At 65.8% G+C, this 48,838-nt stretch carries 48 protein-coding genes and 2 pseudogenes; 28 read left to right on the top strand and 22 right to left on the bottom strand.

Annotated features, from left to right (window positions below):
- Nucleotides 1-181 precede the first annotated feature (181 nt).
- Nucleotides 182-988 carry a LysR family transcriptional regulator gene (locus tag FMZ75_RS16220; protein ID WP_246729014.1) on the bottom strand — a complete coding sequence of 269 codons (807 nt, stop codon included), beginning with the start codon at nucleotides 986-988 and terminating at the stop codon, nucleotides 182-184.
- 196 nt (nucleotides 989-1,184) lie between these two features.
- Between FMZ75_RS16220 and amoC the strand changes: the two genes are divergently transcribed.
- The 6 genes from amoC to FMZ75_RS16190 all read left to right on the top strand — a co-directional run bounded on the left by amoC (nucleotide 1,185) and on the right by FMZ75_RS16190 (nucleotide 4,871).
- On the top strand, nucleotides 1,185-1,961 hold the full coding sequence (gene amoC, locus FMZ75_RS16215) for a bacterial ammonia monooxygenase, subunit AmoC (RefSeq protein WP_166144184.1): 777 nt from the start codon (nucleotides 1,185-1,187) through the stop codon (nucleotides 1,959-1,961).
- 335 nt (nucleotides 1,962-2,296) lie between these two features.
- Complete coding sequence (locus tag FMZ75_RS16210) at nucleotides 2,297-2,632, top strand: AtpZ/AtpI family protein (protein WP_108915694.1); 336 nt, start codon at nucleotides 2,297-2,299, stop codon at nucleotides 2,630-2,632.
- A gap of 64 nt (nucleotides 2,633-2,696) precedes the next feature.
- Nucleotides 2,697-3,437 (top strand): F0F1 ATP synthase subunit A, encoded by a 741-nt coding sequence (locus tag FMZ75_RS16205; protein ID WP_018267103.1) that lies wholly within the window; start codon nucleotides 2,697-2,699, stop codon nucleotides 3,435-3,437.
- A 52-nt stretch (nucleotides 3,438-3,489) separates the two neighbouring features.
- Nucleotides 3,490-3,720, top strand: coding sequence for a F0F1 ATP synthase subunit C (locus tag FMZ75_RS16200; protein ID WP_018267102.1), 231 nt, complete (start codon nucleotides 3,490-3,492; stop codon nucleotides 3,718-3,720).
- Between the two features lie 78 nt (nucleotides 3,721-3,798).
- Entirely contained in the window at nucleotides 3,799-4,383 is a 585-nt protein-coding gene (locus FMZ75_RS16195; protein ID WP_142863539.1) for an ATPase, read from the top strand.
- 11 nt (nucleotides 4,384-4,394) lie between these two features.
- A complete protein-coding gene (locus FMZ75_RS16190; protein WP_166144182.1) occupies nucleotides 4,395-4,871 on the top strand; it encodes an ATP F0F1 synthase subunit B in 477 nt (158 codons plus the stop codon).
- A 194-nt stretch (nucleotides 4,872-5,065) separates the two neighbouring features.
- Here the strand turns inward: FMZ75_RS16190 and FMZ75_RS16185 are convergent, their stop codons facing one another.
- Complete coding sequence (locus FMZ75_RS16185) at nucleotides 5,066-5,689, bottom strand: GNAT family N-acetyltransferase (protein ID WP_166144180.1); 624 nt, start codon at nucleotides 5,687-5,689, stop codon at nucleotides 5,066-5,068.
- A 123-nt stretch (nucleotides 5,690-5,812) separates the two neighbouring features.
- Nucleotides 5,813-6,955, bottom strand: a complete 1,143-nt coding sequence (locus FMZ75_RS16180; RefSeq protein WP_166144178.1) for a type III PLP-dependent enzyme — start codon at nucleotides 6,953-6,955, stop codon at nucleotides 5,813-5,815.
- 765 nt (nucleotides 6,956-7,720) lie between these two features.
- Here FMZ75_RS16180 and FMZ75_RS16175 point away from each other — a divergent pair.
- The gene (locus FMZ75_RS16175) at nucleotides 7,721-9,280 is read left to right on the top strand and encodes a glucan biosynthesis protein (RefSeq protein WP_108915699.1); all 1,560 of its coding nucleotides are present in this window, start codon (nucleotides 7,721-7,723) and stop codon (nucleotides 9,278-9,280) included.
- 60 nt (nucleotides 9,281-9,340) lie between these two features.
- On the opposite strand, the gene dinB is transcribed toward FMZ75_RS16175, so the two are convergent.
- Nucleotides 9,341-10,414 (bottom strand): DNA polymerase IV, encoded by a 1,074-nt coding sequence (dinB, locus tag FMZ75_RS16170; protein WP_108915700.1) that lies wholly within the window; start codon nucleotides 10,412-10,414, stop codon nucleotides 9,341-9,343.
- 206 nt (nucleotides 10,415-10,620) lie between these two features.
- Here dinB and FMZ75_RS16165 point away from each other — a divergent pair, with 206 nt between their 5' ends.
- Nucleotides 10,621-11,382 carry an ATP-binding cassette domain-containing protein gene (locus tag FMZ75_RS16165; protein WP_166144176.1) on the top strand — a complete coding sequence of 254 codons (762 nt, stop codon included), beginning with the start codon at nucleotides 10,621-10,623 and terminating at the stop codon, nucleotides 11,380-11,382.
- Nucleotides 11,383-11,396: 14 nt separating this feature from the next.
- On the top strand, nucleotides 11,397-12,872 hold the full coding sequence (locus FMZ75_RS16160; protein ID WP_142861619.1) for a glycine betaine ABC transporter substrate-binding protein: 1,476 nt from the start codon (nucleotides 11,397-11,399) through the stop codon (nucleotides 12,870-12,872).
- Between the two features lie 24 nt (nucleotides 12,873-12,896).
- On the opposite strand, the gene era is transcribed toward FMZ75_RS16160, so the two are convergent.
- From era to rpoZ, 7 genes are all read right to left on the bottom strand, one after another.
- Entirely contained in the window at nucleotides 12,897-13,796 is a 900-nt protein-coding gene (gene era / locus FMZ75_RS16155) for a GTPase Era (RefSeq protein WP_108915703.1), read from the bottom strand.
- A 181-nt stretch (nucleotides 13,797-13,977) separates the two neighbouring features.
- Nucleotides 13,978-14,679 (bottom strand): ribonuclease III, encoded by a 702-nt coding sequence (gene rnc / locus FMZ75_RS16150; RefSeq protein ID WP_108915824.1) that lies wholly within the window; start codon nucleotides 14,677-14,679, stop codon nucleotides 13,978-13,980.
- Nucleotides 14,680-14,705: 26 nt separating this feature from the next.
- Complete coding sequence (gene lepB, locus FMZ75_RS16145; protein ID WP_108915704.1) at nucleotides 14,706-15,497, bottom strand: signal peptidase I; 792 nt, start codon at nucleotides 15,495-15,497, stop codon at nucleotides 14,706-14,708.
- A gap of 128 nt (nucleotides 15,498-15,625) precedes the next feature.
- Nucleotides 15,626-16,021 carry a holo-ACP synthase gene (gene acpS / locus FMZ75_RS16140; RefSeq protein ID WP_142861616.1) on the bottom strand — a complete coding sequence of 132 codons (396 nt, stop codon included), beginning with the start codon at nucleotides 16,019-16,021 and terminating at the stop codon, nucleotides 15,626-15,628.
- A complete protein-coding gene (locus FMZ75_RS16135) occupies nucleotides 16,018-16,785 on the bottom strand; it encodes a pyridoxine 5'-phosphate synthase (RefSeq protein ID WP_142861615.1) in 768 nt (255 codons plus the stop codon). Before FMZ75_RS16135 ends, acpS begins: the two co-directional genes overlap by 4 nt.
- A 6-nt stretch (nucleotides 16,786-16,791) precedes the next feature.
- Nucleotides 16,792-19,002 (bottom strand): bifunctional (p)ppGpp synthetase/guanosine-3',5'-bis(diphosphate) 3'-pyrophosphohydrolase, encoded by a 2,211-nt coding sequence (locus tag FMZ75_RS16130; RefSeq protein WP_108915707.1) that lies wholly within the window; start codon nucleotides 19,000-19,002, stop codon nucleotides 16,792-16,794.
- Between the two features lie 354 nt (nucleotides 19,003-19,356).
- A complete protein-coding gene (gene rpoZ, locus FMZ75_RS16125) occupies nucleotides 19,357-19,743 on the bottom strand; it encodes a DNA-directed RNA polymerase subunit omega (protein ID WP_142861614.1) in 387 nt (128 codons plus the stop codon).
- A gap of 407 nt (nucleotides 19,744-20,150) precedes the next feature.
- Between rpoZ and FMZ75_RS16120 the strand changes: the two genes are divergently transcribed.
- Both FMZ75_RS16120 and FMZ75_RS16115 read left to right on the top strand, forming a co-directional pair.
- Nucleotides 20,151-20,765 (top strand): NYN domain-containing protein, encoded by a 615-nt coding sequence (locus tag FMZ75_RS16120; RefSeq protein ID WP_108915709.1) that lies wholly within the window; start codon nucleotides 20,151-20,153, stop codon nucleotides 20,763-20,765.
- Between the two features lie 64 nt (nucleotides 20,766-20,829).
- Nucleotides 20,830-21,444 (top strand): uracil-DNA glycosylase, encoded by a 615-nt coding sequence (locus FMZ75_RS16115; RefSeq protein WP_207783472.1) that lies wholly within the window; start codon nucleotides 20,830-20,832, stop codon nucleotides 21,442-21,444.
- Nucleotides 21,445-21,449: 5 nt separating this feature from the next.
- Here the strand turns inward: FMZ75_RS16115 and smpB are convergent, their stop codons facing one another.
- Nucleotides 21,450-21,926, bottom strand: a complete 477-nt coding sequence (smpB, locus tag FMZ75_RS16110; protein WP_108915711.1) for an SsrA-binding protein SmpB — start codon at nucleotides 21,924-21,926, stop codon at nucleotides 21,450-21,452.
- A gap of 26 nt (nucleotides 21,927-21,952) precedes the next feature.
- On the bottom strand, nucleotides 21,953-22,846 hold the full coding sequence (dapA, locus tag FMZ75_RS16105) for a 4-hydroxy-tetrahydrodipicolinate synthase (protein WP_166144174.1): 894 nt from the start codon (nucleotides 22,844-22,846) through the stop codon (nucleotides 21,953-21,955).
- A gap of 328 nt (nucleotides 22,847-23,174) precedes the next feature.
- On the opposite strand from dapA, the gene FMZ75_RS16100 reads away from it, so the two are divergent.
- The 9 genes from FMZ75_RS16100 (at nucleotide 23,175) to FMZ75_RS16060 (ending at nucleotide 35,301) form a co-directional block, all read left to right on the top strand.
- Nucleotides 23,175-25,418: a lytic transglycosylase domain-containing protein gene (locus FMZ75_RS16100; RefSeq protein WP_166144172.1), complete on the top strand. Its 2,244-nt coding sequence runs from the start codon at nucleotides 23,175-23,177 to the stop codon at nucleotides 25,416-25,418.
- Nucleotides 25,419-25,524: 106 nt separating this feature from the next.
- Complete coding sequence (locus FMZ75_RS16095; RefSeq protein ID WP_207783474.1) at nucleotides 25,525-25,863, top strand: hypothetical protein; 339 nt, start codon at nucleotides 25,525-25,527, stop codon at nucleotides 25,861-25,863.
- Nucleotides 25,864-26,089: 226 nt separating this feature from the next.
- Nucleotides 26,090-29,170 (top strand): isoleucine--tRNA ligase, encoded by a 3,081-nt coding sequence (gene ileS, locus FMZ75_RS16090; RefSeq protein ID WP_166144170.1) that lies wholly within the window; start codon nucleotides 26,090-26,092, stop codon nucleotides 29,168-29,170.
- Nucleotides 29,171-29,398: 228 nt separating this feature from the next.
- On the top strand, nucleotides 29,399-30,838 hold the full coding sequence (locus FMZ75_RS16085) for a lipopolysaccharide biosynthesis protein (RefSeq protein ID WP_166144168.1): 1,440 nt from the start codon (nucleotides 29,399-29,401) through the stop codon (nucleotides 30,836-30,838).
- Between the two features lie 66 nt (nucleotides 30,839-30,904).
- Nucleotides 30,905-31,609, top strand: coding sequence for a rhomboid family intramembrane serine protease (locus FMZ75_RS16080; protein WP_108915715.1), 705 nt, complete (start codon nucleotides 30,905-30,907; stop codon nucleotides 31,607-31,609).
- A gap of 202 nt (nucleotides 31,610-31,811) precedes the next feature.
- The gene (locus FMZ75_RS16075; RefSeq protein WP_166144166.1) at nucleotides 31,812-32,558 is read left to right on the top strand and encodes an electron transfer flavoprotein subunit beta/FixA family protein; all 747 of its coding nucleotides are present in this window, start codon (nucleotides 31,812-31,814) and stop codon (nucleotides 32,556-32,558) included.
- Entirely contained in the window at nucleotides 32,559-33,503 is a 945-nt protein-coding gene (locus tag FMZ75_RS16070; RefSeq protein WP_166144163.1) for an electron transfer flavoprotein subunit alpha/FixB family protein, read from the top strand.
- A 249-nt stretch (nucleotides 33,504-33,752) separates the two neighbouring features.
- Nucleotides 33,753-34,634 (top strand): 3-hydroxybutyryl-CoA dehydrogenase, encoded by an 882-nt coding sequence (locus FMZ75_RS16065; RefSeq protein ID WP_166144161.1) that lies wholly within the window; start codon nucleotides 33,753-33,755, stop codon nucleotides 34,632-34,634.
- A gap of 202 nt (nucleotides 34,635-34,836) precedes the next feature.
- Entirely contained in the window at nucleotides 34,837-35,301 is a 465-nt protein-coding gene (locus FMZ75_RS16060) for a host attachment protein (protein WP_142861607.1), read from the top strand.
- A gap of 49 nt (nucleotides 35,302-35,350) precedes the next feature.
- Here FMZ75_RS16060 and FMZ75_RS16055 read toward each other — a convergent pair whose 3' ends face one another.
- On the bottom strand, nucleotides 35,351-36,238 hold the full coding sequence (locus FMZ75_RS16055) for a transporter substrate-binding domain-containing protein (protein WP_108915719.1): 888 nt from the start codon (nucleotides 36,236-36,238) through the stop codon (nucleotides 35,351-35,353).
- Between the two features lie 57 nt (nucleotides 36,239-36,295).
- Here FMZ75_RS16055 and FMZ75_RS16050 point away from each other — a divergent pair, with 57 nt between their 5' ends.
- Together FMZ75_RS16050 and FMZ75_RS16045 are read left to right on the top strand one after the other, a co-directional pair.
- Nucleotides 36,296-38,260 (top strand): glycosyltransferase family 2 protein, encoded by a 1,965-nt coding sequence (locus FMZ75_RS16050; protein WP_166144158.1) that lies wholly within the window; start codon nucleotides 36,296-36,298, stop codon nucleotides 38,258-38,260.
- Nucleotides 38,261-38,264: 4 nt separating this feature from the next.
- Nucleotides 38,265-38,552 (top strand): ribbon-helix-helix domain-containing protein, encoded by a 288-nt coding sequence (locus FMZ75_RS16045; protein WP_166144156.1) that lies wholly within the window; start codon nucleotides 38,265-38,267, stop codon nucleotides 38,550-38,552.
- 13 nt (nucleotides 38,553-38,565) lie between these two features.
- Here the strand turns inward: FMZ75_RS16045 and msrQ are convergent, their stop codons facing one another.
- The 3 genes from msrQ to rpoH all read right to left on the bottom strand — a co-directional run bounded on the left by msrQ (nucleotide 38,566) and on the right by rpoH (nucleotide 41,092).
- Nucleotides 38,566-39,165, bottom strand: a complete 600-nt coding sequence (gene msrQ / locus FMZ75_RS16040) for a protein-methionine-sulfoxide reductase heme-binding subunit MsrQ (RefSeq protein ID WP_166144154.1) — start codon at nucleotides 39,163-39,165, stop codon at nucleotides 38,566-38,568.
- Nucleotides 39,166-40,101, bottom strand: a complete 936-nt coding sequence (gene msrP / locus FMZ75_RS16035; RefSeq protein ID WP_166144152.1) for a protein-methionine-sulfoxide reductase catalytic subunit MsrP — start codon at nucleotides 40,099-40,101, stop codon at nucleotides 39,166-39,168. It abuts the gene before it with no gap.
- A gap of 100 nt (nucleotides 40,102-40,201) precedes the next feature.
- Complete coding sequence (gene rpoH / locus FMZ75_RS16030; protein WP_166144150.1) at nucleotides 40,202-41,092, bottom strand: RNA polymerase sigma factor RpoH; 891 nt, start codon at nucleotides 41,090-41,092, stop codon at nucleotides 40,202-40,204.
- A gap of 331 nt (nucleotides 41,093-41,423) precedes the next feature.
- Between rpoH and FMZ75_RS16025 the strand changes: the two genes are divergently transcribed.
- Together FMZ75_RS16025 and FMZ75_RS22195 are read left to right on the top strand one after the other, a co-directional pair.
- A complete protein-coding gene (locus tag FMZ75_RS16025; RefSeq protein WP_166144149.1) occupies nucleotides 41,424-41,654 on the top strand; it encodes an NAD(P)H-dependent oxidoreductase in 231 nt (76 codons plus the stop codon).
- Nucleotides 41,641-41,883 (top strand): annotated as a pseudogene (locus FMZ75_RS22195) (type II toxin-antitoxin system PemK/MazF family toxin); the annotation flags it as partial. The gene FMZ75_RS16025 and the pseudogene FMZ75_RS22195, both read left to right, overlap by 14 nt.
- Nucleotides 41,884-41,969: 86 nt before the next feature.
- Here FMZ75_RS22195 and FMZ75_RS16015 read toward each other — a convergent pair.
- Together FMZ75_RS16015 and FMZ75_RS16010 are read right to left on the bottom strand one after the other, a co-directional pair.
- A complete protein-coding gene (locus FMZ75_RS16015; protein WP_166144148.1) occupies nucleotides 41,970-42,413 on the bottom strand; it encodes a DUF2267 domain-containing protein in 444 nt (147 codons plus the stop codon).
- A 24-nt stretch (nucleotides 42,414-42,437) separates the two neighbouring features.
- Complete coding sequence (locus FMZ75_RS16010; protein ID WP_166144147.1) at nucleotides 42,438-43,469, bottom strand: RluA family pseudouridine synthase; 1,032 nt, start codon at nucleotides 43,467-43,469, stop codon at nucleotides 42,438-42,440.
- A gap of 40 nt (nucleotides 43,470-43,509) precedes the next feature.
- Between FMZ75_RS16010 and FMZ75_RS16005 the strand changes: the two genes are divergently transcribed.
- The 4 genes from FMZ75_RS16005 to tolR all read left to right on the top strand — a co-directional run bounded on the left by FMZ75_RS16005 (nucleotide 43,510) and on the right by tolR (nucleotide 46,976).
- Entirely contained in the window at nucleotides 43,510-44,781 is a 1,272-nt protein-coding gene (locus tag FMZ75_RS16005; RefSeq protein WP_207783473.1) for a TIGR03862 family flavoprotein, read from the top strand.
- A gap of 163 nt (nucleotides 44,782-44,944) precedes the next feature.
- On the top strand, nucleotides 44,945-45,676 hold the full coding sequence (locus tag FMZ75_RS16000) for an energy transducer TonB (protein ID WP_166144146.1): 732 nt from the start codon (nucleotides 44,945-44,947) through the stop codon (nucleotides 45,674-45,676).
- A 126-nt stretch (nucleotides 45,677-45,802) separates the two neighbouring features.
- The gene (locus FMZ75_RS15995; RefSeq protein WP_166144145.1) at nucleotides 45,803-46,546 is read left to right on the top strand and encodes a MotA/TolQ/ExbB proton channel family protein; all 744 of its coding nucleotides are present in this window, start codon (nucleotides 45,803-45,805) and stop codon (nucleotides 46,544-46,546) included.
- Nucleotides 46,527-46,976, top strand: coding sequence for a protein TolR (tolR, locus tag FMZ75_RS15990; RefSeq protein ID WP_142861594.1), 450 nt, complete (start codon nucleotides 46,527-46,529; stop codon nucleotides 46,974-46,976). Before FMZ75_RS15995 ends, tolR begins: the two co-directional genes overlap by 20 nt.
- A 245-nt stretch (nucleotides 46,977-47,221) precedes the next feature.
- Here tolR and recR read toward each other — a convergent pair whose 3' ends face one another.
- The 3 genes and pseudogenes from recR to FMZ75_RS15975 form a co-directional block, all read right to left on the bottom strand.
- Nucleotides 47,222-47,827, bottom strand: a complete 606-nt coding sequence (gene recR / locus FMZ75_RS15985) for a recombination mediator RecR (RefSeq protein ID WP_142861593.1) — start codon at nucleotides 47,825-47,827, stop codon at nucleotides 47,222-47,224.
- 92 nt (nucleotides 47,828-47,919) lie between these two features.
- Nucleotides 47,920-48,243 carry a YbaB/EbfC family nucleoid-associated protein gene (locus FMZ75_RS15980; RefSeq protein ID WP_142861592.1) on the bottom strand — a complete coding sequence of 108 codons (324 nt, stop codon included), beginning with the start codon at nucleotides 48,241-48,243 and terminating at the stop codon, nucleotides 47,920-47,922.
- A 25-nt stretch (nucleotides 48,244-48,268) separates the two neighbouring features.
- Nucleotides 48,269-48,838, bottom strand: a pseudogene (locus tag FMZ75_RS15975) (DNA polymerase III subunit gamma/tau); the annotation flags it as partial.

Raw genomic sequence — 48,838 nt, 5'->3', positions numbered from 1 at the left:
CGCATCGACGAGCTGATGCCCTGGGCCTTCAAATCCTCGTCGCCGACGCCGGCCGCCTGATCGCTTGCCCGCACGCTGAACCAATCGCTGGCAAAGCTTTGCGCCAAAGGCGTGCAATGCCTTGTCGCAACGAATTGCAAGCTGCTCTTCCATTCCAGCGGCAATGGGACGGAAACGGCGCTTACGGTATCTCCAATATTCGCAGCGGCGCGAGACGCACGAAATGCTCGGCGATGCGCAGCGGCAATGAGAAGACGAGATCGCTGCTCGCCACGATCCAGGGCGCCGAGAGAAAATTCGGCACGACGAGCGAAACCTTGCGCGCGAGGCCGCGCCGCTCCAGCCAATCGTCGATGATGCCCGTGCCCGCCTCGCGCCGCGACATCAGCATATGTTTCGCCGCGACGAATTGCTCGAGCGTCGGCTCGTTCGTCGGAAAATCGGGATGGTCGCGCCGCGCCAGCGCGACGATGCGATCCGTGTAGAGCCGCTCGCGCCGCACATAGGGCGTCGAATCCAATATCACGTCGAAGCCGATGACGAGATCGACCTCGCCGGCGTCCGCCGCCTCGCGTAGCGATCCCGACGTCTGCACGAGATGGATTTCCACATTGGGCGCCTGCCGGCTCACCGACCGCATCAGCGGCGGCAACAGGCAGAATTCGACGTAATCATTCGTCGCTATGGTGAAGCGCCGCTGCGTCGTCGCCGGCGAGAACTCCTTCGAGCCGCGGATCACCTGCTCGACCTCGTTCAATATGGAAGCGACCGGCTCGACCAGGGCGAGCGCGCGCTGCGTCGGCTTCATCCCTTGTGGTGTCTTCACCAGCACCGGATCGTCGAGCTGCTGGCGCAGGCGCTGCAGCACATGGCTCATCGCCGATTGCGTGATGAACATCTTTTGCGCCGCGCGCGAGACATTGCGCTCCTCCATCAGAAAGTTGAAGGCGACGAGAAGATTGAGATCGAAGTTCCGCAGCTCGGTCATGCGCCCGCCATTCGTCCCCCGCGCAAAGCGAGGATCGCTCGTGAAGATGACGCCAGAACGGCGCCGCCGACGCCACTGAAAATTTTCGATAGCACGATGAAAACAATGCATTTTACCAAAGAGAGAGGCGGACCTTACCTCTCCTTGCGGCCGTGCGGAAGCGGGCGCGGACGCAAGACGAAAAAAGGAGAGAGAAATGAGCCTCACGACGGAGACCGCCGGCAAGGCCGGCGTCGCGGACGACACGGATGTGATCGTCGATTTGAAGCTGTTCTGGATCGGCGCCGCGGCCCTTTGCGCTTTCTATCTGATGGTGCGCATTTATGAGCAGATTTTCGGCTGGCGCGCCGGCCTCGATTCCTTCGCGCCGGAGTTCCAGACCTATTGGCTGACGATATTGTGGACCGAGATTCCGCTGGAGCTGGTCGCCGGCCTCGGCCTCGCCGGCTATTTGTGGAAGACGCGCACGCGCGACATGTCCAAGGTGACGCCGCGCCAGGAGCTGCGCGCGCTCGTCGACAATATGAAATGGCTGACGATCTACGCCATCGCCATCTATTGGGGCGCGAGCTTCTTCACCGAGCAGGACGGCACCTGGCATATGACGGTGATCCGCGACACGGATTTCACCCCGTCGCATATCATCGAATTCTACATGAGCTATCCGATCTACTCGATCATGGCGGTGGGCGCCTTCTTCCACGCCAAGACGCGCATCCCCTATTTCTCCAAGGGCTATTCGCTGGCCTATCTGATCGTCGCCGTCGGCCCCTTCATGATCATCCCCAATGTCGGCCTCAATGAATGGGGCCATACGTTCTGGTTCATGGAGGAACTGTTCGTCGCGCCGCTGCATTGGGGTTTCGTCTTCTTCGGCTGGATGGCGCTCGGCGTGTTCGGCGTGGTTCTTCAGCTCTTGATGCGCGTCAAAGCGCTGCTCGGCGAGGATGGCGTGAAGGCCGTCATCGGCTGACCTCGCGGTCTCGCGCCCGCCATCCCCTGGCGGCGGGCGCGGGGCGGCTTTTCCGCATTGCGGCTCCGGGCCATCTCGCAACCGCGAAAAGGAGTCTGCGCAAGAATTGGACAATTGCGAAAAAACCCTGGTTTTCCGGGGGATTCGCGGCTGCGACTGCGGCTTGACACGAAATGGCGCTGCCCATATGTTGCGCGCGGCTCGAACGACTTGGCCGCCCGGCCGATATCGCGTCGCGTCGAAATCCCTTCCGTCGCCCCTGTCCGGGCGTTTCCTCGGCGATCATCTATGCTGCTCGCGCGTGCTCTGAAGCTTTTGCGCGAGGAGGAGAGCCGATGACGATGGACAAGAACGAGAGCGACCGAGATCTGCGCGCGCGGCTGGAGCGACTCCAGGCCGAGCTCGTCGGCAAGGAAGCGGAGCGACGCGCCGAGACAGGCGGCGGATTGCCGGTCGGCGGGTCGTTCGGAAAGGCGCTGAGCGCGGGCTTCACCGTGCTGTCCGAATTTGTCGCGGCGATTCTCGTTGGCGCGTTGATCGGATGGCAGGCGGACCGCTGGTTCGGCTCCGGGCCGTGGCTGCTGATCCTGTTTCTGGGGCTCGGCGTCGCTGCGGGCTTCTACAATGTGTTTCGCTTCGTCGCGCCGAAAGACGCGCGAGGCGGCGGATGAAACAGGCGGCCCGACTTCCTCGGCGCCGCGGAGATGAAGGGCCGGGCGTCGTCCGGATCGAGCGATGAATCCTACCGAGCAGTTCGAGCTCCAGCGTATTGCGCCTTACTTCATCAATGGCGTCGACGTCTCCTTCACCAACGCCTCGCTCTATATGTTGCTCGCCGCTTCGGCGGCTATCATCCTCACCATATTCGCGACGTCCAAGCGCGCGCTGGTGCCGGGCCGCGGACAGGCGCTCGCCGAGGTCCTCTACGAATTCGTCGCCAATACGGTGCGCTCCACGGCGGGCAAGGAAGGGATGCGCTTCTTCCCCTTCGTCTTCACGCTGTTCACCTTCATTCTGATGTCGAATCTGATCGGCCTCGTCCCCTACACCTATTCGCTGTCGAGCCAGATCGTTCTCACCTTCGCCTTCGCGGCCTTCGTCCTCCTTCTGGTGATCCTCTACGGGCTCTACCGCCATGGCTTCGGCTTTCTGCGGCTGTTCGTGCCACATGGCGTTCCCGCGCCGGTGCTGGTCATTCTGATCCCGATCGAGATCATCTCCTTCCTGTCGCGGCCCGTGTCGCTCTCGGTTCGTCTCTTCGCCAATATTCTCGCCGGCCATATCACGCTCGCCGTGTTCGGCGGCCTCGCCGTGATGCTGCTGGGCGCCGGCTCCTGGGCCGCGCTCGCGCCGGTTCCCGTGCTCGGCGTCGTCGTGCTCTACGCCCTGGAGCTGCTGGTCAACTGCCTCCAGGCGTTCGTCTTCACCGTCCTCACTTGCGTCTATCTCAATGACGCGATCCACCCGGGCCACTGATAAATATTCGAACAATAAATGGTCGCCCGCCCAAAAAGAGCAGGAGTTAACAATGGCTGATGTTTCCGTCTACGGCCCGATCGGCGCTGGTCTCGCCGCCATCGGAACGGGCGCCGCCGCGATCGGCGTCGCGATCATCTTCGGCAACTATCTCAATGGCGCGCTGCGCAATCCGTCGGCCGCGGCCGCTCAGTTCACCAACGCCATCATCGGCGCGGCGCTGGCCGAAGGTCTCGGCATCTTCGCGTTTCTGATCGCGATCCTGCTCTATCTCAAGGCCTAAAGGCCTTAATGAACAAAGGCTCGGGACGCGTCCCGAGCCTTTGTCGTCTCCCACGCAGACAAGAGGCTGGAAGCCGTCATGGCGAATATCGTTCTCGCCGCCGAAGAGGCGGCGCCGCATGGAGCCCATGAGCCGGGCGCGACGCAAACGAGCGTCGAGCATCACGGTGGAGGCGAGTTTCCGCCGTTCCAGACGGAGAATTTCGTTCCGCAGCTCGTCTGGCTGGCGCTGACGTTCGGACTTCTCTACATTCTCATGTCGCGCATCGCATTGCCGCGCATCGGCTCCATCCTGCACGACCGCGAGAGCCGCATCGAGAGCGATCTCTTCGCCTCGCGCGAGCTCCAGGCGAAGGCGCAGGAAGCCGCCGCCGCGCATGACGAGACATTGCGCGTCACCAAGGCGCAGGCGCAGGACATCGGCCGCGCCGCCCAGCAGCAGTCTGCGTCCGAGACCGCCTCGCGCCGCGCGAGCGAAGAGGCCGCCTTCGCCGAGAAGGTCGCCGCCGCGGAGGCGCAGATTCTCGCCGCCAAATCAGAGGCGTTGTCCAATGTCGAGGCGATCGCCACCGAAGCCGCCGGCGCGATCCTCGAGAAGTTGACGGGCGCCCGCGTCGCCGCCGAGACGCTGCAAGGCGAATTTCGTAACATCAAGGCGAGCTGAGAGGTCGAGCCATGCATTTCGACGCGGAAGTTTTCGTCGCCATCGGCTTCGGCATTTTCGTCTGCGTGCTCCTCTATGTGGGAGCGCATAAGAAGCTCGCGGCCGCGCTCGATTCGCGCGTGATTCGGATCAAGAGCGAGCTCGCCGAGGCCGAGCGCTTGCGCAGCGAGGCGGAGAGCCTGCTCGCCTCCTTCGAGAAGAAGCGCGAAGACGCCGAGGAAGAGGCCAAGGCGATCGTCGCTCAGGCCAAGAGCGAGGCCGAATTGCTGGCGAGCGAAGCGCGCCAGCACCTCGAAGAGTATATTGCCCGCCGCACCAAGCAGGTCGAGGACAAGATTGCGCAGGCCGAGGCTCAGGCCGCCGCCGAGGTGCGCGCTAGCGCCGCCGACGCTGCGGTGAAGGTCGCCGAGGCGGTGCTGCGCAAGGGCGTCGCCGGCGCCGATTTCGTCTCCGCCGGCATTGCGGATGTGAAGTCGCTGGCGCACTGACGCGCAGCGGCGCCGCTCTCCCGATCAAAAAGGCCCGAAGTCGTGAGACTTCGGGCCTTTTTCTATTCCAGAATTCTATTCCGGGCTCTTGTTTTCGACCGCCCTTCCGACGCCGAACCGGCGTCTCCTTCGGCAGGAAACGCTCTCTGCAGAAACGAAAGCAGGCCTTTTCGGCGCGCTTTCTGCTTCGCCGATCAGGCGGCGCGCGCGAGCTCCCGCGTCCGCCGCGGCATCGCGACGGCGTCCCGTGCGCCCGCGCCGGAAACGCGGCCCTCGGCGCCCTCGAGCGCGCCTTTCGTCAGCTCCAGCCCGAGGAAGCGCTCGCGCTCCACCGGCCCGGGCAGGACGAGCTCTTGCGTGAAGCGGGCGTCGAAGCCGAAGCGCGCATAATAGGGCGCGTCGCCGACCAGCAGAACCGCGCGATGATTGCGCGCGGTCGCCCGGGCGATGCCTTCCTCGATCATGGCGGCGCCGAGGCCGAGCGCGCGACAATCGCGCGCCACCGCCACCGGACCCAGCAGAAGCGCCGGGCGTCCGGCGCCGGCGAAGATCGGCCACATGCGCATCGTCGCGATGAGGCGGCCCTCGCCCTTGGCGACGAGCGCCAGCCCGCGCGCCGGAATGCGCCCTTCGCGCAGCCTCTCACAGGTCTTGAGAAAGCGCGCCGGGCCGAAGGCCTCGTCGAGCAGCGCTTCGCGGGCCGACACATCCTGCGGCGCCTCGTCGAGAATGTCGAAGGCCGCGCCGATGTCGACCGGCGCTCCGACCCGCGCAAAGCCGTGCGAGGCGATCTGATGGTGAGGGAATTCAAAGGCCATCGGTTCCTCCCTTCGAGGACGGACGACCCTCGCGCCTGGCGCGCATCGCAGCGCGCCCGCCGAACGGGACAGATAATTTTGGGCGGGGCGGCTGCGAGCCAGAAGGCTCGCAGCCCGGAGGCGTCAGATGACGAAGGATTCGAGCGGCGGGAAGCCATTGAAGCCGACCGACGAATAGGTCGTCGTATAGGCGCCGGTTCCCTCGATCAGCACCTTGGAGCCGATCTCCAGGCTGATGGGCAGGAGGTAGGGCTCCTTCTCATACAGCACGTCCACCGAATCGCAGCTCGGGCCGGCGATGACGCAAGGCGCGGTTGCCGAACCGTCTGCTGCTGTGCGGATCGGATAGCGGATCATCTCGTCGGTCGTCTCGGCGAGGCCATTGAACTTGCCGATGTCGAGATAGACCCAGCGAACCTCGTCCTCCTGCGACTTCTTCGACACCAGCACGACCTCGGCCTCGATCACGCCGGCGTTGCCGACCATGCCGCGGCCGGGCTCGATGATCGTCTCGGGAATGCGATTGCCGAAATGCTTCGACAGCGCTCGGAAGATCGCCTGGCCATAGGCCTTAACGGCCGGCACATTCTTGAGATAGCGGGTCGGAAATCCGCCGCCGAGATTGACCATCTGCAGCTGAATGCCGCGCTCGGCGAGATCGCGGAAGATCGACGAGGCCGACTTCAGCGCGCCGTCCCACATGTTCGGATTGCCCTGCTGCGAGCCGACATGGAAGGAGACGCCATAAGCCGAAAGTCCGAGGCGATGAGCGTGCTCGAGGACGCGCGGCGCCATATCCGGCGCGCAGCCGAATTTGCGCGACAGCGGCCATTCGGCTCCGGCTCCGTCGCAGAGAATGCGGCAGAACACCTTGGAGCCCGGGGCGGCGCGGGCGATCTTCTCGACCTCCGCCTCGCAATCGACCGCGAAGAGGCGCACGCCCAGCGCATAGGCGCGGGCGATGTCACGCTCCTTCTTGATCGTGTTGCCGAAGCTGATGCGATCCGGCGTCGCGCCGGCGGCCATGGCCTGCTCGATCTCGACGACCGAAGCCGTGTCGAAGCAGGAGCCGAGCGAGGCGAGAAGGGAGAGCACCTCCGGCGCCGGATTGGCCTTCACCGCGTAGAATACGCGCGTGTCCGGCAGCGCCTTGGCGAAGCTCGTGTAATTGTCGCGCACGACCTCGAGGTCGACGACGAGGCAGGGGCCGACATCGCGTCCGGCGCGACGACGGGCCTCCAAAAATTCGCGAATACGATCCGTCATTTGCGGCATCCCCAACGAAGTCGCGGCATAAAGAGCCGCGGAGTGGCCAAGGGCTTCGATCGGATGCACGCCGCCGTTTGCGCAGCGCGCTGTGGAGGCGCGCTGAACATCGAGACGACTGCGTTCCATGACCGTCCAACGGCTCCGCTCGAGGCGGGACGCCAAACGGTCGGGTGATGCGCCGTCGGCTAGACGAAGCACGGACGCGAATGCCCGGACGGACATCGAATCCGATTCGAATAGCCATCGCTTGGAAGGGGATTTTTCCCTTTCCGCACGCCCGGCAAGAAAGACAAGCCTCTTCGGTACGCCGACCTTTGGAGGGTCGACAGAGACGAAAAAGCCCGGTCCGTCGTTGCTTTAAGTCGCGATCCCTCGCTCAGGCGAGGTTCGCCGGTTTCGCCTCCGGCTGCCGGTTTTATTCCGACGGTTGACCGGCCTCTTGTCCGGATCCCCGCCGACCGACACACGACCACAGGCACGTGCGAAATTGGGCAAAGACGTAAATACGCGCTTTCACCGGCTCTGCAAGAGCTTTTTCGCGCCGAGACGAAATTTGTCCGCCTTCGGCCGATTTTACGCCTCTGACCGGGATTAGTCGGAGCGTCTTGCGGCCCGGCGCAAAGCCGGATAGGCAGAAGCCCGGACGGGGCCGAGCGGCGGGCCGCGCTCGTGAGGACGGGGCGGCGTCTCGAAGAACGCCCGATTCGTTCATGATGCGAAGACGGGCTCCCGCTCGTCGCTTTTTTCCGGAAACCGACTGAAATGATCGATATCACACGCCGCCGGCTTCTCGGCGCGATGGTCGCGGCGGGCGCTCAGGCCGCGCCGCTGGGGCGCGCGGTCGCACAATCCGTCCCCAATGGGCAACAGCCGCGCTTTGGTCTCGAGGATGTGACGCGCCGCGCCCGCGAGCTCGCGGGCGCGCCTTTCGAGGCGGCGCCGCCGCAGCTGCCGGACGAATTGGCGAAGCTCGACTTCGACTCCTTCCGCGATCTGCGCTTCCGTCCGGAAAAAGCGCTGTTCTCCAATATTCCCGGTTCTTTCCGGCTGCACACCTTCCATCTCGGCTTTCTCTACAAGCGCCCGGTGACGGTGAACACGATCAGGGACGGCATTCCGACGCCTATCCCTTATTCGGCGTCGCTGTTCGACTACGGCCGCAACAAATTCGAGAAGACTCTGCCGATCAACATCGGCTTCGCCGGCTTCCGCCTGCATTTTCCGCTCAATGATCCGCATGTTCACGACGAGGTGATCTCCTTCCTCGGCGCGAGCTATTTTCGCTTTCTCGGTCGCGGCCAGCGCTACGGGCTTTCGGCGCGCGGGCTCTGCGTCGACTGCGGTGACAATACGGAGGTCTTCCCCTTCTTCCGCGAATTCTGGATCGAGACCCCGCAGCCGGGAAGCAATCGCATCACCATTTACGCGCTGCTCGACGGCGAGGCGGCGACCGGCGCCTATCGCTTCGATCTCGCGACGGGCCAGGACAGCACGATCGACGTGCAGGCGACGATCTTCCCGCGCCGCAAGGGGAAGTTCGGCCTCGCGCCGCTCACTTCAATGTATCTCACCGGCGAGAACGACCGCCGTATGCGCGACGGCTTCCGCACCGAGCTGCATGATTCGGACGGTCTGCTCGTCCATGGCGATTCGAAGGAATGGCTCTGGCGCCCGCTCGCCAATGCGCCGATCGCGCGGCTGACCACTTTCTCCGATCCCAATATTCGCGGCTTCGGGCTGATGCAGCGCGACCGCAATTTCGAGGCCTATCAGGACATCGACCTCGCCTATGAGCGCCGGCCGAGCTATTTCATCGAGCCGCAAGGCGCCTGGGGCGAGGGCGCCGTCGAGCTGCTGGAGCTTCCGACGCTCGACGAGACCAACGACAATATCGTCGCCGCCTTCGTCGGCGCGCAGCCGCTCGAGATCGGCAAGCCCTTCTCTTATGCCTATCGCATCACCTCGCTGCTCGATCAGCCGCGTCTGTCGCCCAATGGCCGCGCGGTGAACACTTTCGACACGCCGGCGCGAGCGCTCGGCTCGGGCGAGTCGACGGCGCCCGGCGCGCATCGCTTCCTCGTCGATTTCGCCGGCGGCGATCTCGCTTATTACGTCAATGATCCCTCGCAGGTGGAGGTGGTCGCCTCGGCCGCGAACGGCTCCGTCATTCGCTCGAGCGTCGCCGCCAATCCGCATATTGACGGGATACGCGTGATGTTCGACGTGGCGGCGAAATCGGGACAGACGGCGGATGTCCGCGTCTTCCTCAAGGCCGGTCCGCTCACGTTGACGGAGACGTGGACGTATCCGTGGACGCCGTGAGGAGCCGATGGAGGCCGGCGAATAGCGAGCAGGCGGCTCGCCGCCTGCTCGCTATTCGCGTCACACCCCCAAGCTCAGCTGCGAATCGACGGCTTCGCCCGCCGGCGCCAGCGACGAGAGCGTGACGCCGAGCAAACGCACGCCCTTCGGCGAGGGAAACAGCGGATGCAGCAGCGCCCGCGCCGCCGCCTCCAGCGCGGCGCGCGAGGCGATCGGCGCCACGCTGGTGCTGCGCCGCGTGATCTGCTGAAAATCCGCATATTTGACTTTGACCGTAACCGTGCGTCCCGTGATCCGCGCGCCCTCGCAATGGGCGGCGACGCGCGTGACGATGGGCGCGAGAGCGGCGACGGCCTCGTCCAAAGCGAAGAGGTCCTGCGCGAAGGTCACTTCGGCGCCGATCGATTTTCGAATGCGGTCCGGCCGCACCTCGCGATCGTCGACGCCGCGCGCGATGCCGTAATAATAGCCGCCCGCTTTGCCGAAATGCATTTGCAGGAAAGGCAGCGTCTTGGCGCGCAGATCGAGGCCCGTCTCTATGCCGAGCGCATTCATTTTCTTCGTCGTCGCCGGCCCGACGCCGTGGAACTTGCCGATCGGCAGGGCGGCGACGAAATCGGCGCCCTTGTCCGGCGGGATGACGAAGAGACCATTCGGCTTGTTCTGGTCGGAAGCGAGCTTGGCGAGAAATTTGTTGTAGGAGACGCCGGCCGAGGCCGTGAGCCGCGTCTCCTCGCGAATGCGCGCTCTGATCTCTTCTGCGATACGAGTTGCGGAGGCGATGCGCTTGCGATTGTCGGTGACGTCGAGATAGGCCTCGTCCAGCGAGAGCGGCTCGACCAAGGGCGTATAGTCGAGAAAGATCGCGCGAATGCGGCGCGAGACCTCGCGATAGACGTCGAAGCGCGGCGGCGCGAAAACGAGATCGGGACAGCGCCTCATCGCAGTGACCGAGGGCATGGCCGAGCGCACGCCGAAAGCGCGCGCCTCATAGCTCGCCGCCGCCACGACGCCGCGCGCGCGCGGCGAGCCGACGGCGACGGGTCTTCCGCGCAATTGTGGATTATCGCGCTGTTCGACCGACGCATAGAAAGCGTCCATGTCGACGTGAATGATCTTGCGTTGTGACGCCATATGGACGCTTTGTGGGCGAAACGCCGAGCGAGCCGCTGCGGGAGCGCGAAAAATCTCACGTCGGCGCGCGGGATTCAACCCGAGGGCGTCGCTGGCGACTCGACCGCTCTTTCGAAAGGCGAGCTCGAGCGTCGCGCCGCCGCACCTTGGAACCCCGGCCGCGCGCGACAGATGAAGGACGTCAGCCCCGACGTCGCGGCGCAGTCATGATCCGATTGGAGCATGTCAGTAAATGTTTCGGCGGCGCGCGCGTCGTCGACGACGTCACGCTGACGATAGAGCCCGCGCGCGCCACGGCGCTGATCGGCCCCTCCGGCTCCGGCAAATCCACGCTTCTGTCCATGATCGTCGGGCTCACGACGCCCGATGACGGCGAGATCGAGGTGGCGCGCCATCTGCTGACGCCGCTCTCGGCGGAGAAGCTCCGGCGCCTCATGGGCTATGTGATTCAGGAGGGCGGCCTTTTCCCGCATCTCACCGCGCGCCGCAACATTGAGCTGATGGCGCGCGAGACGGGCTGGCCGGCGGAGCGTCGCGCGGCGCGGCTCGAGGAGCTGCTACAGCTCACGCGCTTTCCGGCCGAGGCGCTGGAGCGCTTTCCGGCCGAGCTTTCCGGCGGCCAGCGGCAGCGCGTGGCGCTGATGCGCGCGCTGATGCTCGATCCCGAGATTTTGCTGATGGACGAGCCTCTCGGCGCGCTCGATCCGCTGATCCGCGCCGATCTTCAGGACGATCTCGCCGCGATTTTCGCGCGGCTGCGCAAGACCGTCGTCATCGTCACGCATGATCTCGCCGAGGCCGGCTTCTTCGCCGAGAGAATCGTGCTGATGAATCGCGGCCGCATCGTCCAGCAAGGACGCTTCGCCGATTTCGTCGAGCGGCCGGCGGAAGAATTCGTGACGCGCTTCGTGCGCGCCAGCGCGCGGCGGCTGTCCGATCTGCCGCTTCCGCCCGGGGGCGCGCGATGAGGCGCGCTCTCGCAATGCTGCTCGCGCTTCTTCTGCTCGGCGCCTGCGCGCGCGAGGGAGACGCTGTGCGCATCGGCTCGAAGACCTTCACCGAATCCGTCATTCTCTCGAACATTGTCGCCGATCTCGCCGCCGCCTCGGGCGCGCGCGTCATTCGCCGGCCGGCGCTCGGCGGCACGCGGCTCGTCTGGAATGCGCTGCTCTCCGGCGAGATCGACGCCTATCCCGAATATACGGGCACGCTGCGGCAGGAGATTCTCGCCGAGCTGCGGCTCGCCAATGATCGCCAGCTCGCCGACGCGCTCGGCGAGCTCGGGCTGCGCATGAGCCTGCCGCTCGGCTTCGGCAATGGCTATGCGCTGGGAATGCGGCGCGACAAGGCCGAGGCGCTGGGCGTTCGCGATATCTCCGATCTCGCGCGGCATCCTTCGCTCGTCTTCGGCTTGAGCGAGGAATTGCTCGCCCGCGCCGATGGCTGGCCGGCGCTGCGCGCCGCCTATGGGCTCGCCGCGGAGGATGTGCGCGGGCTCGATCACGACATCGCCTATAAGGGTCTCATCGAGGGCGCGATCGATGTCGTCGATCTCTACGCCACCGATCCGCAGATCGCCGATCGGCGCATTCTCGTGCTCATCGACGACCGCAAGCTCTTCGCGGAAAATCGCGCCGTCCTGCTCTATCGCGCCGATCTCGAGCAGCGCGCGCCGCGGGCGGTCATGTCCATGCTGCGGCTCGAGGGCCGCATCGACGCGCCGGCGATGATCGCGATGAATGTCGCGGTGAGGACGGGACTTCGCACAGAACGCGAGGCGGCGGCGAATTTCGTCGCCACGCAATTCGGCGTCGAGGCGCCGGCGCCTTCGCAGAGCCTCGCCGAGCGCCTGTGGCGACGCACGCGCGAGCATCTCTTTCTCGTCGGCGTCTCGCTCGCGGCGGCGATCCTCGTCGCTGTGCCGCTCGGCGTCGCGGCGGCGAAGCGCCCGCGCCTCGGCCATGCGATTCTCGGCCTCGCCAGCGTGCTGCAGACGATTCCCTCGTTGGCTCTGCTCGTCTTCATGATTCCGCTGCTCGGCATCGGCGCGCCGCCCGCCATCGTCGCGCTCTTCCTCTATAGCCTGCTGCCGATCGTGCGGAATGTCGCGACCGGCCTCACGACGATTCCGCGCGCGATCGAAAATTCGGCGATCGCCATCGGCCTTTCGCCCTGGCGGCGCTTGCTTCTCGTCGAATTGCCGATGGCTTCGCCGGCGATACTCGCGGGGCTGAAGACGGCGGCGGTCATCAATGTCGGCACGGCGACTTTGGGCGCGCTCATCGGCGCCGGCGGCTATGGCCAGCCGATCTTCACCGGCGTGCGGCTGGACAATTTCGCGCTGATCCTCGAGGGCGCGATTCCGGCGGCGCTGATGGCGCTCGCCGTGCAAGGGCTGTTCGATCTCGCCGAGTCGTGGATCGTGCCGAGAGGCTTGCGGCTGAAGGCGAGCGGATGATCTTTTCGCGCAATGTCGGCCGCGTCACTCCTTCGGGAAATCCAGCCGCATCTCGCGATAGCGCTCGGGGTCGTCGGCCCAGTTCTCGCGCACCTTCACGAACAAGAAGAGATGCACCTTCTGCTCGGCGGCCTCGGCGATCTCGCGGCGCGCGGCCTGGCCGATCGCCTTTATGGTGCGGCCGCCTTCGCCGATGACGATCTTCTTCTGCCCGTCGCGGGTGACATAGATCGTCTGCTCTATGCGCGCCGAGCCGTCCTTCTGATTTTGCCAGGAATCGGTCTCGACCGTCGATTGATAGGGCAATTCGTCGTGCAGACGCTCGAAGATTTTTTCGCGCGTGATCTCGGCGGCGAGCAGCCGCAGCGGCGCATCGGAGAGCTGGTCTTCGGGATAGAGCCAGGGCGAGGGCTTCATCAGCGCGGCGAGCTCGGCTTTGAGATCGGCGACGCCGTCGCCGTTCAGCGCCGAGATCATATAGGTCTCGATGAAATTCGCCTTTTGCGTGAGCGCCGCCGTGAGCGCCAGCAGAGAGTCGCGCGGCACGAGATCGATCTTGTTGAGCGCGAGAATCTTGGGCGCGGAGAGCGCGGCGAGCTTGGCGACGATCTCCTCCACCTCGGGAACGAGGCCGCGGCGCGCGTCGACCAGCAGCACGATGGCGTCGGCGTCTCCGGCGCCGGAGATGGCGCTCGCCACCATGGCGCGGTCGAGCCGGCGCTTTGGCGCGAAAATGCCGGGCGTGTCGACGAGGATGATCTGCGCCTCGCCCTCCAGCGCTATGCCGCGCACGAGGGCGCGCGTCGTCTGCGCCTTGCGCGAGACGATGGAGACTTTCGCGCCGACGAGCTGATTGAGCAGCGTCGATTTGCCGGCGTTGGGCGCGCCGACCAAGGCGACGAAGCCACAGCTTGTTTCGGTCACGAGAATGCGCCTTTCGATGTTGGCATGAAGCCCTGGTCCAAGTCAGCGCCCTCACCTCGAGGAGCCGGCGTCTCGAAGGGTCGCGACGCCGCGCGCTGGAGCATCCTTCGAGGCTTTTTGCGTTCCGCAAAAAGCACCTCGGGACGAGGGGATTGTGTTTTCGTGGTCGCGGAGCTGTTTCTCACGCGTCCTCCCGCTCGATCCCCTCGCGGTCGAGAAAGGCTTGGGCGGCGGATTGCTCCGCGGCGCGCTTGGAGGCGCCGGCGCCGCGCGCGGCCTCGAAACCCTCCACCTCCACCGCCACCTCGAAGAAGGGCGCGTGATCCGGCCCGCTGCGCGCGGCCAGCAGATAGCGCGGCGTGGCGAGACGTCGGGCCTGCGCCCATTCCTGCAGCGCGGTCTTGGCGTCGCGCAGCCGGCGCCCCGGCGCGCGCATACGTTCGGCGAAAGCGGCGCGCACCACGGCCTCGGCCGCCTGCGGGCCGCCGTCGAGATAGACCGCCCCGATGATCGCCTCGCACATATCGCCCAATATGGCGCGTTTCTTCCGCCCGCCCGTCTGCGCCTCGCCGTCGCCGAGCCGCATGAAGGGGCCGACGCCCCAGCGCTCGGCGACTTCGGCGCAGGATTCCTTGCGCACGAGATCGGCGAGTCGCCGCGACAATTCCCCTTCGCTCTCCTGCGGGAAATGCTCATAGAGCATATGGGCGACGACGACGCCGAGCACACGATCGCCGAGAAACTCCAGCCGCTCGTAGGATTCCGGCCGTGCGGCGGAGGCGCTGACATGGGTCAGCGCATGTTCCAGCAGGCCGCGATTGGCGAAGCCATGGCCGACATTCGCCTCGAGGACGGCGAGGTCCTCTCGACTGCGAGCGCCCATTTGCGTCTGCTTTTTGCCGAGCGGCGTCAATGCGCCGGCTTGAACAGGCGATCCCATCTGACCGTCCATGGCCAGCGCCAGAAGGCCAGAGCATATTCGTCCTTCTGCACCGAGAAGAAGATGATCTCGGCGCGGCCCACCAGATTTTCGAAGGGCACATAGCCGACGCCGCCTTCCGCCGGCGCGAAGCGCGAATCGGTGGAATTGTCGCGATTGTCGCCCATCATGAAATAATTGTTCGGCGGCACCACGAAGAGCTCGGTGTTGTCCTTATAGCCGTGATCGCCGTCGATCTCGATGATCGTATGGGCGACGCCGCCGGGCAAGGTCTCGATATAGGTCGGGACCTCGGTCTCGCGGCCGTCGCGGCTCTCGTGCTTTTCCCGGGGCTTGGCCTCGCGCGGCACGATCTCGCCGTTGAGATAGAGGCGGCCGTCGATCATCTGGACGCGGTCGCCGGGCAGACCGATCACGCGCTTGATGTAATCGGTCTCATTGTCGCGCGGCAGCTTGAACACGACGACGTCGCCGCGCTTGGGCTGCGAGCCGAGCACGCGGCCGGAGAAGAGATCGAGCCGCCAATCGAGATAAGGCACGGAGGGCAGCGAGTAGTTCGAATAGCCATAGGCGTATTTCGAGACGAAGACATAATCGCCGATCAGCAATGTCGGGATCATCGAGCCCGAGGGAATGTTGAAGGGCTGAAACAGCAGCGTGCGAATGACGAGCGCGATGACCAGCGCCTGGACGATCACCTTGATCGTCTCGAGCAATCCACCTTCGTCGCGCCGTTCGGCGACCGAGACGTTCCTGCTCAAACTGCGTCACTCCCTTTTGGCCGAAGCCGCTTTCGGTCGTCCGTTTCGATTCGTGAGCGAGCCTGAAGGCTCGCGGTCCGGGGCGCGATGGACCGCGAGCCTTCAGGCTCGCTCGCATCGCTCGTCTATCACGTCAGCGCCTCTATGAGAACCTGGGCCTGCGCGAGCGGATATTCGTCGGTCAATGTGAGGTGAATCACGATCCGCGCGCCCTGCGGCGCGATCGCGGCCAGACGCTCGGCGGCGGCGCCGGTCAGCTCGACCGTCGGCTTGCCGGAGGGCAGATTGACCACCCCCATGGTTTTCCAGGTAATTCCGTCGCTTATGCCGGTGCCGAGCGCCTTGGCGCAGGCCTCCTTGGCGGCGAAGCGCTTGGCATAGGAGGCCGCGCGGGCGGCGCGTCCTTCCGATTTCTCGCGTTCGACATCGGTGAAGCAGCGGCGGACAAAGCGCTCGCCATAGCGCTCGAGCGCCTGCTCTATGCGGCGAATGTCGCAGAGATCGCTGCCGAAGCCGATGATCATGCGGCGCCCGCGCCTTCGTCGATCGCCCGGCGCATGGCGCGGATCGATTCGGCGAGGCCGATGAAGACCGCCTCGCCGACGAGGAAATGGCCGATGTTCAGCTCGACGATCTGCGGCAGCGCCGCGATGCGCCGCGCCGTCGCATAGTCCAGCCCATGGCCGGCGTGGCACTCGAGCCCGCGCACCGTCGTATGGGCCGCGGCCGCCACGATGCGGGCGAACTCGCGCTCGGCCGCCTCGAGCTCCCCCACCTCCACCGCATGGCACCAGGCGCCCGTATGCAGCTCGACGACCGGCGCCTTGATCGAAGCCGCGGCGTCGATCGCCTCCGCGCTCGGCTCGATGAAGAGCGAGACGCGAATGCCGGCGCGATTCAGCTCGTCGACGAAGGGGACGAGATGGTCATGTCCGCCGATGACGTCGAGCCCGCCCTCGGTGGTGCGCTCGGTGCGGCGCTCCGGCACCAGGCAGACGGCGTGCGGCTTGGTCTGGAGCGCGATATCGAGCATCTGCTCGGTCGCGGCCATTTCGAAATTGAGCGGCTTTGAGATTTCGGGCTTGGAGATTTCCGCCTTCAGCCGCGCCATGTCGGCGTCGCGAATATGGCGGCGATCCTCCCGCAAATGCGCTGTAATGCCGTCGGCGCCGGCCTCGATCGCCAGCAGAGCGGCGCGCACAGGGTCCGGCGAGAGGCCGCCGCGGGCGTTGCGAACGGTGGCGACGTGATCGACATTCACGCCGAGACGTATGCGGCGAGCAGTCATGTTTCCTCACCCGATGACGCGCTCGACCTTGCTGACCAGAGCGCTGGCCCGCAGCCGGGCGATGATGTCGTTCAAATGTTTCAAATCGGCGACTTCGAGATCGAATCGCATCTCACGGAAGTCGGGAGAATGAATGGCGAAGGCGACATTGTCGATATTGGCTCCCGTTTCGCCGATCAGCGTCGCCAGCCCGCCCAGCGTTCCCGGCTCGTTGATCGCCGTCACCACGAGCCGGGCCGGGAAGAGCTCCCGATTTTCCGGGTCGATGTCCCAGCGCACGTCGAGCCAGCGGTCCGGCTGATCGTCGAAGGCGGTCAGCGCCGGCGATTGGATGGGATAGATGGTGATGCCTTCGCCCGGCGTCAGTATGCCGACGATGCGGTCGCCCGGCACGGCGCCGCCCTCGGGCGCGAAGCGCACCGGAACGTCGCCGCGCAGGCCGCGAATCGGAATGGCGCTGGCCTGATCGGAGGCGCCCGGCGCCTTGAACACCACATTGACATTGGACTTCATGCCGAACCAGCCGGGCTCGCCCGGCTCGAGGCGCATCTGCGGGGCGGGTTTGCGCTCCTCGCTGAAATCCGGATAGACGGATTTCACCACATCGCCGGAATAGATCTCGCCGCGGCCGACGGCGGCGAAAGCGTCCTCCAGCGAGGCGCGGGCGAGCCGCGGCAGCGCGGCCTTGAGCTTCTCGTCCGAGACCGGACGCCCGGCGCGCTCGAAGGCGCGAGTGACGATCTGGCGCCCGAGCCCGGCATATTGCATCCGCACGGCTTCGCGCGTCGCGCGGCGGATGGCGGAGCGCGCCTTGCCGGTGACGACGAGCGACTCCCAGGCCGCCGGCGGCACATGGCTCTCGGCGCGAATGATCTCCACCTCGTCGCCATTCTGCAATTGCGACAGCACCGGCGCAATGCGTCCGTTGATCTTGGCGCCGACGGCGGAATCGCCGACGCGCGTATGCACGGCATAGGCGAAATCGATCGGCGTCGCGCCGCGCGGCAGCGCGATCAGCCCGCCCTTGGGCGTGAAGCAGAACACCTGGTCCTGAAACAATTCGAGCCGCGTATGCTCGAGGAATTCTTCCGGGCTGTCGCCATGGGCGAGCAATTCCAGCGTGTCCTGCAGCCATTTGAAGGCGCGGCTCTCCTTGGCCAGCTCCTCCTTGCCCTCGTCGCTGGAGGAATCCTTGTAGAGCGCATGAGCGGCGATGCCGAAGCGGGCGATCTCATGCATGGTCGCGGTGCGGATCTGCAGCTCGACGCGCTGATGGCCGGGGCCGATCACAGTGGTGTGAATGGAGCGATAGTCGTTCTGCTTGGGCGTCGAAATATAATCCTTGAACCGCCCCGGCACGCTCGGCCATTTGGTGTGCACTATGCCGAGCGCGCGATAGCAATCCTCCACATCGTCGACGATGATGCGAAATCCGAAAATATCGGAGAGCTGCTCGAAGGCGATCGACTTGCGCTCCATCTTGCGCCAGACGGAATAGGGCGTCTTCTGCCGCCCGGTGACGGCCGCGTGAATTCCGCGCGTGGCGAACTCCTGCGTCAGCTCCTTCTCGATCTTTTTGATGATGCGGCCATTTTTGGCGCGCAGATCGTGCAGGCGGGATTCGATCGCCTGATAGGCCTCCGGCGTCAAATGGCGGAAGGCGAGGCCTTCCAACTCCTCGCGCAGGCGCTGCATACCCATGCGGCCGGCGAGCGGCGCATAAATGTCCAGCGTCTCCTGCGCGATGCGCGCGCGCTTTTCCGGCGGCACGAAATGCAGCGTGCGCATATTGTGCAGCCGGTCCGCGAGCTTGACCAGAAGCACGCGCACATCCTCGGCGACGGCGAGCAGAAGCTTGCGGAAATTCTCGCCCTGCGCGGCTTTTTTGGAGACGAGGTCGAGCTTCTCGATCTTGGTCAGCCCATCGACGAGCTTGCCGATCTGCGGGCCGAACAGACGGTTGATCTCGTCGAGCGTCGAGCTCGTGTCCTCCACCGTATCGTGCAGCACGGCGGCGACGATGGTGGCGTCGTCGAGCTTGAGGTCGGTGAGGATCGCCGCCACTTCGAGCGGATGCGAGAAATAAGGGTCGCCGGAGGCGCGCGTCTGCTGGCCATGCGCCTTCATGGCGTAGACATAGGCGCGATTGAGCAGGTCCTCGTCGACCTGCGGATTATATTTTCGAACTCGCTCGACGAGCTCGTATTGGCGCATCATAGGCGTCGACCGGCGATCGGGTTGCGCGGATCGTCGGGAGGCGTCGCGGAGCTCACGGGAGAAGATCGGACGGGAGACGGCGCGAGCGCCCGAAACCGGCCGACGGCCGCATTCGAGTTCGATTGTAGAACAGCTCGTCGCCAGTCCCTAGCGTTTTCGGCGGGCGAGGGCGGGGCAATCGGATGTACGCCGAAAGGCGCGCGTCCCTCCCCATCTCCCCGGCAAAGACTTAGGGTTTCATCCCCTCCCGAGCGCCTTTTCGGGAGCCCCCGCGACGTCATTGCCGGGCTCGCGGCGCCTCGGAAAGTGCGAGTTCGATCGCCGGCAATCGGAGAAACGCCCTTCGGCGGGCGATTACTCGCCTTCGTCCTCGACCTCGGCCGGAGGCACGAGACCCTCGAGGCCGCGGAGAAGATCCTCCTCCGTCATACGGTCGAACTGCGCATCGCCGCCGCCGTCGGAATCCGGCGCCGTGGCCAGAGACGGCACGGTCTCGGTCTCGGGCTCGTCGACCTCGACATGGCGTTGTAACGAATGGATGAAATCTTCCTTGAGATCGTCCGGCGAAAGCGCGGTCTCGGCGATTTCGCGAAGCGCGACGACAGGGTTTTTGTCCTTGTCGCGCTCGACCAGGATCGATTGGCCCGAGGAGATCAGCCGCGCGCGATGCGCCGCGAGCAGGACCAGATCGAAGCGGTTCTCGATTTTGTCGATGCAGTCTTCGACGGTGACGCGCGCCATGACTTCTCGGACTCCTCTAGCGTTCGATCGGTCGGCCTGCTACACTAATTTTTCGGCTCTGGCAATGCGTGGCGTCGCCCCGGGTTTCCTCCTCCTATGGTCGCCGATGTCTATTGCTGTAGTATTTCTCTGCGGAATTTTTGCCTTCCCCTCTTGACGGCCGCCGATACATGGTCGATTTACGACCATAACGAAGGGCGTGACTGTAATGTGACCGATCCTGTACGCAAAAGGCGCGAGTTGCGGCGGCACGCTCGAGGAGCGTGAGGCGGGGGGAGCGACAGCGCTGGATTTGCGTCACTTTAAGAGTCGCGTCACTGTAGAGATGCGTGCTGCCAGTAGGGTCGACAGCGCGCGCGGCAAGCGGCGGCCCCTCGATACTGGACCCATAAGCGAGACCAACAACGATGGCAGACCCGGAACGAATTGCCTTATTCATTGATGGCGCCAACCTCTATGCGACAGCCAAATCGCTCGGATTCGATATCGACTACAAGCGGCTGCTGCGGGAGTTCCAGGGCAAGGGCCGGCTGATTCGCGCCTTCTACTACACGGCGCTGATCGAGGATCAGGAATATTCGTCGATCCGCCCGCTGATCGATTGGCTCGACTACAACGGCTACGCCGTCGTCACCAAGCCGACCAAGGAGTTCGTCGATTCGCTCGGCCGCCGCAAGGTGAAGGGCAATATGGACATAGAGCTCGCCGTCGACGCGATGGAGATGGCCGAGCACATCGACCATATGGTGCTGTTCTCCGGCGACGGCGATTTCCGTTCGCTGGTCGAGGCGGTGCAGCGCAAAGGCGTGCGCGTTTCGGTGATCTCGACGATCACCACGCAGCCGCCGATGATCGCCGACGAGCTTCGCCGCCAGGCCGACGAATTCGTCGATCTCATCCATCTCGTCGGCAAGATCGGCCGCGATCCGGGTGAGCGCGCCGAGCGTATGCAGCGTTTCCAGGAGCGCCGGCCGCAGCCGGTGACGCCGGGCGGCGCCCCCGACGACGATCACGACGCCTGATCGGCCTCGAAAATCGGATTCACGCGCGGACGAGCCGGGCCCTGATTGCCCGCTCTGTCCGCGCTTGGTCGCGTACAGGCTCGAGCTGCGGGAGCGCTATCCCGATTGGCATAATGCGCCGGTCGCCGAATTCGGGCCGCGGGACGCGCGAATGCTGGTGGTCGGCCTCGCGCCGGGGCGCATGGGCGCCAATCGCACCGGCCGCCCTTTCACCGGCGACGACGCCGGCCGTCTCCTCTATGCGACGCTCGCGGAATTCGGCTTCTGCAGCGGAGTCTATGACGCCCGCGCGGATGACGGCGTCGCGCTCGTCGATTGCCGAATCACCAATGTCCTGCGTTGCGTTCCGCCCGGCAACAAGCCGCTTCCTTCCGAGCTGTCCGCCTGTCGACCCTTTCTATTCGCGACATTTCGCCGGCTGAAACGGGTGCGGCTCATTGTCGCGCTCGGCCGCGTGGCGCATGAGGGCGTGCTGCGCGCCTTCGCGCTGAAGCCGGCCGATTTTCCTTTCGCCCATGGTCGCGAACATAAGATCACAGCGAATACTCGCAAACGATCGATTATTCTTATCGACAGCTATCATTGCTCGCGTCTCAACACCAATACGGGCGCGCTGACGCCGCAGATGTTCAGCGTGATCTTCGCGCGCGCGCGGGGAATTTTGGACGAATTGTGCTGAGTCCTTCAGCCGCGGTCGCGCAGCAGCCGGCTCTTCTCGCGGCCCCAGTCGCGCTTCTTCTCGACCTCGCGCTTGTCGTGCAGCTTCTTGCCGCGGCCCAGCGCGATCTGCAGCTTGGCGCGGCCGCGCTCGTTGAAATAGAGCTTCATCGGCACGATGGTCATGCCCTCGCGCTCGACGCCCTGCGCCAGCTTGGCGATCTCGCGCTGCTTCAGCAGCAGCTTGCGCAGCCTTTTGGGCTCGTGATTGAAGCGATTGCCGGAGAGATATTCGGGAATAGTGGCGTTGACGAGCCAGACCTCGCCCTTGCGATCGACATGGGCGTAGCTCTCGGCGATGGTCGCCTTGCCGGTGCGCAAAGACTTCACCTCTGTGCCCATCAGCGACAGGCCGGCCTCGAAGGTCTCACCGATCTCATAATCGAAGCGCGCGCGCCGATTGTCGGCGACGACTTTGAAATTGGGCTTTTCCTTCTCGGCCACTTGTTTCGCTTCCCGCGGCTGTCCGCTCAGGCGTCCAGCACGCCGGCGACGACCATCGCGTCGCGAATGGCCTTTTTCGTCGGCTCGGAGGAGGGGACCAGCGGCAGCCGCACCTCTTCGTTCCCGCGGCCGAGCAGAGAGAGGGCGTATTTGGCCCCGGTCACGCCGGCCTCGAGGAAGACCGCCTGCTGCAGGGCGGTCAGGCGGTCCTGCAGCGCGAGAGCGGTTTTGAAATCGCCGGCAAGCGCCGCATTCTGCAGATCGGCGCAGAGCTTCGGCGCGATATTGGAGACCACGGAAATGACGCCGATCGCGCCCACGGCGACGCTCGCCAGAGCGAGAATGTCGTCGCCGGAGAACTGCACGAAGTCCGGCCCGCAGGCGGCGCGCTGCTGGAGAATGCGGCCGACATTGCCGGTCGCGTCTTTGACGCCGGCTATGTTCTCGAGCTCGGCGAGCCGGGCCATTGTGGCGACGCCGATATCGACCACGGAGCGCGGCGGGATGTTGTAGACGATGATCGGAATGGAGATCGCGTCCGCCACCGCCGCGAAGTGCTGGTAGAGGCCTTCCTGATTCGGCTTGTTGTAATAAGGCGTGACGACCAGCACGCCATCGGCGCCGGCTTCCTGCGCATGGCGGGCGAGCTCGATCGCCTCGCGCGTATTGTTGGAGCCCGCGCCGGCGATGACCGGGACGCGGCCGGCGGCCTGGCGGATCACGGTTTCGACGACGGCGCGATGTTCTTCATGGCTCAAAGTCGGGCTCTCGCCCGTCGTACCCACCGGAACCAGACCATGCGTCCCGCTCTCGATCTGCCAGTCGACGAGCGCGCGCAGGGCTGCGTGATCGACCGCGCCATCGGCGAAAGGCGTGACCAGAGCGGTGTAGGATCCTCGGAACACTGGCTTGTCGTTCATCTGCCGTCGCTTTCGCTGCGCCACGCGGGCGCCGTATTCGCCGCGCTTACTGATTGGGACTGGTACGGAGAAATTTTTCGGCTTTCCCGTGCGGCGCCGTTCCGCTCGGGCAGTCTGCGACTGTCATAGCGTCTGGGCGTTCAGGTGAAAAGGGTCCGCGGGCCCCTCCTCACGTTAATCGGCGATCAGCTCGAGCGGTCGGTCGACGCGGAGCGGAAAATTCGAAAATCCCGCGGCTTATCGATTTAGTTGACAGTTCCGCAACGAAATGGCCGCAGGCTGGCCAGGATCGAGTGTTCGGAGGTCGAGTGATCGGAGCGTGAGGCCGATGACGAATCGCCACAGGGGCGCAGCTCGCCTCGTTCTTATAGCGGCCGCCCTGGGCGCGGCGGCGGCCTTTTATCCGGCCATGCAGCGCTCCGACCGCCGCGGTGACGATCCGCCATCCCAGGCCGCCGCCTCGCCGGAGCCTTGGGCGCCGCGCAATTCTGCGCGCGAGGCGATGCATGATTTTCTCGGCGAGGGCGCGGCCGCTCCGGCCGACGCGCGCGCGGCGAGCGTCCTGCGCCGACCGCCGGAGGGCGACGGCGCCTCCAAGCTGCTCTCCTACGCGCCGGCCGACGGCGGGCTCGATTTCGACGCCCGCGCGCCGCAGCCGCCGGAGGCCGCGGTTCTTCTCGGCCCGGATCAAGAAGCCTTCGGCAGCGCGCTCGCCGCCTACAAGGCCAATGATTTTTCCGGCGGCGATCAGGCGCTCGCGAGCGTCGAGGCGCCGCTCGCCCGCGCCGCTGCGCAATGGGCCGGCTTGCGGCTGCATCCGCGCGAGGCCGGCTTCGCGCGCCTGTCGAAATTCCTCGCCGAGCATCCCGAATGGCCGGCCTCGGCTTGGCTGCGCCAGCGCGTCGAGGAGGCGCTCTATGGCGACAAGCACCAAGATCGGCTGATCGTCGACTATTTCGCCGAGCGTCCGCCCAAGACGCCGGCCGGAAGGCTGGCGCTCGCCCGCGTCATGGCCCGCCGCGGCGAGCCGCTGGAGGTCGCGGCGCTCATCAAGCCCATGTGGCGCGAGGACGATTTCAACGAGCAGCTGGAGACGACGGCGAAAAAGGAGTTCGGCGATTATCTCGACGTCGCCGACCATAAATATCGCGCCGATCGTCTGCTCTACGCCGAGAAGACCGGCCCCGCTCTGCGCGTCGCGGCCCATGCCGGCAAGGATGCGCTCGATCTCGCCCGCGTCCGTGCGTTGGCGATCAATGAGAGCGCTTCGGAAAAGACCTTCTCCGCTCTGCCGGCCGAGGCGCAGAAGGACCCTGGAATCGTTTTCGCGCGCATTCACATGCTGCGCCATCAAAAGAAGCTCGTCGAGGCGGCGGCGTTGCTGCGCACGGCGCCGCGCGATCCGCGCCTCATCGTCGATGGCGACGCCTGGTGGGTGGAGCGGCGGCTCATCTCGCGCAAGCTCATGGATCTGGGGCAGTTCGGCGAGGCCTATGCCCTCTGCGCGCAGCATTCGGCGCGCTCGCTCTCCTATCGCGTCGAGGCGGAGTTTCACGCCGGCTGGATCGCGCTGCGATTCCTCAGCGATCCCGCCAAGGCGCAGCGGCATTTCGAGGAGATCGCCCGCATCGCCGAGACGCCGATCCAAAAGTCGCGCGGCGCCTATTGGCTCGCCCGCGCTCGTGAGGCCGCCGGCGGGGCCGAGGCGGCGCGCGCCTCCTATGAGACCGCGGCGCTGCAATCGACCACCTTCTACGGCCAGCTCGCCCGCGCGCGGCTCGGCGCTTTCGACTCGCCTGTGCGTCCGACGCCCGAGCCCGCCCATGGCGACGCCCGCGACGAAGCGGTGCGCGCAGTGGAGCTGCTCTTCGCCGCCGGCGAGAAGGAGATGGCGGCGCAGCTCGCCGCCGACGCCGCCAAGACGCTGGTCGGCGAGGCGCAGCTCTCGGCGCTGGCCGATGTGGCGCAACGCCGCCGCGAGGCCAAAATCTCCCTCACCCTCGGCAAGCTCGCCTCCTATCGCGGCATAGCGATAGACGACGCCGCCTTCCCTTCTTTCGGCATCCCCAGTTTCGCGGCGCTGCCGGGCTCGGCCTCGCGGGCCATCGTCTACGCCATCGCCCGGCAAGAGAGCGCCTTCGATCCCAAGGCCGTCTCCAGCGCCGGCGCCATGGGGCTGATGCAGATGATCGCCTCCACCGCGCGCCACACCGCGCAGCAGACGGGGGTCGGCTTCGATCTGAAGCGCATGATCGACGAGCCGGCCTTCAACGCGCGGCTCGGCGCGGCGCATCTCGGCATGCTGCTCGACGAGCACAAGGGCTCCTACATCCTCGCCTTCGCCGCCTATAACGCCGGCGGCAAGAGGGTGAAGGAATGGATCGACGCCTATGGCGATCCGCGCAAGAACGAGGTCGATCCCATCGATTGGGTGGAGCGCATTCCGATCAGCGAGACGCGCAATTATGTTCAGCGCGTGATCGAGAATCTGACCGTCTATCGCGCCCGCTTCGGCGATCGCAACACGCGCGCGCCGCAGGGCGATCTGTGGCGCAAGCAGGCGGCGAATTGAGGGGAGCCGATTTCTCTGCTCCTTTCATTGGCGCAGGCGCGGCGAGCCCCTATATCGAGGTCGCCGAATAATGTGTTTTCGAGCGAAGTGGGAATAGGTTCGCGTGATGAAAACACAACAGAATGAAGGAATCGAGCGTCCCGTGTCGCAGAAGCACGATATCGACAAGCCCGCCGAGATCGAGATCCTCCCGCCCGAGAGCGAGAGCGGTCCTCGCTACCGCTCGCGCACGCGCATATGGATCGGCGGGACCGACGGCGTGAAGGTCATCAAGGTCGGGCCGGTGGGCGCCGCTCTGCTGACGCTCGCCAGCGCGGTGATCCTCGCAATGGGGCTCATCTTCTTCGCCAGCGCTTTTGTGGTGCTGCTGCCGATCGTGCTGGTGGTCGGGGCGATCGCCTATCTCACCGGAGCCGGCGGCAATCCCTTCCGCCGCGGCCACTGAGGCCAGATTCCGGCTTTGCGGAGCGGGCCGGCGCTGGTAGATAGGGCCATGGTCCTGCGCCGCAGCATACGAATTATTGGCCCGGCCCGCGCTCGAGCGTGATCCAAGCTCGCGCGGCGACCGGGTTCTCGCGCCATTCGCGGCGCCCTTCCGCTTGTTTTCCCTTCCCTTTCGCGCGCCGCCCCGGCTCGGGGCGCAGCCCGCGAGCGCAGCGGTTTCCGATAAGATGAACGAGAAGACCAAAGACAAGGCCCAAGACGACAAAGGCCCCGATTTCTCCAAGAGCCTCTATCTGCCGCAGACGGATTTCCCCATGCGCGCCGGCCTGCCGCAGCGCGAGCCGGAAATCCTCGCGCGCTGGGAGAAGATCGGCCTCTACGCCAAGCTGCGCGAGACGGCCAAGGGACGGCCGAAATTCGTGCTGCATGACGGGCCGCCCTACGCCAATGGCAATATCCATATCGGCCATGCGCTGAACAAGATCCTCAAGGATCTCGTCACCCGCAGCCGGCAGATGGCCGGCAAGGACAGCAATTACGTCCCCGGCTGGGACTGCCACGGCCTGCCGATCGAATGGAAGATCGAGGAGGAGAATTACCGCTCCAAGGGCAAGAAGAAGCCGGATTTCGCTGATCCCAAAGCGATCGTCGCCTTCCGCCAGGAGTGCCGCGCCTATGCCGCGCATTGGCTCTCCGTGCAGCGCGAGGAGTTCAAGCGGCTGGGCGTGACGGGCGATTGGGCCAATCCCTACGCCACGATGAATTTCCCCGCCGAGGCGCATATCGCCCGCGAGCTGATGAAATTCGCCGAGAATGGATTGCTCTATCGCGGCTCCAAGCCGGTGATGTGGAGCGTGGTCGAGAAGACCGCGCTCGCGGAAGCGGAGGTGGAGTATGAGGACCATGTCAGCGACACGGTGCATGTCGCGTTTCGAGTGAAGGCCGCGGGTCAGGCTGCAACAGCCTGGGGGCGCAATGTGTCCAGCTCACTAGTGAGACAATCGACACAAACGCTCAAGAATGCCTCGATTGTAATTTGGACGACCACACCGTGGACGCTGCCGGGCAATCGCGCCATCTCCTATTCGCGCAAGATCGCCTATGGCCTCTATCGCGTGACGCAAGCGCCCGAGAATAATTGGGCGAAGGTCGGCGCGACTTATGTGCTGGCCGACAAGCTCGCGGAAGACGTGTTCAAATCTGCCAAAGTCGAAGCGTTTGAGCGGGTGCGCAAGGTTGACGCCGCAGAGCTTTCGACGGTTCGATGCGAGCATCCGCTCAGCGCTCTCGGCTATGACTTTGACGTCCCTCTCCTCGATGGCGACCACGTCACCGACGACACGGGTACCGGCTTCGTTCACACCGCGCCCGGCCATGGCCGCGAGGACTTCGACATTTGGATGGCGAGCGGGCGCATGCTCGCCGAGCGCGGCATCGATGCGCGCATTCCCTATACGGTCGACGCCGATAGCTTCTATACCGATGAAGCGCCGGGCTTTCCCGGCAAGCGCGTGCTGACTGAAAAGGGCGACAAGGGCGACGCCAATGAGGCGGTGATTCAGGCGCTGGTCGCGGCGGGAAATCTCGTCGCGCGCGGACGGCTGAAGCATCAATATCCGCATTCGTGGCGCTCGAAGAAGCCGGTCATCTTCCGCAATACGCCGCAATGGTTCATCGCGCTGGATAAGAAAATCGCGCAGGACGCCGGCGCTGTCGCGAAGGGCGACGGCGCGCCCGGCGACAATGCGCCCACGCTCCGTGACATCGCGCTCGACGAAATCTCCCGAACGCAATGGGTTCCCGCGGCGGGCGAGAATCGCATTCGCGGCATGATCGCCAATCGGCCGGATTGGGTGGTCTCGCGCCAGCGCGCCTGGGGCGTGCCGATCGCCGTCTTCGTGAAGAAGGGCGGCCACGACATTCTCGTCGATGCGCGCGTGAACGCCCGCATCGTGGAGGCCTTCGAGAAGGAGGGCGCCGACGCCTGGTATGAGGAAGGCGCGGCGAAGCGCTTCCTTTCGCCCGACTACGACCCTGAAGATTACGAGAAGATCGACGATGTTCTCGACGTGTGGTTCGACTCGGGCTCGACGCATTCCTTCACGCTGGAAGACCCGGCGCATTTCCCCGGCCTCGCCGGCATAAAGCGCAAGCGCGATGGCGGCGCCGACGAGGTGCTCTATCTCGAGGGCTCGGATCAGCATCGCGGCTGGTTCCATTCCTCGCTGCTGGAATCCTGCGGCACGCGCGGCCGCGCGCCTTACGACATCGTGCTGACGCATGGCTTCACGCTCGACGAGCACGGCCATAAAATGTCGAAGTCGAAAGGCAATGTCGTCGCGCCGCAAAAGGTGATCGCCGACGCCGGCGCCGATATTCTGCGCCTGTGGGTGGCGAGCGTCGATTACAGCGACGATCAGCGCATCGGGCCGGAAATCCTCAAAAGCGTCACCGATAATTACCGCAAGCTGCGCAACACCATCCGCTGGATGCTCGGCACGCTGGCGCATTATCGCGCGCAGGAGAAGATCGCTTATGCCGATCTGCCGGAGCTGGAGCGGCTCGTGCTGCATCGTCTGTCGCAGCTCGGCGAGGAGGTCGCTGCGGCCTATGCGGAGTTCGATTACAAAAAGGTCGTCGCTCTGCTGACGCCTTTCCTCACCAGCGATCTCTCGGCTTTCTATTTCGACATTCGCAAGGACGCGCTCTATTGCGATCCGCCGTCGAGCGTGAAGCGCAAGGCGGCGCTGACCGTGGTGGAGGAGGTGTTCCGCGCGGTGACGACATGGCTCGCGCCCATTCTCGCCTTCACGGCGGAGGAGGCTTGGCTGTCGCGCTATCCCGATGCGGTCTCCGTGCATCTCGAGAGCTTCGCCGATCTGCCCGCGTCCTGGCGCGACGAGGCGCTGGCCGCGAAATGGGAGAAGCTGCGCGCCATTCGTTCCGTCGTCACTGGCGCGTTGGAGATCGAGCGCGCGCAAAAGCGCATCGGCTCCTCGTTGGAGGCGGCGCCGCTCGTCCATGTGACGGACGCCGATCTGCGCGCGACGCTCACGGGCGTGGACTTCGCCGAAATCTGCATCGTGTCGGACATAAAGATCGACGCGGGCGAAGGGCCGGCCGAGGCTTTCCGCCTGCCCGAGGTCGCGGGCGTGGCCGTGGTTCCGCGGCGGGCTTCGGGCGTCAAATGCGCCCGCTCCTGGAAATATTTCGATCCCGCGACGGCGCAGGCCGATTATCCCGGCGTCACCCCCCGCGACGCGCAGGCGCTTCGCGAACTGACGGCGGCGGGCAAATGGCCGGCGTAAGGGTTTCTTCGTCCCTGGCCGCTAGCCTCGATCTACGTGCGCGTTCCTTCTCCCACTCGTGGGAGAAGGTGGCCTCGCGAAGCGAGGTCGGATGAGGGCCTGCGCCGCAGCCCGTGATTTGCAAGATTCCGGGACGCCTCGGGGACCCTCATCCGACCCGGCTTCGCCGGGCCACCTTCTCCCGCCGAGCGGGAGAAGGAGACGCGAGCCTTCGGGAGACGTCGCAAATTGAAGGTTCTCGCCGCCTTCCTCGCCAACACCATCGCCAATTTCCTCATCGGCCTGCTGGTGGCGAAATTCCTCGGGCCGGAGGAATATGGCCGTTTCGCGCTGGCTTTTGCGATCGGCGTCGTCATTCAGACCGGCGCCTTCGATTGGATGCGCCTCTCGGCGACGCGCTTTTATTCGACGCGCGTGCGCGAGGCCGAGCCGGCCATACGCGCCACGCTCGATTTCGCCTATCTCGCGACCACGGCGGCGGTCATTGTCGTCGGCGGACTGTTTCTCTTCGTCGCGCCGCCTTTTGCGCTCGGCGACATTCTCATCGCGCTGGCGCTGGCGACGGCGGCGATCAACGGACTCTTCGACTATTCCACGGCGCTGCTGCGCGCGCGCTTCGAGGACAAGAGCTATAGCCGCGTCGTTCTCGCCAAGAATATTCTAGCGCTGGCCCTCACTGGCGGCGGCGCCTTCCTCTTCCATTCGGCGGGGATGGCGATCGCCGGCAGTCTCGCCAGCCTGCTCGGCGCCGTCTTCACCGCGCGCGTCTCGCTGAAGGACCCCGGCGCCTCGCCGCGCGGCGCGCGCATGGCGACGGCCCGCACGCTCATCGCCTATAGCGCGCCCATCGTCGCGGCCAACATGCTCTACCAATCGGTGCCGCTGGCGGCGCGGGCGCTCGTCACCGCCTATTACGGCTTCGCCGAGACGGGGCAATTCTCGCTCGCCTATGATCTCGGCATTCGCGCCATTTTCGCCATGGGCTCGGCGCTGGATGTGCTGCTGTTCCAGATCGCCGTCGCCGCCCATGAGCGGCACGGCGCCGAGAAGGGCAAGGAGCAGATCGCCCGCAATATGACGATCGTCGCGGCCTTTCTGCTGCCCGCCTGCGCCGGCATCTGGCTCACAATGCCCTCGATCGAGGCGCTGATCGTGCCGCCGCAATTTCGCGGGCCGTTCGGCCATTATCTCGATCTTCTGCTGCCCGGCCTCTTCGCCATGGGGCTGATTCAATTCGCGGTCAATCCGGTGTTCCAGATCGAGAAGAAGACCGCGCCGCTCATCGGCGCGGCCTTTGTGGCGGTGGTCTCGGGTCTCGTCCTCGCCTTTCTCATCCCGCGCGGCGCGGACGCCTCCAGCCTCGCGCTCGCCCAATGCCTCGCCTATGTGGCGGCGCTGGCGGCGCTGGTGCTGTTCGCGGCGCGCACCTCGCCGCAATGGCCGCGTGGACGCGACATGTTCGGCGCGCTGGCGGCGACGGGGGCGATGGTTGTGGCGCTGCATCCGCTCGCGGGCCTCGAGCCCGGCATTCTCACTCTGCTGCTGCAGGTGGGAGTCGGCGGCTTCGTCTATTGCGGCGCAGTGCTGGCGCTCGACATAGCCGGGCTGCGCGGCCTCGCGCTCTCCCGCATCGGCCCCATATTGGCCAGAGCTCGGGCCGCGCTATAAATTGGGTCGAGGCCAAGCGGCATCGCTCGGAATCAGTGGCGGCGCAGCTGGGGGAGAATAGTCGAGATGGTGCTGCCGCTACACGACGACGCGCCGCTCCATTATGTGCGGCGGCCCTATGTCAATTGGACGCTGATGGCGATCAACATCGCCGTCTTCGTCGCCGTGTTCAGCGAATCCTTCGGCGATCCGCTCACTGTGGTGCGCGGCTTCGGCCTCATACCGGCGGTGCTGTTCGGCCGCGCCGAGCTCGCTCCCTGGATCGTCACCCCCGGACCCGAGTGGACGCTGCTGACCAGCCTCTTTTTCCATTCCGGCCTGGGCCATCTCGCGGGAAACATGATCTTTCTCTATGTCTTCGGCGATAATGTCGAGGACGCCATGGGGTCCGCCGGCTATCTCGTCTTCTATATTCTGTGCGGCGTCTCCGCCGCCATGCTGTTCGCGGTGGGCGCGCCGCTCACCATCACGCCGCTCGTCGGCGCCTCCGGGGCGATCTCGGGCGTTTGCGCCGCCTTCATCCTGCTCTATCCGCGTTCGACCATTTTCGGCCTCGTCGCCGGGATCATTCCGATCCATGCGCCGGCCTCGCTGTTCGTCGGCACGTGGATTCTCTTTCAGCTCTTCAATGCGCTGACCGACGATCAGGGCAATGTCGGCTGGTGGGCGCATATCGGCGGCATATTGGCCGGGCTCGTTCTGACGCCGTTGTTCAAGCGGCGCGGCGTGCAATGGTTCGGTCCGCGCAGATTCGAGGGGCCCTGGGGATGAAAAGCGCGGCGCCGAGAGTTTGACAGGGCAGCGAGCCGAGGCTACCAGAGCGTCTTCCGAGCTTTCCGCGCGCGCCTCGCGCCGCGCGGCGCTAATTCGTTCTCGACGCGGCGCTCGAAAAAGCCGATCGGGGCCTTTCGGCCACAGAGCGCGATTTTTCGAAACAATCGAGACGAAGGTCAATCTCGCCGGGAGTTGCGCGATGAAGGTTCTCGTGCCCGTCAAACGGGTGGTCGACTACAATGTGAAGATCAGGGTCAAGCCGGACGGTTCGGGCGTCGACGTCGCCAATGTGAAATTTTCGATGAATCCTTTCGACGAGATCGCCGTCGAGGAGGCCATTCGCCTGAAAGAGGCCGGCAAGGCGACGGAAGTCGTGCTCGTCACCATCGGCCCGGCCAAGGCGGACGAGACCTTGCGGTCCGGCATGGCCATCGGCGCCGACCGCGGCATTCACGTCAAGACCGACGAGCTGGTCGAGCCGCTGGCTGTCGCCAAGATTCTCGCCAAGATCGTCGCCGAGGAGGCTCCCGGCCTCGTCATTCTCGGCAAGCAGGCGATCGACGACGACAGCAATCAGACCGGCCAGATGCTCGCCGCTCTGCTCGGCTGGGGCCAGGGCACTTTCGCCTCCAAGGTGGCGATCGCCGACGGCTCCGTGGATGTGACGCGCGAGGTCGATGGCGGCCTGCAGACGGTTACGCTGAAGCTGCCCGCCGTGGTGACGACGGATCTGCGCCTCAACGAGCCGCGCTACGCCAGCCTGCCGAACATCATCAAGGCGAAGAAGAAAGAGGTCGCGGCCAAGACCCCGGCCGATTACGGCGTCGACATCACGCCGCGCCTCGAGGTGCTGAAGACGGCCGAGCCGCCGGCCCGCAAGGCCGGCATAAAGGTCGGCTCCGTCCCCGAATTGCTGGAAAAGCTCAAGACTGCGGGAGTTCTGTAAATGACGGCGCTCATCGTCGCGGAAGTCACAGAGTCCGCGCTCGCCCCCTCCACCGCCAAGGCGCTGACGGCGGCGCTGCAGATCGGCGGCGGCGTCCATATTCTCGTCGCGGGCGAGAATGTCGGCCCGGCGGCCGAGGCCGCGGCCAAGCTCTCGGGCGTCGAGAAAGTGCTCGTCGCCGACAGCGCGGCCTATGGCCACCATCTGGCCGAGCCGCTGGCGGCGCTGATCGTCGGCCTCGCCGGCGGTTATGACGCCATTCTCGCGCCTTCGACCTCCAGCTCGAAGAATGTGCTGCCGCGCGTCGCCGCTCTGCTCGACGTGGCGCAGCTGTCGGACATCATCAAGGTCGTCTCCGCCGACACGTTCGAGCGGCCGATCTACGCCGGCAACGCCATTCAGACCGTGCGGTCCAAGGACGCCAAAAAGGTCATCACCGTGCGCACCGCCTCCTTCACGGCGACGGGCGAGGGCGGCTCCGCTTCGATCGAGGCGATCGGCGCGGGCTCCGATCCGGCGGTGTCAAGCTTCAAGAGCGAGGCGCTGGCCAAGTCCGAGCGGCCGGAGCTGACGGCGGCCAAGATCATCGTCTCGGGCGGCCGCGGTCTCGCGAGCTCGGAGAATTTCAAAGAATATATCGAGCCTGTGGCGACCCGCCTCGGCGCGGCCATCGGCGCCTCGCGCGCGGCGGTCGACGCCGGCTATGCCCCCAATGATCTGCAGGTCGGCCAGACCGGCAAGGTGGTGGCGCCGGACCTCTATGTCGCCATCGGCATCTCCGGCGCGATCCAGCATCTCGCCGGCATGAAGGACTCCAAGGTCATTGTGGCGATCAACAAGGACGAGGAGGCGCCGATCTTCCAGGTGGCCGACTATGGCCTCGTCGCCGATCTCTTCCCGACCTTGAAGGAGCTCGACGCCGAGCTGGCCAAGGCCGGCCGCTGAGGGGGTTGGGGCTCTTTTCCCGCTCGCGCGCGCAGCGAGCGGCGGAAGCCGGTGGGGGCGACGTCGCAAATATCTGGCGCCGCTCTCGATTCCCGGTCGGGCCGGCGGCCCGCCGGGATTGACGCCCTCCCAGGTCAGGGTGATGAAGCGGCCTGTTTCGCTGCGGTGCAAACGCCGGTTTTCACAAAGGCCGAACGCGCGCTATACTGAATTGGAAGCGCTCCGCTTCTCGCTGGTGGTGTTCGAAAGATGGGCTCTGAAATTCGCAAGATCGGCATTGTCGGCGCCGGGCAGATGGGCAAGGGCATTGCTCAGGTCTGCGCGGTCGCGGGTTTCGACGTGGCGCTCAACGACCTCTCGGAGAGCCGCATCGCCGCCGGGCTGGACGACATAGCGACGTATCTCGCCAAGGCGGTGGAGCGCGGCCAGATCGACGAGGAGGCCCGCAAGGCCGCCGTCGCCCGCATCCATCCGGCCAAGGATTACGCCGCTTTTTCGGACAGCGACCTCGTGATCGAGGCCGCCACCGAGAATGAGGAGGTCAAGCGCGGCATCCTCACCGAGCTCGGCCCCAAGCTGCGGCCGGGCGCCTTCATCGGCACCAACACCTCCTCCATTTCCATCACCCGGCTCGCCGCGGTGACGGGGCGGCCGGAGCAGTTCATCGGCATTCATTTCATGAATCCGGTGCCGAAGATGCAGCTCGTCGAGGTGATTCGCGGCATCGCCACCGAGGACAAGACCTTCGAGGCGGCCAAGCAATTCATCGGCGAGCTCGGCAAGACGGTGACGGTGTCGGAGGATTTCCCGGCCTTCATCGTCAATCGCATCCTGCTGCCGATGATAAACGAGGCGATCTACACGCTCTATGAGGGCGTCGGCTCGGTGGAGGCGATCGACACGGCGATGAAGCTCGGAGCCAATCATCCGATGGGTCCGCTGCAGCTCGCCGATTTCATCGGCCTCGACGTCTGCCTCTCGGTGATGCAGGTGCTGCACGAGGGGCTGGCCGACTCCAAATATCGGCCCTGTCCGCTGCTGGTGAAATATGTCGAGGCCGGCTGGCTCGGCCGCAAGACGCAGCGCGGCTTCTACGATTACCGCAGCGGCACGCCCGTCCCGACCCGCTGAGGCGGTTTTCGGCTCATTCGGAGAAGCGAGCCCGAAGACTCGCAAAACCCTTCACTTTCGATGAAGCGGACGAGCGCGGCCGTCGCCGCGCGCCGGTCGACGACGACGCGCGGAGCCAGAGCGCGGCAATCGACCGCGGTTGCCGACGCCGCGCCGCCTTCCCAAATGGAGTCTCGTGGGCGTTCAACGAAAGACGAAAAACATGACCAATATTGCCGTTCACAATGGGGCCTGGGTTCTCGTCGGCGACGGCCGCAGGGCCTTGTTTCTGCAAAATCACGGCGATCCCGATCTGCTCGACCTGCGCGTCATGGAGGCGCGGGTGGATGAAAATCCGCCGACCCGCGAGCAGGGCAGCGATGCGCCGGGCCGCGCCTATGGCACGGCGGGCGCGCCGCGCAGCGCCGTCGAGAACGCCGATTGGCACGAGCTGGAGAAAGAGCATTTCGCTCGCGCGATCGCCGAGCGGATCAACACCGCCGCCGAGGCCGGCGAATTGAGCGAGATCGTCATCATCGCCCCGCCGCGCGTGCTCGGCGATCTGCGGCAGGAGCTGAGCCAAAAAGCCAAGAGCAAAGTGAAGGGCGAGCTGGACAAGGATCTGACCCGCCATCCTCTGCCCGAGATCGAGAAGGCCCTGGCGCGCGAATTCCGCGCGGAAGGATGAGGCCGCCTTCGCCCCGCTCCTCGCTCATGCGGCGAGGGAGCGGGGATTCTCAATAAGGCCCCAGCGGAAAATATTTCAGATAGAGCTCGGCGTAGACGCCCTTCTGGGCGACGCGCGCGAGCGCGTAATCCAGGGCGCGGCGCAGCGCTATATTGTTCTTTTTCACGGCGACGCCGACGCCGTCGCCGAAAAAATTCGGATCGGAATAAGGCCCGTCCTTGAACATGCAGCAATCGGCGGCGTCGGCGCCGTTCAGCCAAAAGGCCAGCGATATGGCGTCGCCGAACATCGCATGGGCGCGGCCCTCCTTCAGCGCCGTGCGCGCCTGCTGCGCGGTGGGATAGGTCGCCAGCGTCGATTTGGGAAAGAATTTGCGCAGATAGGCCTCATGCGCGCTGTCGGCGGCGACCGCTATGGTGCGATCGGCGAGCGCTTCCGGCGCGGCGCCGGGAAGCGTCGAATCCGTGCGCGTCACGAAGCGGCCCGGCGTCGTGTAATAGGGCGCGGTGAAATCCATTTTCTTGCGCGTCTCGGCGGTGATGGCGAAGGAGGCGATGGCGGCGTCGCCGGCGTTCTCGTCGAGCGCTGCGGCCAGCGTGTCCCAGCGGCGGCGCTGAATGGTGCAGGGAAGCTCCAGCTCCTCGCAAATGGCGCGCGCCAGATCGACATTGAAGCCGGCGATCGTTCCGTCCGGCAGAGCGAAATCGAAAGGCGGAAAATCATCCTCGGTGAGAAAGCGGATTTGCTTGATCGCGGAGAGGTCGGGCTTTTCTATTTTGCGCGACGGGTCCCAGAAGGAAGGAGCGGCCGCATTGGTCGTCTCCGCAGCGCGCGACGAAGCGCCCGCTAGTAATAAAATGACGAGCGCCGAGCGAAAGCTTGTCAAAATCGAGCTTCTGCGCCAAGCTTCCGCCACTGTTCTTTTCTCGCAGATCATTCGAGGCCTCGCAGCCGCACGGCGCGGCGGGAGCCCGCGCGTCGCGGAGATTAGCGTATGAGCGTGAATCCGGTCGATAGGGTTTCGCCGTATCCGCCGATTCCGCATCGCGACGACAGCGCCGGATTTGCGCGCCGGCGTGAGGCTGCGAGCGAATCCGCGCTCGCCCGCCAACGCGCGCGCCCAGCGCCGGAGACGCCGACGCCCGGCGCGGGCCGGCCGCTCCCCGCCGAGATCGCCTTTCTCGCCGCACATGGCGCGCCACTGGTTCTGCTGCAATATGGCGCGACCATCGCCCGCCGTCAGGGCGTCACGGCCGATGTCGCGCTGATCGCCGAAGGGCTGATTCCCGAAGAGCGCTTCTATCGCATTCTGGCGACCGAGCTCAGCGTTCCCTATCTCGATCCTCCGCCCGCGCTCGAGCCCTCGGACAGCATCGAGCTGGATGTCGCGCGCGGCTACGCCCGTCTCGCCGAGGAGCCGAGGGGCCTGCGCTTTCTGTTCGCGCCGCGCGGCGAGCAGATATCCCGGCTCGTCGGCGTGACGCGGTCCTCGGCCGGGCGGCCGCTCTTCGCGCTCACGCGCCCCTTCGTGTTCGAGGAGGCGTTGCGCCGCCGCTCGGCGCGCAAGCTCGCCGAGGCCGCCGCCTATTCGGTGGAGCGCGTCACGCCGGAGCTCGCCGCGCGGCGGGCGCTCCACGGCCGCGCGCCGCTCGGCTTCGCGCTCGGCAATCTCGCTCTGATCGCAGCTTGGCTCGCGCCGGCGCCGCCGATCGCCTCGAGCGTCGCGGCGCTGCTCGCTGCGCTGTTCCTCGCCAATATAGGCCTGCGTCTTCATGTCTGCGCGATGCGCGGCCGCGGGCGCGAGACGGCGCCCGCGCTGGAGGAGCGCGATCTCCCAGTCTATTCCATCGTCGTGGCGCTCTATGACGAGGCCGGCGTCGTTCCGCAATTGACCGAGGCGCTCCGCGCGATCGACTATCCGCCCGCCAAGCTCGACGTGAAATTCGTCGTCGAATGCGACGATCTCGAAACCTCCGCGGCCCTGCGCGCCGCGCGTCTGCGGCCGGGCTGGGAGATTATCGTCGCGCCGTCCGGCGCGCCGCGCACCAAGCCGCGCGCGCTCAATGTGGCGGTTCCCTTTTTGCGCGGCTCGCTGGTCGCCATTTTCGACGCCGAGGATCTGCCCGATCGCCGCCAGCTGCGCGACGCCGCCGCGCTTTTCGCCGCGGCCGATGAAAATCTCGCCTGCCTGCAAGCCAGCCTCTTCATCCACAATCATCGGCGCAATTGGATGACGGCCATGTTCTGCATCGATTACGCGGTCTTGTTCGAGGTGATCGACAAGGGCGCCTCGGCGGCCGGCCTGCCGTTTTTTCTCGGCGGCTCCTCCAATCATTTTCGCCTTTCGGCGCTGCGCGCCGTCGGCGCCTGGGACGCATTCAATGTGACGGAGGACGCCGATCTCGGCCTGCGGCTGCTGCGGCGCGGCTATGCGATCCGCACCTTCGCCTCGCGCACGCAGGAGCAGGCGCCGACGCGCTTTTCGGCTCTGTTGACGCAGCGCAGCCGCTGGATGAAAGGCTGGATGCAGACCGCTCTCGTCCATTGCCGCGACCCTTCCGCCTATTTCGCCGACCTCGGCCTCCTGCGCGGAGCGGCGGCGCTGGTCCTGCTGGCAGGCGGCTTCGTCGCGCCGCTCCATGCGCCGATTTTCTTGTTCTTTCTCGCCTATGACGCAGCCTTCGGGGCGCTGCTGGCGCCGTCGACGCTCGGCGACGGTCTCGCCAGCGGCCTTTATTGCGCCGTCGCCTGCGGCGGGCTCGCGGCGAGCGTTCGGCCGCGCCTCGTCGCCATGGGCGAGGCAGACATTCTCTGGCTCTGGCCGGCGCTGTTGCGCTGGCCGCTGTGGGGTCTGATGCTGTCCTTCGCCGCCTGGCGCGCCTTGCGCGAGCTGTGCGTCAGGCCCTTCTATTGGGACAAGACCGAGCATTTTCCGATCGCCGGAGCGCGGAGCCGATGAGACCATGACCAGACGCGCGCGCGCCAAAGACGCTTCGGCCGCGACATTCGACCCGGCCTCGGCGCAGGAGGATTCGTCTTCCACGATCGCCAAACATTCGCTGGTCATCGCCGGCCACAGCACCAGCGTCTCGCTCGAGCGTGTGTTCTGGGAGGCGTTGAAGCGGGCGGCGGAGGAGGACGGCTGCTCGCTCGCCGGCCTCGTCGCGCGCGTGGACGCCGCCCGCGGCCGCGCCAATCTCTCCTCGGCGCTGCGCGTCTACGCAATGGAGCGGGCGCTCGGCCGCGGCTGACGCGCCGGTCAGATCACGACGCCGGCGCCGTCCGCGCGCGGCGAGCGGCGGGAAGCGCCCGCGCGGCCAGTAGAGCGATTGTGGCGGCGGCGTAGAGCAGGGGCTCCGCCGGCCAGGATTTCACGATCAGCAGAAAATGCGCCGCCGCCAATATGGCCGCGACATAGACGAGTCGGTGCAGCCGCGCCCAGGCAGCGGCCCCGAGCCGGCGGATCGCCGCGTTGTTGGACGTCGCGGCCAGAGGGACGAGGATGACGAAAGCCGCCATGCCGATCGTCACATAGGGCCGCTTCAAAATATCGCGGCCTATGGCGGACCAGTCGAAGCCATGGTCGAGCGCGACATAGGCGGAAAGATGCAGCGCCGCATAATAGAAGGCGAGCAGCCCCAGCGCGCGGCGATAGCGCGAGAGATCGACGCCCGCGCGGCGCAGCGGCGAGATCAGCAGGCACAGCAGCAGAAAGCGCAAGGACCAGAGCCCGAGCTCCTGCTCCAGGGCCTTGATCGGCTCCGGCCCCAGCCGGTCCTGAAGGCCGAGATAAAAGGTCCAGGCCGCCGGGACGAGGCCCGCGACATAGACGACGAGCTTTGGGATGCGGAGAGCGGCGCGCATTTAAAAATACCGCTCGAGGTCCATGCCGCTATAGAGCGAGGCGACCTGATCGGCATAGCCATTGTACATCAGCGTCGGCCGCCTTTTGGCGAAGAGTCCGCCCTCGCCGATCCGCCGCTCTGTGGCCTGGCTCCAGCGCGGATGGTCGACATTGGGGTTGACGTTGGAATAGAAGCCGTATTCGCGCGGATTTTGAATGTTCCAGGACGTCTTGGGCTGCGTCTCCACGAGCGAAATGCGCACGATGGATTTGATGCCCTTGAAGCCATATTTCCACGGAACCACCAGCCGCAGCGGCGCGCCATTCTGATTGGGCAGCGTCTCGCCATAGAGGCCGGTGGCGAGAATTGTGAGCGGATGCAGCGCCTCGTCGAGCCGCAGCCCCTCGACATAGGGCCAGGGCAGAAGCTGCAGCAGGCCCTTCTGGCCGGGCATTTCCTCCGGCCGCACCAGAGTCTCGAAGGCCACATATTTGGCGGAGCCCAGAGGTTCTACGCGCTTCAATATCTCCGAGAGGGGCGCGCCGATCCAGGGAATGACCATGGACCAGCCTTCGACGCAGCGCATTCGATAGACGCGTTCCTCGAGCGCGAGCGGTTTTATCAGGTCCTCGAGCCGATAATCCGCGGGCTTTGCGACGAGTCCGTCGATTCGCACCGTCCAGGGCTCGGTGGTCAGCGTATGAGCGTTGTCGGCCGGATCGCTCTTGCGGCCGCCGAACTCGTAGAAATTATTATAGGCCAGCACATCCGCCCGCGGCGTCTTGGGCTCGTTGGTCGAGAAAGCGCTGCGCGCGGCGGCGAGCGGCGCCGCCTGCGCCGCGCCCGCGAAAGCGAGGCCCGCGCCGAAGCCGGCGAGAAACTCGCGCCGCCGCAGATAGAGGGAGCGCGGCGTGATCTCGGATGGGGCGATGTCGGGCGAATGGCGAATCAGCATTTCGCGCCTCGGGCAAAAAGAAAGAGCGGCCGGCCCTATCGGGTCCGCCGCTCCTATTTCGTCGGCCGGCGCGCGAGCGTTACGCCGCGCGCGTCTCGCGTCAGAGCGAGGCCGCGGGCAGCGCCTCGAGCCGCGCAATTCCGGCGCGCACAGCGGACTGCACCTTCTCGAAGGCGCGGACCTCGATTTGCCGCACGCGCTCGCGGGAGACGCCGAACTCCTCCGACAAATCCTCGAGCGTGACGGGATCGTCGGAGAGGCGGCGCGCCTCGAAGATGCGGCGCTCGCGCGGGTTGAGCACGGTCAGCGCGCCACGCAACGCGTCCAGCCGATTGTCGCTCTCCTCCTGATGCATGAGCACATGCTCCTGATCGGTGGAGGAATCGTCGACGAGCCAGTCCTGCCACTCGCCTTCGCCTTCCTCGCGCAGCGGCGCATTGAGCGAGGCGTCGCCGGCCATACGGCGGTTCATCTCGATTACGTCCTGCTTGGAGACGCCGAGGCGGGTGGCGATCGTCTCGACATGCTCGGGCGTCAGATCGCCGTCCTCGAAGGCCGAAATCTTGCTCTTGGCCTTGCGGAGATTGAAGAACAGCTTCTTCTGGCTCGCGGTGGTGCCCATTTTCACGAGCGACCAGGAGCGCAGGATATATTCCTGGATCGAGGCGCGGATCCACCACATGGCGTAGGTGGCCAGCCGAAAGCCGCGGTCCGGCTCGAAGCGCTTGACCGCCTGCATCAGGCCGACATTGCCCTCGGACACGATCTCGCCGATCGGCAGGCCATAGCCGCGATAGCCCATGGCGATCTTGGCGACGAGCCGCAGATGGGAGGTGACGAGCTTTTGCGCGGCTTGCGGGTCCTCGTGCTCGCGCCAGCGCTTTGCGAGCATATATTCTTCCTGCGGCTCCAGCATGGGGAACCGGCGGATCTCGGCGAGGTATCGCGCGAGGCCGCTTTCACCGGAGACGATGGGCAGGGCGTTCGCCATTTTCACCTCCTGACGGGCCCCCGATATGCGGCGAGCCCGTAATGCGCGACCGCGAGCGCCGGCCGCAACGCCTCAATATAGACCGATCCGAGCATGGCCGAAAGATGGCTGTTCGCTAAGCGCCGAATGGCCGTCGGGTTAAATTTCTGTAATGTGCGTAGGGGCGTCGCAAAGGGGGCGTCGCAGATTGCCAACGCTACTTAGCGCGCGGCGGCGCGGCGTCACGCGCAGAGGCGGCGCAGGCGCGGACGATGCGCGAATGCGAATGCGTCTACCTCTTGCGGATGCTAATCTCCACCTATGCTCTGTCGAAACGACCCGAGGTTGCGCTATGCAGAAGAAGGTGACGATCACGATCGACGAAGCGGTTTATGACGGCTTGGTCCGCGTCATTGGACGAAGGAAGATCAGCCGCTTCCTCGAGGATTTGGCGCGACCGCATGTGTTGAGCGACGATCTCGCCGACGCCTATCGCGCGATGGCGGCGGATGCGACGCGCGAGCAGGAGGCGCTGGACTGGAGCGAGGCTCTGATCGCGGACGCGCGCAATGCTGCGCGGTGAGGTTTGGTGGATCGACTTCGACTCCTCGAAAGGGGGCGAGATACGCAAGCGCAGGCCAGCCGTCATCGTCAGCAACGACGCCGCCAACGCCGCCTTGAACCGGGTGCAGGTCGTGCCACTGACCAGCAACACCGGGAGGCTCTATCCGAGCGAAGCCGTGGTCTCCATCGGCGCCAAGCAGAGCAAAGCGATGGCGGATCAATTGACGACCGCAGCGAAGGAACGGTTCAGAGATCGCCTCGGGAAGCTATCGCGAGACGATATGGAGGCCGTCGAGCGAGCGATTAGAGTCCCAGCTCGCTCTCTAAAGTGTTTTCAAGCGAAGCCTGAACCGGCCGGGGCGACACGCCAGAACTCCGCGGCGCCGGGCGGGAGCGTCGCCAGCATGCGATCGAATTCCGCCTCGTCCACGCAGGCGCGCAGAGCGCCGGCGACATCGACGATGGCGCTGTCGGGCGAAAAATTATGGCCGCGCCGCAAGGATCGGACTTCCTCCGTCAGCGCCGCTCGGGACGAGAATGCGCGCGGCGGCTCCTCCACGTCCCAATCGGCGACGAAGATCGCGCGTAGCACCGGAGGAAGCGCGCCCGCGAAGCGAATGGCGTCCGAAATTTCGAGGCGTCGGCGGAATGTCAGCAGAACGCCCTGCGCCGTCGTATAGGCCTGATTGCGCGTCGTCAGCCCTGTGCGTTCGACGACGAGCCGCAGGAAGCGCTCGAACTCCTCTGAGGCGTGCTGATACTCCATCGGAATCGGCATGGCTCGTGGTCTTGTGGTAGCGGGTCAGCTCGCCTCGAGCGCCTTCTGCAGAGCCGTGAGGTCTTCCGGCAATTCGCTCTCGAACATCAGCTCCTCGCGCGTCACCGGATGAGCGAAGCCGAGCGAGGCCGCGTGCAGCGCCTGGCGGCCGAGCGTCTCCACGGCGGCGCGGGCGGCGGGCGCGAGCAGCGCGGTCTTGGTCTTGAAGCCGGCGCCATAGGTCGCGTCGCCGATCAGCGGATGGCCGATATGGGCCATATGCACGCGAATCTGATGCGTGCGGCCGGTCTCGAGCTGGCAGGCCACGAGTGACGCAGGTCCGAAGCGCTCGACCAGCTCCCAATGCGTCACCGCCTCGCGGCCGCGCTCTTCGGGCACGACGGCCATTTTCTCGCGCTGCGTCGAGTGGCGGCCGATGGGCGCCTCGATCACGCCATGGCGACGCTCAGGCGCGCCCCAGACGAAGGCGAGATATTCGCGCACCAGATGCAGCTTGCGGCCGTGATCCTCGAAGAGGCGCGACAGGCCCTTATGCGCGGCGTCGGTCTTGGCGACGACCAGCAGGCCGGAGGTGTCCTTGTCGATGCGATGCACGATGCCGGGCTTTTTGACGCCGCCTATGCCGGATAGGCTCGCGCCGCAATGGGCGAGCAGCGCGTTGACCAGCGTTCCCGTCTCATGGCCATGGGCGGGATGCACCACGAGGCCGGCGGACTTGTCGACGACCAGCAGATGCGCGTCTTCGAACACCACATTCAGCGGAATATTTTCTGGCTGCGGCTCGGCGGGCTCGGGCGGCGGCACGGCGAGGGTGACGGAATCGCCCGCGGCGAGGCGGCGGCTGGCGTCGCGCGCGGCGCCGCCGCCGATCGTCAGCCGCCCGTCCTCGATCAGCGCTTTCAGCCGTGTGCGGGAGAGATGCGCGGCGACGAGCTCCGGCCGCTCGGCGAGGAAGCGATCGAGCCGCGCCCCCGCCGCCTCCGGGGGAACCTCGAAGGAGAACAGAATATCGTCTTCCTCTTCGATCAAAGCGATTTCTGCGGCGCCTTCGCGCATGGATTTCCTTCTCATGCTGTCGGCGTGCTAACCAGCGCGCCTGTCCTCGATTTCGTATCGGAGCCCGACCATCACGCCCGCCCCATCCACGCCGAATTGCGTCATCGTCGGCGGCGGACCGGCCGGTCTCTTCGCCGCGGACCAGCTCGCGCAGCAGGGCGCGAGCGTGACCGTCTATGAGCGCAAGCCGAGCGTCGCCCGCAAATTTCTGATGGCCGGGCGCGGCGGCCTCAATATCACGCATAGCGAGCCGCTCGATAGGCTTATCGCCCGCTATGGCGAAGCCGCAGATCGGCTCGGCCCGATCATCCGCGCCTTTCCGCCGCAACGCTTGCGCGACTATTGCGCCGAACTCGGCGAAGAGACCTTCGTCGGCTCCAGCGGGCGCGTCTTCCCCAAGAGCTTCAAGGCCTCGCCGCTGCTGCGGGCGCTGCTCGGGCGGCTCTCCGTCAATGGCGTGACCATAGAAACGCGCGCGCTCTTCGCGGGCTTTGCGGGGGGCGGCGAATTGCTGATCGAGAATGCGCAGGGCGCGCGGCGCGCCATCGCCGCCGATGCGACGATTTTGGCGCTCGGCGGCGCCTCCTGGCCGCGGCTCGGCGCCGATGGCGGCTGGACCGAAATCCTGCGCGCGAAGGGAATCGAGATCGCGCCGCTCGCGCCGGCCAATTGCGGCGTGACGGTCGAATGGCCGGCGGAATTCCGCGCCGCTTTCGAAGGGACGCCATTGAAGACCATTGCTCTGCGCCATTGCGACGAGCGCGTCTTCGGCGACATTGTGATCACGCGAACGGGCCTCGAAGGCGGCCCGGTCTATGCGCTCGCCTCCGGCCTGCGCCGCGCGATCGCGCGCGACGGCGCCGCGACGCTGCACATCGATCTGCGTCCGAGCGGCGCGGTCGAAGAGATTGCGCAAAAACTGGCGCGCCCGCGCGAAAAGCAATCGCTCGCGACCTTTCTGCGCAAGACGCTGCGGCTGACGAAGCAGGAGATCGCGCTGCTGCGTTTGTCCGGGCCATTGCCGCAGGAGGCCGGAGCGCTCGCCGAGCGCGTGAAAAACCTCCCGCTCGCCATTGTCGGGACGGCTGGCCTCGAGCGCGCGATTTCCACCGCCGGCGGCGTGCGCTTCGCGGCGCTCGACGACGATCTGATGCTGAAAAAGCTTCCCGGCGTCTTCATCGCCGGCGAAATGCTGGATTTCGACGCGCCGACCGGCGGCTATCTGCTTCAGGCGAGCTTTTCGAGCGCTTTCGTCGCGGCTCGCGGCGCCGCGCGGGCGCTCGGCCTCGTCGGCCGGGGCGCGCATTTTTAAAAACGACCATCTGTCGAGCGAGGCCGCCGCAGTCGATTATTCTTCTGAGAGCGCCTGTCGCGACAAAGCGCAGCCTATCGGCAAAACGCGCGATTAAGCCTATTGCGTCTATAGGAATTATAATCTTAAATGCCGAATAAGGTTTCGAATGCGGGAGCTTTCCATGACAGCTGCGGCAGCACAATCGCTTATTCTCGGACGAGAGCCCATCGCGGCGACGCCTAATGTCCGCGCCGCCCAATCTCTCTTGATCCCCAATGGCGACCGTCAGAATTATCCGGTGCGAATCGCCGCCATTCTCGCTTACGCGTTGCTGCTCGGCGCGGCGTTGACCTTCTCCGCGCCGCAGAACGAGCCGACCGTCGAGGAGCCCTTGGAGCTGGTGGTCGTTCCCAGTCCGGCGGTCGATCAGCCGCCGCCCGAAGAGATTCCTCCGCCCGAGGAGCTCGACGATACGCCGCCGCCGCCGCCGGAGGCGATCGAGCCGGTCGCGCCGATCGAGCCGCCCAAGCCGCCGGCCCCCAAGCCCGTTCCCAAAGTGGTGGAGAAAAAGCCGCCGACGCCGCGCCCGACCGCTGCTCCGCGCCAGGAGGCCGCGCCCTCTCAGGGCGTCGCCACCAACGCCAATGCGCAGCAATCCATCGCCGCCAATCAATTCCTCTCCTGTATGCAGCGCTCGGCGCGCAACGCCGCGCCCGACTCCCCCATTCCCAAGCACGGGCGCGTCGCCTATCGCGCCATCTTCGGCGCCAATGGCGCGATGACCGGCTTCAACATCGTCACCTCCTCCGGCAATCCCACGCTCGACGCCATTGCGACGCGGGTCGGCTCGCGGTGCGGATCATTGCCGGCGATCGGACGCGTCTTCGCCGTCAGCGGCGGCGTCGTCTTCTAGCGTTTCCAGCCGAAGCGGGCGCCGGTTCGGCGTTGGAAACGCGTCAAAACAAAAGACTCTAACCAGAACCGCGGCGAGTTTCCCGCCGCATACCGTCTCTCCGCTCGACCAAGGACGAAAACCAAAATGAGTGATCCAGCAATCGGCGCGGCCTCCGCCGCCGTCGCCCACGCCCTCTCGCCGATCGAGCTTTTTTTGCAGGCGGATTCGATCGTCAAGACCGTCATCGTCCTGCTGCTGCTCGCCTCGGCCTGGGGCTGGGCCGTGATCGCCGAAAAGCTCATTCGCCTCACTCTGCTGCATCGCCGCGCCAGCGCGCTCATCGCGAGCGTTCAGAACGATCTTCCGGTGACGGAAGTGGCGCCGGCTTTCGCCGCCGCGCCGGCGAGCGATCCGCTCGCACAGGTCTATAGAGCCGCGGTGGAGGAATATCAGCGCTCCGCCGATCTCGTCGCCTCCGAGGGCCAGCGCGACGCGCTGCAGGAGCGCGTGCATCGCGTCTCCGTGCTGGCCAGCGCCGCCGCGCTCGATCAGCTGCAGCAGCGTCTCCCGGCGCTCGCCACCATCGGCGCCGTCGGGCCTTTCGTCGGCCTGTTCGGCACGGTTTGGGGCATTATGAACTCCTTCCAAGGCATCGCCGCCTCCAACAACACCAGCCTCGCGGTGGTCGCGCCCGGCATTGCGGAGGCGCTGTTCGCCACCGCGCTCGGCCTCGTCGCCGCTATTCCGGCGGTGGTCTTCTACAACCGCATCAGCGGCGACATCGGCGCTTATGGCAAGCGCGTGACCGCCTTCATCGGCGTCTTCGAGGTCGAGCTGTCCCGTCATCTGTCGCGCAAAGGAGAGCGTCATGGCCTTCGCGTTGCGTAAGCACGATTCGGAATTCGATTCTCAGCCGATCGCCGACATCAATGTCACGCCGCTCGTCGATGTGATGCTCGTCCTGCTCATCGTCTTCATGGTCGCCGCGCCGCTGATGACCTCCGGCATTCCGGTCGATCTGCCGAAGGTGCAGGCCAAGCAGCTCAACGATCAGAAGCCGCCGATCGTCGTCAGCGTCGACGCGGGCGGAGGCTTCTTCGTCGACAAGCGCGAGGTCCCGGCGGACGGATTGCTCGCCGCGCTCAGCGAGGGCAGCGACAACAGCAAGGATCGCCGCATCCATGTGCGCGCCGACAAGACCGTGCCTTACGGGCGCGTCGTGGAGGCCATGGGGGCGATCAATTCCGCCGGCTACTCCAAGGTGGCGCTGGTCTCCGAGGCGCCGACGGGCGGAGCGAAATCCGCTTCGGCGCCGTGATGTGAATTCCGTTCGCTCCGCTCGCGGAGATCGGCTTCATACATAACGAGACACTGCCGTCATGGCCGGGACAAGCCCGGCCATGACGTCGCGGGGGCGAGGTTGCTCGCAACTTCGACCTGTTTCGAGCCGCCCCGACTTTTCTAAATCCTCGACATTTCACGCATCCTCGACTTGGCCCGACTACGGGTCGTCGGCGCAACCCCTCCCCAGGCGCGCGGGCGACCCGGCTTTTCGTTGGGGCCTCAAAACGCCGTGCGGCGCTCCAGCGCTGCGGCCAGCGTGCCTTCGTCGAGATAATCCAGCTCGCCGCCGACCGGCACGCCATGGGCGAGGCGCGTCGTCTTCACGCCGAGCGGGGCCAGCAGATCGGCGAGATAATGCGCCGTCGTCTGCCCGTCGACCGTGGCGTTCACGGCGATGATCGCCTCGCGCACGGAGCCTTCGCTCACGCGCTGCATCAGGCGCGCAATGTTGAGCTCATTGGGGCCGACGCCATCCAGAGGCGACAGCACGCCGCCGAGCACATGATAGCGCGCCGCCAGCAGTCCGGCGCGCTCCAGCGCCCAGAGATCGGCCACCGTCTCGACAATGACCAGAATGCCGGCGTCGCGCCGCGTGTCGCGGCAGATGGCGCAGGGATCGCTGGTGTCGATATTACCGCAGGTCGTGCAGGTGAGAATGCGCTCATGCGCGACGCGCATCGCCTCGCCGAGCGGGCCGAGCAATTCCTCGCGCTTGCGCATGAGATGCAGCACGGCCCGCCGCGCCGAACGCGGCCCGAGCCCGGGCAATCGCGCCAGCAATTGCACGAGGCGCTCGATCTCGGGTCCGGCGATGCGTTCGGCCAATGGGGGGAGCCTGGTGAGTGGCGAATTGCGAGTAGCGAATAGCGAATAGCGAGTAGACCTATTCGCTATTCGCTATTCGCTACTCGCTCCGATCAGAACGGCAGCTTCAGCCCCGGCGGCAGCTGCAATCCGCCGGTCACTTCCTTCATCTTCTCGGCGAGCGTCTCCTCCGCCTTGGCGCGCGCCTGCGCATGGGCGGTGACGATCAGATCCTCGAGAATGTCGCTCTCCTCCGGCTTCAAAAGGCTCGGATCGATGGCGAGGCGCTGCAGCGCGCCTTTGGCGGTCATCGTCACTTTCACGAGCCCGCCGCCGGCTTCGCCTTCCACCAGAGTCTGGTCGAGCTGCCCTTGCAGCTCGGCCATCTTCGATTGCATGGCCTGCGCCTGCTTCATCAGTCCCATGAAGTCGAGCATATTTCTCTCCTCGCGCGGCGACGTTTCAGACGTCGTCCGGCTCCTCGTCGTCATAAGCCAATTCGGCGCCGGCCGTCGCGGCCTGCTCCGTCTCCTTGCCGCGCACGGCGACGATCTCCGCGCCGGGAAACCGCGCCAATATGCTCGCCACCAGCGGATCGGCCTCGATCCCGGAGCGCTTCTCGCTCTCGCGGGCCACGGCCTCCTCGCGCAGCGTCGGCTCGCCGCCGGCGGCGGCGAGCGCCACCAGCCAGCGCGTCCCGGTCCAGTCCTGCAGCTTCTGCATCAAGAGCTGCGGAAGCCGCGTCGAGCCGCCCGGCGCCAGCTCGAACTCGATGCGCCCCTGCTCGAAGCGCACGAGGCGAACTTCTGTCTCGAGCGCGATCTTCAATTGTATGTCGCGTTTCTCGCCCGCCAGGGCCACGAGCGCGCGGAAATCGGCGATTTTCACCCCCGCCGCCGGGGAAGGCTCCGCCGCGCGGCGCTGGGCCGGCGCGGCGCTGGTCGCGACCACCGAAGGCGCGGGCGAGAAAGTCGCGGGCTTGGGCGCCGGCGCGAGCGCGACCGGGGGCCGCTCGACGGGCGCCGCCGCGGG

Origin of the sequence: Methylosinus sp. RM1 (assembly GCF_011378635.1) — a bacterium.
GTDB lineage: Bacteria > Pseudomonadota > Alphaproteobacteria > Rhizobiales > Beijerinckiaceae > Methylosinus > Methylosinus sporium.
Note: the sequence above shows the minus strand (reverse complement) of the source record. Positions and strands in the feature narration are given on the sequence as shown.

Coding starts and splice junctions, on each gene's coding strand:
- FMZ75_RS16100 (WP_166144172.1), top strand. CDS start 23,175: ATGACGAATCGCCACAGGGGCGCAGCTCGCCTCGTTCTTATAGCGGCC.
- acpS (WP_142861616.1), bottom strand. CDS start 16,021: ATGATCATCGGCTTCGGCAGCGATCTCTGCGACATTCGCCGCATAGAG.
- FMZ75_RS15995 (WP_166144145.1), top strand. CDS start 45,803: ATGAGTGATCCAGCAATCGGCGCGGCCTCCGCCGCCGTCGCCCACGCC.
- FMZ75_RS16015 (WP_166144148.1), bottom strand. CDS start 42,413: ATGCCGATTCCGATGGAGTATCAGCACGCCTCAGAGGAGTTCGAGCGC.
- FMZ75_RS16070 (WP_166144163.1), top strand. CDS start 32,559: ATGACGGCGCTCATCGTCGCGGAAGTCACAGAGTCCGCGCTCGCCCCC.
- FMZ75_RS16180 (WP_166144178.1), bottom strand. CDS start 6,955: ATGACGGATCGTATTCGCGAATTTTTGGAGGCCCGTCGTCGCGCCGGA.
- FMZ75_RS16200 (WP_018267102.1), top strand. CDS start 3,490: ATGGCTGATGTTTCCGTCTACGGCCCGATCGGCGCTGGTCTCGCCGCC.
- msrP (WP_166144152.1), bottom strand. CDS start 40,101: ATGCTGATTCGCCATTCGCCCGACATCGCCCCATCCGAGATCACGCCG.
- FMZ75_RS16195 (WP_142863539.1), top strand. CDS start 3,799: ATGGCGAATATCGTTCTCGCCGCCGAAGAGGCGGCGCCGCATGGAGCC.
- FMZ75_RS16190 (WP_166144182.1), top strand. CDS start 4,395: ATGCATTTCGACGCGGAAGTTTTCGTCGCCATCGGCTTCGGCATTTTC.
- FMZ75_RS16095 (WP_207783474.1), top strand. CDS start 25,525: ATGAAAACACAACAGAATGAAGGAATCGAGCGTCCCGTGTCGCAGAAG.
- dapA (WP_166144174.1), bottom strand. CDS start 22,846: ATGAACGACAAGCCAGTGTTCCGAGGATCCTACACCGCTCTGGTCACG.
- FMZ75_RS16205 (WP_018267103.1), top strand. CDS start 2,697: ATGAATCCTACCGAGCAGTTCGAGCTCCAGCGTATTGCGCCTTACTTC.
- FMZ75_RS16060 (WP_142861607.1), top strand. CDS start 34,837: ATGACCAATATTGCCGTTCACAATGGGGCCTGGGTTCTCGTCGGCGAC.
- FMZ75_RS16175 (WP_108915699.1), top strand. CDS start 7,721: ATGATCGATATCACACGCCGCCGGCTTCTCGGCGCGATGGTCGCGGCG.
- rnc (WP_108915824.1), bottom strand. CDS start 14,679: ATGGGCGCTCGCAGTCGAGAGGACCTCGCCGTCCTCGAGGCGAATGTC.
- dinB (WP_108915700.1), bottom strand. CDS start 10,414: ATGGCGTCACAACGCAAGATCATTCACGTCGACATGGACGCTTTCTAT.
- FMZ75_RS16075 (WP_166144166.1), top strand. CDS start 31,812: ATGAAGGTTCTCGTGCCCGTCAAACGGGTGGTCGACTACAATGTGAAG.
- FMZ75_RS16050 (WP_166144158.1), top strand. CDS start 36,296: ATGAGCGTGAATCCGGTCGATAGGGTTTCGCCGTATCCGCCGATTCCG.
- FMZ75_RS16080 (WP_108915715.1), top strand. CDS start 30,905: ATGGTGCTGCCGCTACACGACGACGCGCCGCTCCATTATGTGCGGCGG.
- FMZ75_RS16045 (WP_166144156.1), top strand. CDS start 38,265: ATGACCAGACGCGCGCGCGCCAAAGACGCTTCGGCCGCGACATTCGAC.
- FMZ75_RS16025 (WP_166144149.1), top strand. CDS start 41,424: ATGCAGAAGAAGGTGACGATCACGATCGACGAAGCGGTTTATGACGGC.
- rpoH (WP_166144150.1), bottom strand. CDS start 41,092: ATGGCGAACGCCCTGCCCATCGTCTCCGGTGAAAGCGGCCTCGCGCGA.
- FMZ75_RS16010 (WP_166144147.1), bottom strand. CDS start 43,469: ATGCGCGAAGGCGCCGCAGAAATCGCTTTGATCGAAGAGGAAGACGAT.
- FMZ75_RS16055 (WP_108915719.1), bottom strand. CDS start 36,238: ATGATCTGCGAGAAAAGAACAGTGGCGGAAGCTTGGCGCAGAAGCTCG.
- rpoZ (WP_142861614.1), bottom strand. CDS start 19,743: ATGGCGCGCGTCACCGTCGAAGACTGCATCGACAAAATCGAGAACCGC.
- FMZ75_RS16185 (WP_166144180.1), bottom strand. CDS start 5,689: ATGGCCTTTGAATTCCCTCACCATCAGATCGCCTCGCACGGCTTTGCG.
- FMZ75_RS16000 (WP_166144146.1), top strand. CDS start 44,945: ATGACAGCTGCGGCAGCACAATCGCTTATTCTCGGACGAGAGCCCATC.
- FMZ75_RS16160 (WP_142861619.1), top strand. CDS start 11,397: ATGCTGCTCGCGCTTCTTCTGCTCGGCGCCTGCGCGCGCGAGGGAGAC.
- msrQ (WP_166144154.1), bottom strand. CDS start 39,165: ATGCGCGCCGCTCTCCGCATCCCAAAGCTCGTCGTCTATGTCGCGGGC.
- tolR (WP_142861594.1), top strand. CDS start 46,527: ATGGCCTTCGCGTTGCGTAAGCACGATTCGGAATTCGATTCTCAGCCG.
- FMZ75_RS16065 (WP_166144161.1), top strand. CDS start 33,753: ATGGGCTCTGAAATTCGCAAGATCGGCATTGTCGGCGCCGGGCAGATG.
- FMZ75_RS16220 (WP_246729014.1), bottom strand. CDS start 988: ATGACCGAGCTGCGGAACTTCGATCTCAATCTTCTCGTCGCCTTCAAC.
- FMZ75_RS16210 (WP_108915694.1), top strand. CDS start 2,297: ATGACGATGGACAAGAACGAGAGCGACCGAGATCTGCGCGCGCGGCTG.
- FMZ75_RS16165 (WP_166144176.1), top strand. CDS start 10,621: ATGATCCGATTGGAGCATGTCAGTAAATGTTTCGGCGGCGCGCGCGTC.
- FMZ75_RS16135 (WP_142861615.1), bottom strand. CDS start 16,785: ATGACTGCTCGCCGCATACGTCTCGGCGTGAATGTCGATCACGTCGCC.
- FMZ75_RS16130 (WP_108915707.1), bottom strand. CDS start 19,002: ATGATGCGCCAATACGAGCTCGTCGAGCGAGTTCGAAAATATAATCCG.
- FMZ75_RS15980 (WP_142861592.1), bottom strand. CDS start 48,243: ATGCTCGACTTCATGGGACTGATGAAGCAGGCGCAGGCCATGCAATCG.
- FMZ75_RS16120 (WP_108915709.1), top strand. CDS start 20,151: ATGGCAGACCCGGAACGAATTGCCTTATTCATTGATGGCGCCAACCTC.
- ileS (WP_166144170.1), top strand. CDS start 26,090: ATGAACGAGAAGACCAAAGACAAGGCCCAAGACGACAAAGGCCCCGAT.
- amoC (WP_166144184.1), top strand. CDS start 1,185: ATGAGCCTCACGACGGAGACCGCCGGCAAGGCCGGCGTCGCGGACGAC.